Source organism: Paenibacillus rhizoryzae, from assembly GCF_059686995.1.
In genome coordinates, this window is the sequence record NZ_JCAALT010000014.1 from 1 (window position 1) to 57,671 (window position 57,671).

Here is a 57,671-nt window from a genome sequence, read left to right on the forward strand (position 1 = left end):
CAACTTTTTTAAGTAGGCGTTCTCCATTCGAAGTCGCTCTAATTCTGCTTGTAATGCTTCAATGGTACCCTCAACTGGTGTTGATTTGTTCGTTTCCTTTTTCATCGGCGTGCGCCCCTTTTTAGTAGGTTGTAGGGCGTCTTCACCTCGCTGCTCAAGAGCCTTCTTCCACTGCAAAACGGTCGAAGGTGCTGGAATGTTGAACTTAGCAGCTGTTTCTAAAGCGGACGCTCCTGACTCGTTCATAAAATTCAGTACGTCCATTTTAAACGTTTTTGAGTAGTTTGAATATCTCTTGGTTAAACCCTCCATACCATTCACTCGATAGAGGGCTACCCATCTTGTAACAACTTTGTGGTCCACACCGATGCGTGCGCCTATCTCTCTGTAAGACTCTGCGCCATTTAAATAAGCCTTCACGGCTTGATACTTCTCATCTTCAGTAAACTTACTCAAAAAAACACCCCACTTGGTAGATGAGTCTAACAAGTGGGGTGCAGTTCAAAGTAATTTCGTGGGCTTGAAGTACAGCCTATCCAAAAAGATTGGACAGCTCATCTGCGTATAAAATAACTACTCCGGCGGCTATCAATAAGTTTAATAGCGCCGGGAACAATTTTGCGAATGGATGTTTCACTCTAAAATGCGCAATCAGTGCTACGATCATCATAACGCCGACTAATATTCCTGCACATGCGGCGTACCCTGCTGACCAGTAACCGATAATGAGTCCCACGCAGGCTGCAATTTGCACGATGCCCGTAATGACGCGGAACCACTGGGGAAGTCTCACAGAATCAAACAGTTCGATTTGATGTTTGGCTCCTGCAAGCTTGCTTCCACCAAAGAATGCCATGGAGAAGAGCAGCCAGCTTTGAAGAATGATGGCTAGTATATGCATGTTGAATCCACTTCCTCTATTCTTATTTTTAATCGGACACCAATCAGTGTCCTAATTCATAATATAACACCTTTAGGTGTCCTGTAAAGCATTTAATTAGAATCAAGGCCGTTTAGAAAAAAGCGAAAAAAAAGCCCGCCATCATTGGCGAGCCTTTGTTTTCCGCTTATCCCTTGTCAGGGTCCTGCCAGACATTAAATTTATTCCCGTCCGGATCTTTAAACTTAAATTGAAGGCCGCATCCGCCCAGATCAACGATCGGTTCTACATGCGTTCCGCTCTTTCGAAGGGACCCATGAAGCGTAATAATATCATCTGTCTCGAAGGTGAGAGAGAACATTTCATAATCGTCGCCTTCCCAATCATCCGTAACAAAGTTTGCATTTTTCTTGCTCTTGGTCTCCAGCAGAAACAACCATTGACCATTGCCAAGGATAAGAATCCCGCCATCGTTCCTAGGTGTGCGATTATCGCTAATATGCTTTAATCCAAGGTACTTCATATACCACGCTAAGGCCTGCTTTAAATCGGAAACAGGTAAATAGTTATGGGATACTCGTTTCAGAAGCGGTTTAACCGCTTGCTCTTCCTTCTCCCGCAATGTCAACACTTCCTCATTCATGCTCATCATCCTCCATTTCATTATTCATTAAATAGACGAACGACGATTCGAAATTCCGTCATCCCAATTAAAAATTAGTTGGATTGATAAATACCAAAGCGGTTGTGGTCCAAGTCGTGGAAGAAAAAGTGTTGGCCCGTCATCACAGTTTCCAGGTCATCTACAAGGATACCGCTATTCTTAAGTCTTTCATACACTTCCTTAATATGATCGACTTCAAAAGACAATACGGGAAATGATAAGTCATCGTTAGAATCAGCGCTTGAAGGTTTCACTGGTAATAAGTATAGGATTTGTCCGGATGGCATTATCAGATCTCCGTTCTGATCCGTAGACAATCCAAAGTGTTCAACAAACCATGCTGATGTCCGCGTTTTGTCCGATACAGGTATGTAAAAATGGCCCGCCCTTTTAATAACACGGGCGGTTACTTTCGATTTCATGGTTTGAGCCGGATATTGTTTTCTTACTCCATCGAAGTAAACATCCATCAGTTCCTGCTTCAACAGCTTGCGCGTTCTTCGATGGCAGCTTTCAACTGCACTGACCGACATATTAAGAAACTGGCCAATACTCTCCATAGAGAATCCGCTTATATGAAATAAAACCATAATAATCCGATTACGCTCGTCCAGACCATGTAACGCTTTCCAAACTTCCGTTTGGATCTCCCTTTTCTCCACAATCTCTTCGAATGAAGGTGTCCGGTCTAATCCCGCAGTACCTTTTAATACATGCTGAGCTTTTTGCGCTTTTCTCTTCACATCCACGCTTTGCCGATAAGCAATGGCATACAGCCAGCTCCCCACCTTTGCGGCGTCTTTTAACGTATGCAGATTGAAGTAAGCCTTAACAAACGATTCTTGAACAATATCTTGGGCCAAATGGAAATCACCGATGACTCCATAAGCAACGGAACAAAGCGCATTGGTATATTTTTCAACCAATAAGGCAAAAGCCTGGACATCCCCATCTATAGTGGCCGAGACAAGTTCTTCATCGTTTACGATATAAATCCCTCCTAGCTCGCCAACATGAACGCAGTTCCATAGACAATAACAAAAAAACGGCATTTCTGCCGTTTTCGAATCATCATTACGCTCCGTTACAGCACCTGCGCAATCTCCCACAAATGCCCGTCCGGATCTGCAAAACATGCCGTCCGCCGTCCCCAAGGGCGCGTTATCGGTCCGTTCAATAGCTTAACGCCCCGCGCCTTCAGTTCATCGCATACCGCGTCAACGTCCGCTACTTGGATTGTAAACTGAAACCGGGCACCGTCTCCGCCATGCCCAACCTTCGCCGGCTCGATCAACTCATCGGCACTCGATTGCTCTAGCAAATTGATGCATGTATTGCCATAATCGAACACTACGCAATTATCGTCTTCATATAGGATCGCGAGATTGAACGTCTCCCGGTAGAATGCCTTCGACCGATGCAAATCTTTCACAAACAATGTGATTTCGGTAATTTTCTTCGACCAATCCGCAGTCACCATTCGCATTCGACCCCATTTGCAATTATTTTGCAATTCTATTTGGATCATACGAATTGCACGTTCCATTGTCAATGACAAGCTTAACCTTTTACAGCGCCTACGGTAATCCCTTTTACGAAAAACTTCTGGAAGAATGGATAAATGGCCATAATCGGTAAAATGCCCAGTACCGCAACGGCCATTTTGATTGCCGTTGAAGGAAGACCCGCGGACAAGTTACTGCCCATTCCGGTTGAAGCGCTGCTCATTAGAAATTGAACGTCCAACAACATTTTATTGAGGAGAACCTGAATGCTAAACAGATCCGCATCCGTGACATAGTAGAGGCCGTTTAACCAATCGTTCCAATAGGACAAGCCCACGAGCAATCCCAAGGTCGCCATGATCGGCAAGGACATCGGAAGAATAACTTTAAATAAGATTTTGGACTCGCTTCCCCCGTCAATTTTCGCAGCCTCTACGACCTCGTCGGGTATGTTGGTCGTGAAGTAGGTACGCATCATGATGATGTTGAATGCCGTTAGCAGCATCCCTGGAACGATCAATGCCCATATCGTATTTTTAATTTCGAAGTATTGCGTCCACATCATATACGACGGTACCAGCCCTCCGCTGAATAACATCGTAAAGAAAATAAAGAACGAGAACACGTTTCTTCCGGGCAGATCCTTCCTCGATAACGGATAGGCCATCAAGGTCGTTAGCAGGATATTCGTTACCGTCCCGATTACCGTTACGAACGCGGTAACTCTATATGCGTTTACGATTGAATTGGAGTCCTGTAACAGAAACTTGTACGCCGAGAAATCAAATGCCGATGGAATAAAAGAATACCCATTTTGGATAAGCGCTTTTTCATCCGTAATGGATGAGATGAGAAGAAGCGCGAAAGGAAGCAAGCAAAATAGCGCTAGCAGAATCATCATAAGATGCGCAAATAACTGAAAGCCTTTACTGTTGTCGACCAAGTCTGATTCACTCCGTTCCGCTAAAACAAGGCGCTATCTTTATCTATTTTTTTGACAACATAATTTGCAGCGATGACGAGGACGAATCCAACAATGGATTGATAAAATCCGGCTGCCGATGCCATCCCTACATTGTTGAGTTTGGTTAGTCCCCGATACACGTAAGTATCAATGGTGTTCGTCACATCGATCAAGGCGCCGCTATTCATCGGAACCTGATAGAATAACCCGAAATCGGAGTAAAAGATTTTACTGATACTCATCAGTGTCAAGATGATGATAATCGATTTAAGTCCGGGTAGCGTAATGTGCTTCATCTGTTTCCAACGGTTCGCCCCATCGATCACCGCGGCTTCGTAATAGGATTTATCGATGCCGACGAGCGTCGCATAATAAATAATGCAGCTATATCCGAAAGATTTCCAAATGCTTACGATAACGATGATATAAGGCCAGTATTTTGCCGCCGAATACCACGAGATCGGACTTAACCCGCGCGGCTCCAAAATACTATTATTGATAAACCCCGATTCCGAGCTCAGAAAAGCGAACACCAGATAGCTCACGACAACGATCGAAATAAGATGAGGGAGCAATATGACCGTTTGATACGTTTTTCGCGCCATATTTTGACTGATCTGATTGAGTAACATGGCGACGCCTACCGCAATAACGGTTCCCAGAACAATAAAGACTACATTGTACAGAATCGTATTTCGGGTTATCGTCCATGCCTCATTCGTCTTGAACAAAAATTCGAAGTTTTTGAATCCTACCCATGGGCTATCCCAAATCCCGATCCGATAGTTAATCTTTTTGAATGCGATCATAAGACCGCTCATCGGGATGTAATTATTGATAAAGATATATATACATCCCGGAATGAGCATCAAATAGAGCGGAATAAAATTTTTAAATCGATCTCTCTTTTTTTTTTTGAGCAGTATCATGGCACCCTCCACTTATCTCCTACCCGCGGAATAGATCAGGATCAATTATTTATTTGCCGCGAGCCATGCATCCAGCTGCTTTTGCTTTTCCGCGATAATTTTGTCGACGCCGGCAGCCTTCAGTTCTTCCAAATACTTAGGGAGTGTTTTCTCAGGATCCAAGGTACCCGATTCCAAGGCCAGCGCGAATTTCGCGTCAACGTTGCTTACCATCGTAATTTCATTCGCTACGCTTTCTGCATTGAAACGGAAGCCCTTTGCCGGAGATTGATGAGCGGAGCTATTATACTGTTGCAGATAGTCCCATTTGTCCTCAGGCTCGCCCTTCCAGATATAGGCGATCGAAGCGTTGGGCGTCGCCCAAGGCAGAGACATCCAGCCCGTATTCCCGCTATCTACGCCTTGCGGATAGTCGATAATGCCCTTCGCTTCATCCACCATCACGTAGTTACGATCTTTGACGCCGTAAACGAGAAGGTTCGAAATATCGGGATTTGTATGCACCAGATTCAAGAACTCAATCGCTTTTTCCGGATTTTCGCTGCTGCTCGCCAGAGACCATCCCATTCCGGAAACGTGGCCCGTAATCGAGAAAGGCTTCGTTAATTCAATGACGGTGAATGGTTTGCCTACTTGCTTCGCGATGTCGTTGACGTTGCCCGGATTCAAACCGCTAAAGCCGCCCATCACTTTGCCAGCTTTAAGCAAGCTGATTCTGCTTTCCGAGTTGTTGGCCGCATCTGGCATAACCAAGCCGCTTTGCGACCACTTGTACATATGGTTGACGAAGTCTTTATAGCTGTCCGTTTCGATCATATTGACGACCTTCGTGCTTTCTCCCAGGCCGTCGATAACACCAGAGCCCGTGCCTAGATTGTCTTCCGTGCCCGGACGATAGACGTTCGTGAAATCAAGTCCGATCGGATACATGTCAGGGTGCAATTTTTTCGCTTTCGTCATGATCGCTTCAAGCTGGTCGTACGTTTTCACTTCATCAGGTTTAAAGCCGACTTCATCGGCAATTTCTTTCAGCATGATATAGCCGTAATTCGTTGCCTTTTCTTTTGCGGTTGGGATCGCATAGATTTCATTGTTGATCGATACCGCGCGACGGTCGCCTTCGCTCAAGTTTTTAAGAATGTCTTGACCATGACCTTCGAGCAGCTTCGTCATTGGCAAAATTTGACCGCTGTTAGAGAGCGAGCTGATATCCAGGGCGAAGGTGACGAACAGATCCATCTTTTCCCCGGACGACAACGACAGATTCGCCTGTTGTTGGAACGACCCGAAACCGACCCTTGTAATGTTGACTTCCGCATTAATGAGCGGTTTTGTAATTTTGTCGATTTCTTGCTCTACTGCTTGGATGTCTTCCTCTTTGCCGTCGCCTACCATCATGAGGTCAACCGTGTACGGTTTCTCCGCGGCTGCGCTTTGGGACGGCTTGTTGCTCTCCTCCGATGCGTTGTTGCTGCCGTCGTTGCTGTTGCTACCGCAAGCAGTAAATAATGTAGTCGACAAAGCCAATACCGATAGTAAAGTTAACATCTTTTTCTGTTTCATTGCTGAAGACTCCCCTCGAAACTTTAGTAGCTTATAAAGCTCATAATCATCTTAATAAAAGGCACGTTTTCGCTCTACCGATCTTGTAACGTCTATTATCACTTTTAATCCTGTCCAACGCCTGCACGATTGCCATTGTTGTAAATGTATCTTTCCGCTGTTTGATTTGTAACTTGTTGGCCTCAAAACAAATACCCTCGCGCTCGCTAGCAAGCATGCGGAGGGTATTCTTTTGCTTTCCCGGTTACCCGCGATCCTCGGCAGGCGTGACATTATAAGTCTTCTTGTACACCTGGGAAAAGTGGGAGAAGTTCGCGTATCCGACCTTCATCGCGATAATGCTGATCGGCAGCTTGGTTGACTTAAGCATCGCCTGCGCCAGCTTCATCTTCTCCGTCACAATAAATTCCTTCAGAGAGGTTCCCGTTTCGGACTTAAATAATCTGGATAAGTAGTTCGGATTCAAATAAACTTCCCTGGCAATATCCGTGCGCCGAATGTCTTGATCGATATGATCGCGGATGTACTGGATAATAAGGTCGACTTGATTTTTCATTTCTTCTTCGGATCCGGGAAACAGCTTGAAAAATTTCGTCGTATACGCAATCAATTCTTTCATATCATCCACGTTCGTATACGAGCTTAACCATTTCTCCAGACGGTGCTCGTCTTGAAAAATGCGATCAAGCGGAATATCCCTCGTCTCAGCGGTCGTATACAGCATCTGCATAAACTGCTGATAGAACCGCTTTAGAAATTCGGCGTCGATTTTCCCGTCGGTCGCAAGCATGTTCAAAAATTCGCAGGCTTGGTCGCGAACGACTTCCGTATCGCCTTGCTCGAGCAATTTGCTCCACATTCTCACGTTCGGAATCGAATAAGAAACGGACTGTTGATCGGTTCGATCCTTCGCATGGAATACTCTGCTCGCGAAAGAAACATTGTTCTGCATCATCTCGAGCAGTTGCCCTGCCTGCTCGGGTACTTCCGAAACGACGATTTTCTCGCCGGTATAACAGGCAATGTCGCAGCCGTAATAGCCACGATAGACCTCGATCAATTTATTCAACTGCCGCAAAACGCCCTCTTGATCGATCAGTTGGCGCTTAGGGGAATGCACAAGGAACAACAATCGGTCATCATCGATTTGGGCGACCAGCACGTGCTGGCCGTATCGCGCGAACAGCTCCGTCACGATATTGCCGATCGAGAATTTCAACATGCCATTGCGCCAGGATTCCATCGATGCCTTCAAACGAAAGACGTTAAGCATGACCAGGTAGACCTGGTCTTTCAAATCCAGCGAAACCTGAATTTGGTTAAGATCATGGATGACACTCGCCGAATCTTTACTTCTGCGAAACACCCAATCCTTGAAGATATTATCCAGCAATATCTCTTTGTTTTGCTGAAACATTTTACCGTAAGCGTAGTATTTTTTCGTTTCGTTTTTCTGAGTGATTTTTTGAATGGCGTTTCGGATCGTACTCTCGATCGTTTCATATCTCGCGGGCTGGAGAATATAATCGAACCCGCCCAGCTGCATCGCCGTCTTCGCGTACGTAAAATCGGCATGCGCCGTTAAAAAAATACATTCGATATCGATCTTCTGATCCCGGGTCCACTGGTATAAATTCAAACCGGATTCAGCCGGCATTTCGATATCGCATAACATGATATCGATGGGGCGGCTGTTTAGAACTTCTCGCGCTTCGAAAGCATTATAAGCTTTCAGCACATCCTTCACCCCGATTTTCGCCCAGTCGATCCCGAAGAACAATCCGTCCACCACTTGCGTCTGATCGTCTACGATGAGTACGTTCACGAGGTTACGCTCCCTTTCCCTTCATCCGAATGATACGGAATAAAAATATCGATGCAAGCACCGCCCGAAGTACTGAATAAAAAAGTGCACTTATTTTGATAAATCACGTTGCATCTTCGAATCACGTTCAAAATACCGACATGATCCTTCGAAGCGGATGGATTCGAATCATTCAGCAGAACCAGCATCTTGTCCGAAAATCCGGCTCCGTTATCCATAATCGTGATATTAACGAATTTATCTTCATTGTTTTCAAGTAGACTGGCTTTTATCGAAATGATTAATTGGCCATGGATCGAAACGGCATGTTTAATGGCATTCTCGACGAAGGTTAGGATCGAAATCGGCGGAATCCGAAAATCCTTTAAACGCTCGTCTACGTTCGTTTTGCAAATCAATTTACGAGAAGCGCTCATCTGCTGCAATTGCATATAGTTCTGCACGCTTGCGATTTCATCTGCCAGCGGGACCAAAGAAGAGTTCTCTTGGAACATATATCTTAGATGCCGGGACAGCAAAAGAATCATTTCCTGAATTTGATCGTATTTCTTTTGTTCCGCGATCCCAAACAAATTTTTAAGCACATTCAAGTAGAAATGCGGTTTGATTTGGATTTGTAAAAATTGAAGTTCTGCCTGTTGTTTCTGCATTTCTTTCTCATAGCTTTCGATTTTCAAATCTTTGATTTCCGTCATCATTTCATTGAAGGTGCTGCTCATTTGCCTAAATTCATTGACTCCCGAGCTCGTGCTCATGGTGGCGTTCACATGTCCGTTCTTGATTTGTTTCATCGTGGCCATCATTCGCTTAAGCGGCTTAAAGTAAGAGCGCTCCAATAATAGGAACGAAATAAACATCAGCAATAAAATGAACACCGAGCCGACTAAGAATGCGATTTGAACCGTGTCCAAATAGAATAGGAAGCCGCGGTACGGCATGATATAGATATAGTTTAGTTTGGTAGAAGCCGAGTAGTTCTGAACTACAAAATACTTTTGGGAGCTGCCGGAAATATAGTGAGATTCGTTATGGTTCCGAATCGAAATGCCCATTTCCTTAATCGCATCTATGGAAGTCAGCGGGACGCCTTCCCGGGTGGCGAACGCAAAAAAACTGTCTCCTTGGTTTTGACTGAAATGCTGCGGCATGATCACGTTATTGAAATCAATCATGCAAACCGTGTAGGTTTCCCGAGATCCCAATATGCGAAACAAATAAAACTTGCCGTCTATTTCTTGCGGGAACCACCCTCGCGACCGAAAGTTTTCTTGCGTTTGAAGAACGGCTTTCAAATAACTTTCGGCACCCTGTCGTATGTCATGGGAGTAGTTCTGACGATACGTTTTATAGAAGAGATGATTCGTTTTGGAATAAACGAACATGCCCCCGATAATATCGTTCGTCTGAAAATAGCCCTGGTATTTTTTCATGATTTCTTGCGCATAAAATTGCAGATCAATCGGATCCTGCACGAACATCAATTTCATGAAGCTAGAGTCGTTCGATACTAAATTCGACATATACAAATCCGCATTGCTTAGATTTTTTTCGAAAGTGTTTTGATACAGCATGATTGAATTACGGTTCGTTTGTTCGATTTTGTTATTTAACACGTTGACAACATAAAAATTGTAAATGCTTAACAGCAACACCAGAGGAATTACGAAAATCATCATAATCAAAACAACTTGTTTCTTTGAAGTGAAATTCACTCTGTTTATCACTTTTGCGTCCTCATCTTCTGTCCGGGTTTTCTATCATTATAGTATTGGGCACTCGCAAACACAAAGAAAGACTATGCCGAAATCCCACTATTGAAACCGTCCGAAATTAGCCTGACTAGGTTAGCCGGATTTAATAGGCCTTTCTTCGTTATGCAACTAATTCCTTCTATTAACTATTAACTACGAAGACTCCGATTGTTCACAATTTTTGGCCCTTAAGTCGGAATTTCATCGAAACTTAGCCACAGATACAATCCCATTGCCTTATAGACTTTCAGCTTTATACAAATTTATCCTTAAATAATAGAAATGTAGCCCTACCCAGAATTTACTAATAATCCTATGCTTGAGTAGTACATAAATCATATTGGGAGGTTCCACGATCATGAAGAAACGTCTTCTAGTCTCATCCCTTAGCTTGGTCCTTGGGGCGACAACTGTCTTAAGTACGGCTGGTGCAGCAGCAAAAACCGACACCATCGTAATCAGACATACGCAATTAGGCGAGGCGAAACAACAACGTTTCAATATCCTAAAAGATGTCTTGAGTAGGGTTTCAAAAGAAGTGCCAGGCGTCAAATACAAACTAGACGGCGTAGATTCGGACGTAAACCGCAAAGAGAAATTACGCTCTGAAATGGTAGTCAACAAAGCTCCTGCGATCTTCGATCTGTTCGGTGGAGCCGATACTCAGTTGTATGTTGAAGCAAATAGACTTCTGGATCTTACGCCGATTCTGAAAGAGCTTGGCTTGTCGAATAAGTTCATTTCGTTGGACGAATTTAAAGTGAACGGAAAAGTGTACGGCCTGCCTATCGGCGGCTACCAAGAAGGTTACTTCTATAATAAAGAATACTTTAAAGCCCATGGTTTGAAAGTCCCGAAAACATTAGCCGAGCTAGAGAAATTAGCGGATACGATCAAAAAAGACGGGAAAACGCCTTTTGCTCAAGCTTCCAAAGCCGCATGGGTACCGTTAATGACAGCTAACACGTTGTGGTCCCGTTATGCAGGTCCGGATATTACGAATGGCTTCACAACCGGTAAAACAAAATGGAATAGCGCGCCAATGGTTGCCGCTTTCACAAAGTACCAAGATTGGGTGAAAAAAGGCTACTTTAAACAAGGCGAGCTCGGTTTGGATTATGCCGAACAGCGCAACCAACTCGTTCGCGGTGAAGCCATCATGATGTATGACGGATCATGGGCTTCCAGCGTATTCGCGGATCCTAAACAAGCCGGGGATTTAACGAACAAAGTCGGCTACTTCCCAGTGCCTTCGGTTGCTGGCGGCAAAGGCAGCCAAACGGCAGTAAACGGCGGTTTCTCCAACGGTTACGGGTTCTCGGCAAAAGTGAAAAATGACAAAAAACAATATGCGTTTGTGAAATCGTTCATTAAGAACATGTACAATGACGAAATGCAAATTCGCGGACTGGAAGCAGACGGCGTCTTGCCTTCCATGAAAGTAAACAGCACCAAATTGGCTAACGCCAAAGCTTCTAATCTTGTGAAGGAAATCATTGAAGTGGGCAACAAAGCAAGCGGCGCTTTCCCGGCATTCGATTCACTGGTACAACCGGATGTAAATACCGCGATTAGCGAAGGCATTCAAAAACTAATTGGCTTGAAAATTACGCCTAAGGCCATGCTGGACGCTGTTCAAAAAGCGCAGAATGCCGCAAACAACGACGATTTCTAATTGATAATTGAGAAATGTACCACCCGCCTCAGAGTGGGTGGTACTTTTTTATAAGAACGATTCACACAGCCAATGTCTGATTATCGCGGAGGAACCGATGAATAAAACATTAAGAAATCCTTGGACGTATGTCTTGTTTTTACTGCCTCTCCTTATCCTCTATCTCATGTTTTTCATCTATCCGATGATTTCCGCCTTCACCACAGGCTTTATGAAGTGGAACGGTCTTACCGAAGCCAAGTTTAACGGTTTGACAAACTTTAAGCATGCGTTTGCGGACGTTTTATTTTGGGACTCCGTTTTAAATAACGGTAAATTCATTCTGTTCTCGGTATTCGTGCAAGTTCCGGTCATTATCTTCTTCTCACTCTTAATCAGCAACGTAAAGAAACTAAAGGGTTTATATAAAACGGCTGTATTCGTCCCCTCCGTCATGTCGACTGCGGTAATCGGCATCTTGTGGAGTTTCATCTACGAACCGGACATCGGCTTGTTCAATCAAGTTTTGACTAAATTGGGATTACAACCTGTCATGTGGTTATCCGACACCAGCTGGGCCATGTTTTCTATCTTGATAACCAATGCTTGGCAGTGGACGGGATTCTATGTCGTGATGGTGCTTGCTGCCATATTGTCCATCCCTAGAGAAATAGATGAAGCTGCAATCGTCGATGGGGCTAGCGCTTTCACGCGCGCAACCCGCATTACGGTGCCGCTAATAATGCCTATCATTTCCGTTGTCATTATGCTTTCCATCTCCGGTGCAATGAAAGCGGCCGATATTATCATCGTTATGACAGATGGCGGCCCGGGCGGGGTAACGGATGTAATGGCAACCTATTTAATTAAATACGGGATCACGAATGCGAAATATGGGTATGGCAACTCCATTGGGGTGTTGATTTTCATTTTCTCTCTCATTCTTACAGCATTGTACCAATTTGTAATTGCCAGAAGAGTCGAAAGGGTCGAATACTAATGACGATGACACTAAGATCCGTAAAAAGAAGTATCCCCCATATTATTCTATTAGGTTATTTAGTCGTGACGCTTTACCCGTTTCTGTTCGTCCTCTTCTCGTCCATTAAGTCGGATAATCAGGCGATTGCAAGCAATCCATTCGGCTTCCCTTCTACGTTTCATTTTGAAAACTATTATGAAGCTTGGGTGAATGCGAAAATCAGTGTTTACTTTTTCAATAGTTTGTATATCGCAACGCTATGTTCGATCGCGACGATTATTTTCTCGTCCATGGGCGCATTTGCAATTACGCGGATGCGATATTCGAAAATGAGCAAAGGGGTGTACCAATTCGTACTCATCGGCCTACTCATTCCGAGCGGCGCCTTACTTCTGCCAATTTTCATCTTATTGAATAAGTTAGTGATATTTGGTCAACCCATCTTGGGAACCCATATGGCACTAATCCTTCCGTACACCGCCGGGGCAATCCCATTTACGGTAATCATTTTGTCGGCGTTTATGCGCTCTATTCCTAGTGAAATCGAAGAAGCCTCTGTCATGGATGGATTGAGTGCCAAGGGGATTTTCGCTAAAATCATTTTACCGATTACAATCCCGGCATTGGTAACCGTATTTATCATAAACTTCATCGGAAACTGGAATGAGTTTCTAATGGCGAATTTCTTCATCTCCACAGATGAATTGCGCACGCTGCCAGTCGGGATGGTCGGTTTCCGCGATATCTATAACACGAATTATGCTCAAATGTCAGCGGGAATCGTATACAGCATCGTGCCTGTCATGATTATTTATGCCGTTCTGCAAAAACAAATTATAGAAGGTTTAACCGCTGGCGGTGTTAAAGGCTGATTAGTCCGGCGTCTGCGGACCGTCTCCCCTAAAGGGCGGACGTCCGCAGACGCCTTTTCTTCTGTCTGATAGGGAAAAAATCGAGCTCAATAGTTTTTGTCAACAAAAAAAGAGCGAATGACTCGCTCCTTTCATACTCACTATATTTTATTTTTCATTTTGCAATGCTTATGTTCATGCAAATTCATTGCTCCACGGTGCTTCGAATGGTAGGAGCATCCATGCTTGCATATGTAGATCGACGGCTCTGGTACCGGTTCTGGATTAGGTGGCTCGTACGTCCAAAGGGGATGTGCGCGTTTGCGGTTGTAGTAGTGCCGCATTCTTTCTTCGTGCCTTTGTATATCTAACCATCCTCTGTCCACCACGAAATAAACAATGGGCTCCACTCCTATGCTTTTTTTGGCAACCTCCAGACACTTGGGGTTAAATGCACTGACGTGTATTAAATAATCTTTCATGCGCATGCCTTTGTTGAACCTGGCAGTGTTTGCGTAAAAACGGTAGGTAAGGGTCGTGATGAGTGTTTCCGGATGCCAGTCATCGAAAATCATGAATCCGCCTTTTTGCCGTCTGCTTAATATGTACTTCCGGGGTGGCGCGCCTTTTAGATTAAACGGCGGTGTTGCCTTGTGAGCTACTCCGTCTGTGTTTCCCGGGTATTCAACTTCAATCTTTAGAGAATCAATTTCAAATAATTTCCCTGCCCAATCCCATTTTTTAATAAATTCCACCTTGGCCGGTATCACGTTACGCTGATAAAACTCACCGACATCGGTAAACCCACAAAAGGTTTGCTTCGAACCTATCCTTATCTGTGTAGCAACCTTTATCAGATCTAAATCATTTTCCAAACACGTTCCTCCTTTGACGTTGTTATTTAAACCACAGAACCTATTCTATTAAACTTTTTAAAAATAGTATGTCGAGATATCGTGCGGAAATGGTTGTTCTTTTGTCGCTTGACATTTCACCAAATAAAAAACGCAACCTATAATAGGTTGCGTTGAAGTTTATTATTTGGTGGAGCCTAGGGGGATCGAACCCCTGACCTCATCGCTGCCAGCGATGCGCTCTCCCAGCTGAGCTAAGGCCCCTCGTCAATGTTGCTCTATAACGTTACTACAATAGGCAGTATAGCATGGAATTTATGAGATAATCAAGTGATTAACTAGTTTAAATAAAGGATTTCGTGCCATTTTAGAATGGCTACCATTCAGTCGTTATTTATGGCTTCTAATGTACACTTCCATCGCTTCTGCTTTAGAACCGTCCGTATCCTCTGCGTAGCCCCAGGCCTCGTCCGCAGCGCCATTGTGCTCGATGTTAAGGTCGTGGCTTACCCGGTGGGCATATAACAGGGCAGCAATATCTTTGTCCCGCATACCGATGCTTATCAAGCTTTGCACGTTGTTCAAATCGCTTTTCAGCTCGTCGCTAATCTGGTCATCCCTTAGCGTGCGCAGCTGCGAGAGCTTTACAACCAGGGCAACGTGTGCTGGTCGGTATCCGTGTTATTCCCTGTCGTAAAAACTCTCCCATAGTCAACACCGTACACCGCAGAACTTATAAAAACAGTAATGCTAACCAATACGGCAGATATCACGATAAGCTCTATGATTTGACTCATTTTAATTTTCTTCATTTATAGTCTTCCCCCAAATCATACTCAATTGTAATTATTATCCTATTTTTCCGCACTATTTGTAAATCACTATTACAAAAAAACGCCCACCTAGAAAGTGAAGCGCTTGTAACATTCATTTCAGTTGAATAATCGAATCATAGACGAAAACGATCGAATAAGTGAAATAAGAAGCTCCGGTCACCCGAAGCTTCCCTTTTCTACTTATTACTTTCCGTAATGATATACGCTACCAGCTCATCCAGCGGAACAGTCGCTAGACCAATCGCGGTATCTGTGCAGCCATAATAGATATAAAGTAAGCCATCCTTCACTACATTTGCAGTTGGGAATACGACATTCGGGATAAACAGACCGAATTTCTCGTAATACTCTTCCGGTTCCATAATAAAGCCCGGTGCGCGAGCGACCACTTTCTCCGGATGCTCCAGATCAAGCAGCATAGCGCCGACACGGTAAATATGGTCCGGACCTACGCCATGATAGAGCGTCAGCCAGCCTTTATCGGTTTTAATCGGCGGTGTGGAACCTCCGATTTTCTTAAACTCCCATTCCTGCTCCGCTTGCGCAATCAAGATCGGATCTTCCCAGTGGATCATATCCTCGGAATAGGAAATCCACATGGCGGGTTTCTCTGTGCCATACTCTTCGCCGATGTACTCTTCCGGGCGACGAAGAAGCGCGTATTTACCGCCGATCTTCTCAGGGAACAAAATATTGTCGCGATCATTGATTTCAAGCGGCGTTGTATCGCATAGGAACTCCCAGTTAATGAGGTCCTTCGAGGTTGCAATGGACGAACGAGTCAGCCAATCCTCCGGCTTGCCCCAGCCGTTCGGGTAATCAGGCTTCGAGTTGTTTGGAAGCCCTACACCTGTAGGATAATAGCTCATCGAGCATGGACGAAGCGCATAATTCATATAGTACGTGTCGTCAAACTTCACGACGCGCGGATCTTGAATGCTGCCATACGGGAAGCCGAACTGCTCCGGGTGAATAACCGGCGTATCCTGCACGTGTCGGAAGTTGATGCCATCATCGCTTTCGAGTAAACCTAAGAAACATTGAAACGGGTCCAGACTGCCCGCCGTCCGCTCAATCATATAGAATTTATCGCCTTCGATAATAACAGCCGGGTTAAATACCGTCGCTTTGCGCCAGTCGTATAGACCGGGCGTGACGATCGGGTTTGCTGCGCAGCGCGTAATCTTCATCCTGGATCAACCTCTTTCATGATGAGCTGAATGCGGATAGCTTCTTCTACCAACCGCAAATGTCACCCCACTATATCACGCCGAACCTACCGTGTGAACCGATTTCGGGCAAGTTCAAACCAAAACAAACCCTATTCAAACATTTTTCCCCCTATCCGTTACAGCCTGATCCGTTCTCCCTCCATAATCGGGTGATCGCTGTCCAGAATGATCGGCTGCTGCTCGAATATCCCGCCTTGAATGGCCGTCGTCGTATCATTCTTATCCAGTACTTCAACGGGAACGCGCACCACGTGATAAGCATTACCGAGTGGACCCTGTTTCTCCTCGAAGGAGTAGATGTAGGTGCCGCTACCGTCTTCGTGAATAGCCGCGTTCGGAACGATAATCTCGCTGTTCGGGTTATTTTTGGTCAAAATCACTTGGACTCGTTCCCCGCCTCGAAGCGATTTGTCCTGCAATGCGAAGACAAGCGTATTCGTCGACATCCCCCCAATTCCGTCTCCTCCATCACTATCCCCAGCATGGTCGGGCGGTTGAACCGTCCCTTTGATCTCGGCAATAACCCCTGTCAGCACCGCGCTCTCCTTACCGAGCTTTAGGACATCCAGCTTCTCTCCAACTTGCAGCAGCGCGCCAAGATCAGATGGAACAGACAATTCAAACCGGTACCCTTTCTCCGCATTCGAGATGCGAATATCCGGTGATCCATCGCCTTTCAAGCCTACCTCGGCATGAACGTCTGTAACGATTCCATCAAAAGGCGCCGTAATCCGGCTGTTCGCTTCAGCTTCCGTTTGAAGAAACGACAACGCTTGCTTCTGATCGGCGATATCAAGCTTAGCCGTCTCCAGCGTAAGCTTGGCTGCGATCTTCGCGGAAGCATCGTCGGAACTGCTGGCTTGGATGAAATTCAGTTGAAGGCTTTCCATCGACATCTCCAGTTTCTTCAACGTAGATTGACCGGCGGCGATTTGTTGTTTGGCTTCGGTATCGTCGTATTCTATAAGCGTTTCCCCTTTGTGTACGGCCTGATTCTTCTTCACGTGCAAGCGAGTGACCGTCCAGCCAGCTGGATTCGCGAGCTCTCTTTCGTCATAAGGTGCCAACGTGGCTGTCCCTTCAAAGGCATGCGACATCTGTCCTTTAACGGCCTCCATCGTATAAACCTTCGTTAACGACAGCGCCTGCAGCGTATTGCCAGCAAGCGTTAAACCCGCCAACAAAACTAGAAACAAGCCTGCTATTAGGCGAATCTTGCGTTTTCGAGCACGTGTTTTCTCTTCTTCCATAACCCTCACTCCTGAACTAACCTTTAATGCCCGACAATTGGATACCTTCGATAAAATAAGACTCTGCATAGAGAAACAGCAAAATCATCGGCGTCATATACAGCGCGGAGGCAGCGAACCCGATCCCTCTTGCCTCATGGTCGATTTGGGCGAGATACAGAGACAACGGCTGTTTCGCGGCATCCTGAAGGAAAATCAGCGGCTGCTCGATCATATTCCAATAATCGACGAACAGCAGAACAGTCAGAGCTGCTAACCCGGGCTGAACGAGCGGCAACATGATACGAGTGAATATAATCCAGTGGCCGCCTCCGTCCATTTTGGCTGCTTCCACGTAAGCGCCTGGGATATGCGTCATGAATTGACGCAGCATGAAGACGCCGAAGGCACCGAAGATGCCCGGCAGAATGATGGCGGCATCGCTATTCATCAGCCCAAGCTTATTCACGACCAAATAGTTCGGCACCAAGGTGACTTGGAAAGGCATCAGCATCGTCATGACATAGAGCATGAATAGTTTCTCGCGCCCGGGGAAACGAAGCTTGGCGAACGCATAAGCTGCGAGCGTTGCTGCCACCGTCTGGCCGGCGATAATTGGCCCAACAAGCGCCACGGAATTCCAGAACATGTGGAGAAACTTTGGCGCCAGAATGAGCACCTGCGCATACTGGCCGAATGACAGCCAATCCGGAATCAGCTTCAAATTGACGAAATTCCGCTGTCCGCCAAGCGCCGAATCCGTCATTTTGCCAATGGGATCGTAATTCAACCCGATTTCCTGCTCTGTCATCAGCGAATTCGTAAAGGTCAGTACAATCGGAACGAGCATAACGATTGCAGCAGCTGCGAGCAGGATAGTCAGCAATGCTCGCGGGACTCTCGTAAACGACTTCATTCCTACCTCCCGCTTCATTCCATGAACGCTCGGAAACGGCGTTCTACTTGCAGCAGCCCCGTAACCAGCACGACAATGCAGCCTACCATCAGAGCCGCGGCAGCCGTCAGCTTCTGGATATCCAGCTCGAAGAACATGTTGTTCATATAGTGCTGCAGCATGTAGATGCGGTCAAAGGGATAATTCCCTGCGAGCAAGTAGGTTTCACGGAATATTTTGAACGAATTGATAATCGAGATCAGCACAACGAAGACCATAGTCGGCGTCAAGTAAACGAGCGTTATATGGAACAATTGCCTGAGCCGCCCCGCACCTTCAATCCGCGCCGTCTCGTAATAATCCTTGGGGATCGATTGAAGACCCGCCAGAAACAAAATCATATCGTAGCCGATGTTTTTCCACATATACATCATCACGAGCACGCTCATTGACCATTTGGACTGCATCCAATCGATTCGCTCGTAATGAAAGGCATGCAGCCAGGCGTTCATCGTTCCGTTCCAATCCAAGAAAATTTGACAGATCAATACAATGGAAGCAACCGGAACGACCAGCGGCAGGACAAAAGCAGTTTGCAGCCAGCTGCGCAGCCACGATTGCCGATTAAGAAGCAGCGCCAGCGTTAAGGAAAGCACAAGCAAGAGCGGGACGCCGATGCCGGTAAAGAGCAGCGTATTGGACGCCGCCTTGCGGAAGGAACCGCTGGCAAGCAGCTCCTTGTAGTTCCCCAAGCCAACGAATTCGCCGCCCAGCGCTTGATCCGTGAATGATTCGTATACCCCGATCAAGAAGGGAATGAAATAGAATATCGCAAAACCGGCCAAGCTTGGTGCCAAGAATAGCACGGCTCTCCAGCCATCTCCATTTCGGATTCTCTTCACGAGCTGCCTATTCATTCAAATAGGTAGTCACTTTGTTCTGAATGAGCTTGGCCACATCCTCAGCGGATTTCTGTCCGCTGAAATAAGCTGTCGCGATTTCAACAATGACCTTGCCTACCTCGCCTCCTACCTTCGTAGAATCGCGTTCAACCGGATGAACCGCTCCGTTCACGTAAGCCTCAAGCTTAGCCAGCTTTGCTTGATCTACCTTGAAGGTTAATCCATGAAGCGGACCTTCCTTATAGGCTTGCACGGTGCCATCCTTTTTCAATTGCTCCAACTGCTTCGCGAACACCTGCTTATTAATCGGAAATCCCGCTGACGCAGGCGGCGTCGGCACTGCCTCGGACATCATGAATTTCACGAAATCCCAAGCTTCCTTCTTCACAGATGAATTGGCGTTAATCGCAACATTGCGATAGGTTTGAAAATACCCGCCGGCTTTCGTATCCTGCGCATGGGGCTTGGCATACAAGCTCGTATTCTCGCCCACTTCGCGCAGGGAGACGAGATAATCCCACGGCGAGTTGATTTGAATGTCATGGAAGTAGGAATCGCCGCGGCCTTGCGAATTAATTAGTCCGTCATCGAACATCCCCTTGACCTGTTTCATTAATCCCGTGAAGGTCGATGAATCGAATGAGGCGCTCTTGCCGGCAGTATCGACGAACAAGGCATAATTGTCATTGACCATGTTGGCAAGCATATATTCCGGACCACCATAAATCAGTGCCGTTGAATGGCCGCCTTTGGAAGTCATTTGCTTCGCGGTTTGAATAAAGTCGTTCCAAGACCAGGTTTTATCATCGAACTTAATGCCTGTTTGGGCGATGGCGCTGTCGTCGCCGGCAAAACCTTTGAGGAAGAAGGAGAGCGGCATGCTATAGAGCCCTTCGCCAATGCGTACATTATCGAGCACATTGCTGAAGTAATCCGACTTCTTGAATGTCTTATCCGCCTCCATGATCGGAACCAGATCAGCGAGCAAATGATGGCTGGCGTAATTATCGGTTGGCAGCAAATCCATTTGGATCAAATCGGCACCTTTACCCGCCAGCAGCTCGGTGTTCGTCGTGGTCACATATTTCTCCATAGCAGCTTCCAGATGGGAGTCATCCACTTCGACGTCCCGCAGTTTAATGGTGATATTCGGATGCAGCGCTTCGTATTTCCGCTTCGCATCCTTGAACCGATCGTCAGGGAAGAAGGTCGAGAATACGATTGTTTTCTTGGCATTGGCATCGGTACCGGTGTTTACCTCGACATTGCTGCCGCCTTCATCTACGACATCCGACGTATTCCCAGCGCTCCCCGTTTCCTGAACGGCACCGCCCGGCTTATCGTCTGTTTGTGAATGAGTGCCGCTGCAAGCAGTCAAATTGAAGAGAAGCAGCAAACTGGCGAGCCCGTAGATTCCTTTTTTCATTGCATGTTCTCCTTCCCGCCGAATCCATGTAGGTGATCGTTCGACGACTTCTCTACTTTAAGCCTTCGATGTCACCAACACTTCTACAACTTGTAAACAAGTTGTCACGAAGAAGGAGGCATACCGCACGTCAAAAAGCATCTTGTCTAAGGCATCTGCACCACAGCATGGATGCGTACCTTCAACAAGATGCTTCATTGCACTTAGAACTTATTGAAATTGAATGATTAAGGGACCCGTATCTTGGCTTTCAACTGCTGGCGCCGCCTGCGAGGACGATGTTTCATAAGGCTTGCGTCCTTGTAGGAGCAGCCTGCTGCCATCCGGACTCCACGCCATATCTGTCGGCACTAGGCCGCGATAAACCGTTTGTTCCTGCAGGACGTTATTTCCTTTCAGCTTCGCTGCTTTGATGGCAACCTGATCTGTCGTGAAGGCGATCCATTTGCGATCGCTCGACAGCGCAAAGCTGCCAACCCGATCATGCAGCACATTGATTTCGGCATTTCGCAGATCATACACAAACAGCGTATCATCCGTACCGACGAAAGCCGCTTGATCATTACCCAGCCACGCCGGCCGCGTATCATGGCTGATCCGATGCGCATAACTTTGTTCAAAATGATCGCCCTGCCATGATCCGATTAAGAGCCCCGAATAACCGTTCTCTTCCTTCATGATGCAGACATTCCGGCCGTCGTCGGACATTTTGACCGCTTGAATACTGTAGGAACGATTCCAGTCCGGAATCGAATAACGCTTCTGCGTACCTAGCTTCGTATCATAGACGCCGATATAATCGCCGCTGTCATCCATCCCTACATAAGAGACATAATTGTCAGTACCTGACCACATCAGCCGCCCTGTCCCAAGCCGCGAGAAGTGAACGGTCTGAATTAGCCGTTTCCGATGATCAGCTAACGAGATGATCCATAGGGACAAGCCGTCCCTCGTCGATGAATACCCGGAAACATAGCCCCCACCCGGCGATAGGCCATCCGCCTGAATGGAAGCATCGCCCGTCAGAACAGGCAGCTTCTCCGATTCTGAATAAGGCGGGGCAAAACGTTCATGTGCGAGTCCAATCATAGAGACATGAGCAATGGTTTGATTGCCGCTCCAGCCGTAGATGCTTTTCTCATTGGATAAAGGGAGTCGGTAGATAGTCTTTACAGCAAACGGCTGGCTGTCAGGCAAGCCGTTATCCTCCTCGGCCGAGTCCGGAATAATAATCGTCTCCGATTTGAGTTCGCCTATACAACCCGTCAGCAGGGCAGCTTGCAGGATGAAAACAAGCAATATAGCTGTCATTCGTCCGTTCATTCCTGCGCTCCCTCCTCTGTCAGATACGGCAACTCTACATAAACCGTTGTTTCCCCGTTCTTGCTGACCATGTCGATGCTGCCGCCAATCTCGCGGACAATAGACTGGGCAATGCTGAGACCGAGCCCAACACTGCCTGCTTCCTTCTGCTTCCCTTCTGCTAGGAAGAAAGGCTCGAAGATGCGCGTCAGCTGTTCTTCAGCAATCGTTTCACCCTGATTCACAATAGCAAGCCGTATCCTTCCTGACTGATCCAATCCAGCGTGAATGCTAATCTCCGAATGCGCGAAGCTGTATTTGATCGCATTGTCCAGCAAGTTAATGATCAACTGGCGCAGCTTGTCCGGTTGTACCCGTACATAGAGTCCTTCCTCGGCCTCTAGGGCAATCTTTTTCTTGTAACGCTGTGCTTTAATAGCCATCGCTTCACTGACGTCTCGCAGCGTTAAGCCCACATCCACGCGTACCCGTTCCTGCCACCCATCCCGCTCCTGTGAAACTTCCAGCAGCGAAAGCACCATACCGTGAAGGCGCTGACTCTCCTCGACAATATGATCCATGCCTTTACGGAAGAACGCCTTATCGCTTTCCCCGTTCTCCCGAATCAATTCCGCATAGCCGAGTATGGTAGTAAGCGGAGTCTTCAGCTCATGCGTCACTTTATCGAAGAAATCCTTGCGCTGCGAATTGAGCGTTTCCAACCGATCGCGATCACGCCCGATTCGTTCAATCTGGCTGCTGATTCGTCCGATCATCGCGTTGAAATTGCCGGCAAGCAAGCCGATTTCATCTCTACGCTTAATCCCCAGCCGAATCGCTAAATTCCCGTTCTTCACCTCTTCAGAGGCTTTGGCCATTTTGACCAGCGGTATGGTGATATGCCTGGACAGCAGATAAGAGAATAAGAATGCTGCGGCGAAGATGGCAAGTGCGAAGTAGAAGATCGCATCCAATATGCGTCCGCTCTGCTCATACAGCAGGTTAAAAGATTTGGCATATCGCAGAATACCGACCTTTACGCCGTCAATCATGACTGGATAGGCGTAAACAACGGATGCCGTCCCCTTGTCATACGAAATCGTATAGGCTGTCACGCCGCGCAAAGCTTGTTTGAGATCATCCGTCGATACGCCTGTGAAAGCTGCCGGGTTCGTGGAGTGCAGCAGCACACCGCCGACCGTATAGGCGCTCACTTCGCTAGAGGTGGCGTAATGCAAATCACTTGCGATTTCCTCGGCGATTTGCCCGAAGTAGAGATCATTGTTCGTAAAATGATTGATCATGAAAGCCTGTCGCACATAGCCGTTACTATTCTTCTTTAGTCCAATCAGATCTTCGGTAATAATATTGCGATTACTGGTCTGGATAATTTGGGAGACCGTCTGATTAATGAGCACGAACGCAAAGCAGAAAATAAGAAAGAAGCCGACGATGAACTTGGCACGGATAGAACGGAACATCTACGTCGTCCCTCTCTCGAATTTATAGCCGATACCGAAAACAGTCGTAATGTACTCATTCGCGTCCAGCTTCTTCCGCAGCCGCTGGATATGGTTGTCCACCGTTCTTGTTTCTCCCGCATATTCATAGCCCCATACCAATTCCAGCAGCTCCTCGCGCGAAAAAATCCGTCCTCGATTGCTGCACAGCTTAAGAAGCAAGTCGAATTCCTTCGGCGTCAAATCGATGAGGTCTTCGCCTTTGCGGACAATTCGTTCGCTCTTCACGATCACGACGTCATTGAACCGAAGTGGTGGCTGCTCCTCTGTTTCTTCTAATCGATTCGCATTCGCCAGGCGGCGAAGAATTGTACGTATGCGTGCGATGACTTCTCGCAAATCGAATGGTTTCGTAATATAGTCATCGGCTCCGAATTCCAGGCCGATAATTTTGTCTGTAATATCGGATTTGGCCGTGATCATAACGATGGGAATGTTGGAATCCGCAGTGACTCGTTTGCAGATATCAAGTCCGCTCTGATCAGGCAGCATCCAATCCAGCAGGAGCAGATCGGGTTTGAATTGTCCCAGCGCTGCGATGCCTTCCGCTCCGTTTGAAGCAATCCGCGTCAGGAAGCCTTCTCTCGTTAATCCATATGCAAGCAAATCGGCGATTGCCGTCTCGTCTTCGATAATGAGAACTTTTGTTTTATCCATACGCTCAAGCCTCCTCTCTCCATGTTCACCTTACTATAGATGTAACGCTTTATCAGCCTCCCTGTCAAACGGACACCTTCGTTCCTTCTTCCTATCAACCATTTTGACAAAACAAAATAGGCACCCTCACGGGTGCACAGCACTATCCCTCACTGAACGCGATAGTGTTCACTAATTTCCTGAATCGTCATCCCGTCCCGCTCCTTGCATAAGACAATTTCCTCAAGCCGCTGCAGCGACTGCTCCCTGGGGTATCGTCTTACAAGGCCGACATCCAACTGCTCGAACGGCAGCAAGCCGATCTCTGCATAATACTTCAGCGTGCTGTATCGCATGCCGGATAATTGAACAAGCTCGCTTATCGTGACTAGCTCGGATGACATAATCTTCTCTAAGCTTCTGCGTCTGGACATGGCTCTCTCCTCACGTCACAACAGCACCCGCACCTATGATGAGGATGCTTCCATCTCTTCGAGGGCTCTGCGGATCAATTTGATGTTCTTCCATTCCTCATGCTGCGTTTCATGCAGCTCTGAGAGCTTTCTCTTCAGCTCGCTTTGCTCATAACCTGAGAAATAAACCTTTAGCTGCTGCGAGGTCTCCATCATCATGGCCAGCATGGCGGTATCTTTGGTCACCGGTCCGTCCTCCAACAGTTCTGCCCGAAGTCGCTGAATAACGGGATCCTTGTGCTCGGGAGTGGTGACATAACGATGATAGGGGAATATGTAGAGGAATTTCCGCTTCTCCATCGCAAGCGCGCCTTCGTCAAACAATGAATTCGTCAAGGACCCGAACATCGTTTGACGCAGCCTATACCTCATGTAGAAGTAATGGATCCAGCCCTTTAATTTCTTAGGCCTGCGAGCATTCGACAAGCTATCCTCCAGCGGAATGAAATTCGGGTTGGAGTTGTCAACAGCATGATCGGCTATGCGGAGGTACCCTTTAGCGTCCACAAGAACACGCTCATTCAGCATTAGCTCAATAATGGCTGCACCGACCACGTAAACCTCCAAATTAGTTCGATTGAAAGTATGCTTCCGATGTGCCCGGATATCTGAGGCTACGATAGCAAATTGCTCTGTAAGGCCATATTCTCGGTTCACGGAAATCCCCTCCGTCCATTTACTTACTACTTACTACTTACTACTTAGAACATACCATATCATTCCAAGGTCGTACATTCCTATCTGCCGATTGGACATAAAAAACCTGCAAACCACTACGATCGTGGTTGCAGGCTTCCGATGCTCGTCCAAGCTATCTTAATTCAAAGGATGCTTGTTCAGCAGGCTATTCAATTCCTTCATAAACATGTCAATATCCTTGAACTGGCGATATACCGACGCAAATCGGACATAAGCCACTTCATCGACAGGGTACAACTGGGACATGACGAGCTCGCCAATTTCGCGGCTCTCCACCTCAGCTTGTGCCGTCGTACGAAGTTCTTTCTCCGCTTCGGATACGATAATTTCCAGCTGATCCACGGATACGGGACGTTTCTCGCATGCACGGATAAGGCCACGCAATATTTTGTCGCGGCTAAACTCTTCCCGACTACCGTCTTTCTTGATGACGATCAATGGCGTTTCTTCCACCATCTCAAAGGTCGTGAACCGCCGCGTGCATTTCTCACATTCACGGCGACGGCGTATCGATTTATTTTCGTTAGCGGGTCTGGAATCGAGCACTTTCGTCCCAGCATAATCGCAATACGGACATTTCATCGTCTAAAGCTCCTCCGTCTACATCCATAGTGAATACGAAATAGCACGCTATTTATCGTTTCCCAATCGTTACCTGTAATGAAAAATGATCTAACGCACATAATACAGTTACCAACCGCAAGGAGGTGAACGACAATGGCCAACAACGGTAGCAGTCAACTGGTTGTACCACAGGCAGGCGCTGCATTAGACCAAATGAAATATGAGGTCGCACAGGAATTGGGTATCTCCCTTCCATCCGATGGATACTACGGTAACATCACAACGAAGGATGCCGGTTCTATCGGGGGTAGCATTACCCGTAAACTCGTGCAAATCGCCGAACAATCTCTTGCAGGTCGATAATCGAAGATTCTAATCTCCAAGCTTTGGCTGGTTGCCTGTGGGCAGCCGGCCAAAGTTATTTTTAGCTTTCCAACAAATTCGGATAAAGGGTCTTGTACTTATTATAATAATAAATGACCCGCTGTATATAGTGTCTTGTTTCTCCGAAAGGCACCTGATCCACGGTCTCCAGCCTGCCATCCCAAGTACCGTCGGCAAGCCATCGGCTTACATTGCCAGGCCCTGCATTGTATGCAGCGATCACAGTATACATATTGCCATCGAACTGCTGATTTAATGCATTCAGGTACCAAGCCCCGATTTCAATGCTCACATCTGCTCGATTCGAAATCGCTTCGGTCGAAATCTTCCCAAAGCCGCCTTTCTGAATAATCCAGTTTGCAGTGTCCGGCATCAGCTGCATCACGCCAATAGCGCCTTTACGCGATACAACACCGGTCTTATAATTGGTTTCTACTCTTATGATGGCGGCCACGAGATGTGGTTCAAGCTTATAATTATCCGCACTGATTACGATATCCTCTCGGAAGTGAACCGGATACATCCAGTGGCTCATCCACTCCGACCGAACGAACAACAGTACGACAAAAGCTAATGTAATAATGAGAATGACTCTTCTTCGAAGTTTTTTCATCGTCATAGCTGCAATCCCTGCCCACGCCAAAACTGTTCCACCTGCAGTGCGGTTTCGGCAATTGTTCCCCTGTTGTCGATGACGAAATCCGCCAGACGCCGTTTCTCTTCGATATCCATTTGCAGCGCTGTACGTTCCTCTGCCTGCTCCCGTGTCAGCGAATTCCGCTGCATCAAACGCTCGATCTGAATTTCCTTCGGTACATAAACGACCATAACAGCATCATACAAAGCTGCTTGTCCGGTTTCATACAATAAAGGAATATCCGCTACGATCAATTGATTCGGGTCTTCCGCCGCGTAGGCGTTAATTCGCTCCCACATTCGCTCTCGAATCGCAGGGTGCAGAATGCCTTCCAGCTTCGTCAATCGCTCGCGATCGCCGAATACCAGCTTCCCCACCTCAGCCCGATTCATCGAGCCGTCTTCATGCAAGACAGCTTGTCCGAATTCAGCAACGATCGCTGCCAGCGCCGGCTCGCCTGGGAGTACGACCTCCCGGGCGACCTGGTCGGCATCGATCAGCTTGGCGCCATGCGACACAAGCATGGCGCTGACGGTGCTCTTACCACAAGCGATGCCGCCGGTTAATCCCAGTATCAATACGTTCACCTCAAATTCTGTCCTACACCTACATTAAACGCATAACGCCCATTACAATCAGCATAATGCCAGGCAGCACCGACAAAGCACGCATACCGCGCCAGGCTGCGAACCGGAACCCTAGCCGCATACCTGCAAGCAGAAACATCCCGCTTGCCCCGGAAATGACTACTGCAGTCAACAGCGGATTGAAACCAACCATCGCCGCGCCCAGTCCCGCTCCGAAGCTGTCGAGCGACAATGCGAATCCAAGCAGCACGGCCTCTGATGCAGAAATGATACCGGATCGGTCCACGTCGGCCATTTGCGGCGTACGTAAGATCTGAATGACAATACCCAGCCGTTTCAGTTCGAGAATGACAATCGTGGATGCCGCCATCCGAATATTGCCCGCCGCCATTACAGCGCCGGTCCCATCATTACCGCCGCTCTCGGCGGAGGTGGAGGCGGATCCGGAGGCAGATGACGCGGAGGCTTCATCTGATTCCCCCGGGTCCCCTTCGGATCTGCGCTTCCAATACTGGATGAGCGCCCAAACGCCAATCAACATCAGCAGGACCGCACCGATCCATTTCGCTACATCCGGCGACATATAACCGGTAAGCAGCGAGCCAATTTGTATGGACAGCCAAACGACCAACCCGGAGCAAAAAGCGATAATTACGATCGACGCAACAGGAATTCGGATGCGCCGAAGACCGTACGTTACGCCAACGCCGAAACCATCCAAGCTAACGGCAAAAGCAAGCAGCAGCAATGATGCAGCATGAATGAGCAACTTGATGTCCCTCCCATGATGACGATAGCGCAGGATCTGTGCACTCGCCTAGAAAACATGAATGGTACATCATATGCACGCTGCCCACAGTCGTTCCTTATTTAGACATTGGCTTGGCTGCCTTACTGTCGCTCCGCTTCTTCGTTAGCGGCTGGCATTTGAGGCAAATATGTGTGCCCCGGCCGCCAACAACGGTCTTCTCTATGCTTGCACCGCATTTGCGGCAAGGCTCGTTCTTGCGGCCATATATGAGCAGCTCATGCTGGAACATCCCCATTTCGCCTTGGCCGTTTACATAGGACTTAATCGACGATCCGCCCGCGTCTACTGCGCGCGAAAGCGTTGCGCGAATCGCTTCGTGAAGCTTCGTCCACTCCGCAGGCTTAATGGAATCCGCTGTCCGTTCGGGGTGAATGCCGGCCGTGAATAGCGCCTCGTCCACGTAGATATTGCCAAGTCCAACGATATATTCCTGATTCAGCAAGAGCGGCTTGATCTTCGTCGTCCGATGAGCGACTTCCTTTTTGAAGGCTTGCAATGTAAATGCTTCGTTTAGCGGCTCGATCCCGAGTTTGTTCAGCGGGGGAAGGACTAAGTCCTCGCCGGGAGCAAACAGATGCATCGTCCCGAATTGGCGTACATCTTTATAGCGCAGCTCTGTACCATCTTCGAAATGAAAACGAACATGGGTGTGTAGCTCCACCGGGTCATCGGCTTCGTAGACGCCATAACGGCCTTCCATGCGAAGATGCGAGACCAACACAAGGCCATCCAGCAGAATACGCAGAAATTTACCTCGGCGCTCCACGGACTCAATGGTATGTCCCGCAAGTGCAGCAGCAAAAATCTCCGGCTCATGCGGTCGTTGTATAATACGCGGAAGCGACACGGTTACCCGCTCGATCCGTTTTCCCCTAATTAACTCATTCAGCGTGCGCCGAACGGTTTCAACCTCCGGTAATTCCGGCATTGCATAATTCCCTCCCAAGCCATGGTTCAGACCTCATTATACCTCAGCAAAGCCAAATCTCCTAGCCGTCTTCCCGACTTGTAAGCCTTCTATTCATGAAACCACATTTCCACGCAAAAAGAAGCCTTCCACGCTGATATTTACAGCGAATAGAAGGCTTCAAAATATTCGTTCAAGCGCATCAACCGGATCTTCTTAGCTACAATCCTCGCACCGAAAACTGCTTATAGTGAGTATGACTTCCATGCAGCGTCGAGAAGCCGACTTGACCGGTCAAGTAAGGTTGGTCCGCATCCTCAAATTGGAGCACTTGCCGGCCATCGATGGAGATGCTGAAGCGGTTCTCTTGGGCCGTGACCTTTATCGTATAATCTTGGCTATGAGACCATTCATATTCTCCTGTTGCCAGCACTGAATAGCCATTCGCATTCTTATAGAGCTTCACTTCGTTGCCTGGAGCCAGCCCGACAGCATAGGATCGAATTCCGCCTTGTACGCGGAACTGCATATTATGATAGCCGCCGGCTTGAGGCGTAATCACGGCTTCATATTCGTAATCCTGCCACTTTAAATCACCGGTGTAACATTCCGCCGGCTCGCCGCTATAGCTTCCGGACAGCTCCCCGTTCTCCAGCGCCCACAAGCCGCGCAAGTAGGTGAATTGGCTCACTTCCTGATGCAAGCCATGCCACCGCTCCGTCCGCTCCTGCTTGAAATCAATCGAGTAGTTCGGCTCACCGGAGAAATCCATGTGATCGACATAAGCAATCAAATTCTCGTGCCAGCCTTCCAGGGGCAGGAGCTCCATGCCCGCTTCCTCCAAGCAGACATTCGCCATCGCTGGCAACTCATACGTAAGCCGCGTCCATTCCCCTTTCGTCAGGAGGACAGACTCTCCGTAGTGACGAACGTTAGCATGACCGTCTTTCACATAAAGCCGTGCTTGGATCGGAGCGCCGATATATTCGGGTACCATCAGACCCGCTGTAATCGTTTGCCCCGGATAGATAAGCGGCGAGAAGCTGGGATCATATCGACTGTCGTTAAAATCATGCGGGCGATAATACGTCTGATGATAGGCTCGATAGCCATAGCCGCCCGTTGCCCTGTCGAACACGACTTTCAGCGACCGAGAGCCGCTCGCCGCTACCTCGTCCGAATTCTGGACGAAGCTGGTGACATGCATGCCGCTGTCATCCGAATCCGTGCGGAATGCATGCGTCGATCCCGGCAGCTCGAAATGAAACTGAGGTGCTTCGCGATTCAGTATCGCTGACCATCGGGCCGGTACTTCACTACCTGCGATTTTGTATCCAAAGCTCGCGATATAGGTAGCGCACCAAGGGATATTCAACATATTCAATGTGCCGATCACACTGGAGCAGCATAGGAAATCGTTGATCGGCTGACGCCAAGAAACATCTATCCCCTCCAGGCCATTCATGACACCCATAATCGTGCCGACATTAGCAACGTTGCAGTCTGTGTCCCAACCGCACATATTGCAAATGTTAATAGCACGGGAGAAGTCGCCTTCGCCGTAAAGCAAAGAAAGTATAATAACGGAAGCATTCGGAATGATATGACATTCGCCCGGGTAGAGGTGGTAGCCATAGCGCGACTCTACGAAACGGAACGCATCCCGCCATTGTTCCGGTTGTCCTGCGTGATATTCCATCACAGCTCGGGTCATTTGGGCATATTCACAATCAGCGGGGATGACGGAAAGTCCCGCTTCCAATATCTTGCGAATATCCTTATGAACGAAAGCAGCCGCGATACAAGCCGCAATAAACATGCCGCCGTATTTGCCGTTTCCGTCATGGGAAACGCTTGCAATTTTCTCCGCATATTCGGCTGCGAGCGCCGGATTGCCAGGTGCGATCAAGCCCCATGTATCGATGAAAATCTGCCCGCCAATTTGCTCCGCAACCGCCGCACCGTTCTGTGCGATAGATCCGGAACGAGGCGCCATAATCCCATTCTTTAAATTCTGATAAGCCGTATGCTCCGTCGATTTGCCGTAGCCGCCCCACCAATAGAAACCATGACCGTCCGGCGCATAGTTGAGCCAGGTCAGTCCCATTTGTTCCGCGGTAATGTCGCTTGTATGCGTATAATCCTCAAGGGCGCGAAGGAAGAACATCGGCCCATTCGTATCGTCATCTGCGGCAAAGTTTCTGAATGAATGCAAATATCCGGTTATTTCGCCAAACGTACGGGCAATTCGTTCATAGGTCCATTGCTCGATATTACCGCCATGCCGCACACCGATGACTTTGCCGAGCCAGCCGGCATAAACGCGTTCCACATAATCCCCAGGAATAATAGTCATATTGGCCTCCTCGTCTACTCTTGCCTTCCTCTCTAGCTTACCTTATGGAAGGAATGGCGAGAATAGCCAATTATAGAAGACGATGTAGAAATTTCGATTAACCATTCACAATGCTTTCAATTGGCAAGTAAAGTGATAATTCTCCATGATTGGCTTTAGGATGGTATTGTTCATGAACCGCTCCGGCAAGTTTATACGAATGAGCTGGCAGATACTCGGACATCATCCGATGGAACGTTTCTTTATACGTGTCTTGCGTACAGGTAACTACAGCATATGTAAATGCAGGTAGGACCCATTTCGTCCATCCACTGGGGGCAATTGCACCATCGACAACTTCGCAGCCTGCTAAATATTTGCCTTCATCTTGCCACCGTTCAAAGTTCCCGCCAACATCACTCATGGCTCCCCAAATTCCAACGATATTGCCATCACTGTCCAGCTTCGCGAGGCTGCTAATTTCATGAAAGTGACTATTGGCTTCTTGCCATAAAGGCGGTATCCATACGGCGCCTTCATTTGCAAGACCTTGTCCCAATTTACCAATAACCGAAAATGGTTGTTTCTCCTTGATTTCGACCACGTTTTCCCCTCCAGTATTCGTAGAAAGATCTCACTGTAACACGAACACATGTTCTAGTTATATTTTACCATCTACCTTTATACAAAACAAGATAGATAAAAGAAAAAGCTCTAGAACGTCCCCAGCCACACTGAGTGCGGCAGAACGTGCTAAAGCTTCCTCATCTTCACCTCGGTTAGCGTGAAACTTTACTTCGCTTCATACCAGTTATCGCCAAAGCTGACGTCTGCTTTGAGCGGTACATCCAGCTTCAGCGCGCCTTCCATAACCTCCGGTACGAGTGTCTTCATCAGTTCCAGCTCCTCGGCCGGCACTTCGAAGACGAGCTCATCGTGTACCTGCAGCAGCATGCGGCTGCGGAGTCCGCGATCACGCAGCTCCTTGTCCATGTTCACCATCGCCAGCTTGATGATATCCGCCGCTGTACCTTGAATCGGCGTGTTCATCGCGGTCCGTTCGGCGAACGAACGAAGGTTGAAATTCGACGCCTTGATTTCCGGCAAGTAGCGGCGGCGTTCAAGGAGCGTCGTCACGAAGCCGTCCGTGCGGGCTTGGGCAACGATATTGTCCATGTACGCCCGGACCCCTTGGAACACTTCAAAATATTGCTCAATAAACTTCGCCGCATCCTTGCGTGCGATGTTAAGGTTGTTCGACAGACCGAAGTCGCTGATTCCGTACACGATCCCGAAGTTAACCGCTTTTGCTTGCCGGCGCATATTCGCATCCACTTGATCCGCAGTTACGCCGAAGACGTCCATCGCTGTTTTCGTATGGATATCGGTATCCTCGATAAAGGCGGTTTTCATCTTCTCGTCGCCGGAAATATGCGCCAGAACGCGTAATTCGATCTGCGAATAGTCGGCTGCGAGAATCGTCCAACCCGGCTCCGACGGCACGAACGCTTTGCGAATACGGCGTCCTTCCTCCAACCGGATCGGAATGTTCTGCAAGTTCGGAAATTGGCTTGATAGACGTCCGGTTGCAGCGATAGTCTGGCGGTAGAAGGTATGCACTTTGCCCGTGTCGCGGCGAATCTCCTTCAACAATCCTTCAACATAAGTCGACTGCAGCTTCGCCAGCTGGCGGTACAGCAGAATGAGCTTCACGATTTCGTGGTAAGGCTCGAGCTTCTCCAGCACTTCCGCATCGGTCGAATAACCAGTCTTCGTTTTCTTCCACGCCGGAAGACCCAGCTTCTCGAAGAGTACCTCTCCAAGCTGCTTCGGCGAGTTAATGTTGAACTCCATACCGGCATGCATATAGATATCGCTCATGTATTGCGAGATGTTCTTCTCCAGCTCTGCGCCAAGATCCTCGAGCACGGAAGCGTTCACCTTAATGCCCTGCTTCTCCATGCCGGCAAGGACAACAGCCAGCGGCTGCTCCAGCTCATAGCAAAGCTTGCTCATGTGACCGGTCTCCAGCTCGTCGGTCAGCATCGGAACGAGTCTGCGGACAGCATCTGCTTTAGCGGCCAGATGGCCTGCGAGCACGCCGGAGGCCGGCACTTGGAACTTCGCGCCTTTGCCGTAAACAGATTCATCCGTTTGAATCGCCGCAAGACCGTGACGCTGAATGAGCGCCGCTAATGTTTGGCTTGATTCGGTCGGATCGAGAAGGTACGCTGCAAGCAGTGCATCGAAGGTTGTCCCGCGCAGCTCAATGCCAAGCCAAGATAGGACAAGCTCTGCTTTGTGCAAATCGTAGCCCTTCTTCGGTGCTTTCTCATCCTCAAGCCACTTGCGCACAGGCGCCGCTGTTTTCGCATCCATCAGCTCATCGTAAGTCACAACAACGACGCGTTCGCCGCTTGTCACGGCTAGTCCGACGAATCTCGCTTGATGCGGATTGTCGCCAATTGCTTCAATGTAGAAGCTCTCGGAGGTCGCAAGCAGTTCAGTAAGCGCATCTGCGGTCAGCTCACTCGCAGTCACAACCTCATAGGTCGCTACTGCCATCGCATTAGCGGCGGATCCGCCTGCTTCAGGAAGCTGCAGCCGCTCGATCAGCGACTTGAACTCCAGCTTGCGGAACATGTCGCCGAGCGCTGTCTCGTCATAGCCGCTATACACCAGCTCGTCCGCTTTATTCTCAAGGGGCACCTCGCGATAGATCGTAGCCAGCTTCTTGCTCATGATGGCACTTTCCTGATGCTCTTCAACCTTTTCCTTCATCTTGCCCTTGATTTCGCTCGTATTGGCAAGGACGCCTTCAACGCTGCCGAACTCGTGCAGCAGCTTCAGCGCTGTTTTCTCTCCGACGCCCGGAATGCCCGGAATGTTATCGGATGTATCGCCCATCAGACCTTTAAGGTCGATAATTTGCAGCGGCGTTAAGCCATAACGCTCTTGGATACCGGCTGGATCGTAACGCTCCACATCCGTCACCCCTTTACGCGTGAGCGCAATGGTGACATGATCGGAAGCCAGCTGCAGCATATCCTTGTCACCGGACACGACGACGGTCTCAATCCCGCCCTCATCCGCCAATCGGCTGAGTGTCCCGATAATATCATCCGCTTCATAACCAGGAAGCTCATATTGCGCAATCCCGAAAGAGCGCAGCAGCTCCTTGAGCACAGGGAATTGCTCTGACAGCTCCGACGGTGTTTTCTCCCGACCGCCTTTGTATTCCGCATAGCCTTCATGACGGAACGTGGTCTTGCCCGCATCGAAGGCGACAAGTATATGCGTCGGCTTCTCTTCCTCCAGCAGCTTCAGCAGCATGGTCGTAAAGCCGTACACCGCATTCGTATGCAGCCCCGACGAATTCGTAAGCGGCGGCATCGCGAAGAATGCTCTATAAATGATACTGTTACCATCAATCAATACCCATTTATCCATCCGACAAGCACACCTCACCTTATTATTCCTAGTGCTTATCATAGCATAAAGCGAACACACTTTCCCAGGCAGAATGATGATAGGAAGCGACGCTTTAAATCATCATTCAACGGCGGAACAGACCGGCCTTTCTGCACCGCTAATATAAAAGGCGGCACAGGGTTTCTCCCTGTGCCGCGTTTCGAATCCCCACTCCACTATTGGCATTCGCATTCAACTTGCTGCACTCCGCTTTCAATGATCCACTCTCTCCAACAAGAACACAAGCGCATCGCAAATTCTAACGAACCGTACAGGCCTTATTTCGCCGAATCTCTAAGCTTTTAGAATTTAACGAACCGTACGGGCCTTATGTGGGGTAAATCGGCTCCAAAACACCTAAAAACCTTCAAATAAGGCCTCAATGGTTCGTTAGAATTTCTTGAGGGCTATCCGGGGGCGAATAAGCCCCCTACGGTTCGTTAGAGCATTTCGCACTTCGCAAACCGCGCGGCACACGCCGCGTATCGCACATTCGTGAACCGCACTCTGCTTCGACGCTGTTCGCTCTTTCACTACTCGCTCTCCGCTTAGCCGCACTTCGCACTTTCGCGATCCGCCCTCCGCTTCGACGCACATCGCACCTTCGCGGCCAGCCCTCCGCTTCGACGCACTTCGCACCTTCGCGACCAGCCCTCCGCTTCGCCGCACTCCGCACCTTCGCGACTCACCCTCCGCTTCCCCACATATCCTACAACTTTTACGCGATAATCCCCCATTCACTTCAAGCTGTTAAGCAATTGTAGGCTGCGGTCTCCCAAGTAAGTACCCTTGCGCGTAGTGTACGCCGATGGACTTGATATATTGAAGCTCGCTCTCTTCCTCGATGCCTTCCGCCACCAGCGAGATGCCCATTTTGGCAGCCAGCTCCGTGAACGTTTGGACCAGATGGGCCTTCATTCCATCCTGGTGGATGCCATGAATAAGGGAGCGATCGATTTTGATATAATCCGGCTCCAGCTCAACGATGGACTGCAGCGATGAATAACCTGCCCCTGCATCGTCGATAGCGATCTGATAGCCTTGCGTACGGTAATGCTGCAGAATTTTCTTCGCTGCACCAAAATCCTCAATGGAGCTGCGCTCCGTAATTTCGAACACGACATGATGCGGAGACAGCCCATATTGCTCGAGCAGCAGCATCGTGCGTCCGGTTGTGAAGGAGGGGTCATTCATAATTTTCGCGGTAATGTTGATGAACAGCTTCTGCCCTGCCGACAGCCCCGCGCTTCCTTCGATTGCACGCTCCCGGGCCAGCCGGTCAAGGGAGTAAGTAAGCCCCTCTTCAGAGGCAAAATCAAACAGCTGCAGCGGTCCGTCAAACCAGCGTTTATCCGGCAAGCGAGAAAGCGCCTCATATCCGTATGCAGCCTCCGTCCCGCATTGCAGCGAGATAATTGGCTGATAGACCGGATGAATGAGCCGCTCCATGAGGATGTGCTCCAGCGCTCTGCGCTTCAAGCTGCGCTCCGTTGCGCCGGTGGGCTGTCCGTGGATGATCGCGCGTTTGATGCCATCATACAGCCGCTCTTCCTCCGATACGATGCCGCCATTCAAGAAGGAGACGCCTGCATGCAGCTTTAGCTCGGGAATCGCGCCACCGAACTCGGCGTCCATAAACCGCTCCTCCCAGTCGAGCTTCAGTCTGCTGCCCAACGTCAGCAGGTCCTCTTCCGGTGAACGGAAGCACGAGGGCGGAAGGGAAAGACACACAAACAGGTCATCACGCAGCCATAGCTTCGAAAGTCCGGTCGTACTGACTGCATCTTGTTCCATCATGACCCGTTCGGCGAAACGGCGCCACTTGGCATCGAGTTTCACCTTTACGTCTTCTTGCTCGATCGCTTTGCCTTGCCAAGCAAAATATATAATGCCCATCTGATTGGATTCTCTAGTTACTGTCACGTCATTCCCTCTCCCAGCTGCTCTCCGAATACATCGCTGGCAACATAGGCACTGCCGCGAATTCCTTTCGCCTGCTTCTTTACCCGCGCTGCCGCTTGTGAAATAATGGCTGTTGTTAATGGATGGTTCCCATTCCACCTTAGCAGCGACAACGATAATGTGACGCCCTCTTGCTGCACCGCCACCCCGCTTCGGTCCACAACACCCGGTACATGCGTCATGCCATAATAACCTTTGACGCCGCTGTCGAACCTGGCAAGCAGCAGGCGACACAGCTTCTCCGATTCGGAGCGATCGGTCAGCATAATGAAATCATCCCCGCCGATATGGCCGATAAAATCATCCCGTTTTCCGCCAACCTGCGCAACCTCTTGCAGAACGGAAGCGAGAAAACGGATCAGCGCATCCCCTTGGCTGAACCCGAAGCAATCATTAAACCATTTGAAATAGTCCAAATCCGCATAAATGATGGTGAACGGTCTGCCTCCATCAATCCGCCGCTGCATCTCCCGCTGAATAGATGCATTACCCGGTAATCCCGTAAGCGGGTTTGCTGTCCGTGCTTCCTCCGTTCGCAGCTGCGTCATACACTCTAGAATCGAGCGGACTGAGGCTGCGCCAACAAATTTGTCCCCTCGCGTAATGAGCACGAGATGATAGAGCCGGGAAATATCCCTTGCCATTGCCAGCTGTACCACTTGCTCGACCGGCAGCTCTGCATCGACGACAAGGGCTTCCTTATCCATAATTCGGGCAATCGCCCTATTCCAATAGAGCGGAAGACCAAACTGCCCCGCCAGCAGCTGATTCATATTTTCTTTCATCACAAGACCAAGCGGCTTGCCCTCTTGAACTACAACCGCACCTTGGATATGCGGGTTAGACTCGAACATGCGAGACAGGTCGGATACAAGCGAGCCCGGCTCAAACATAGGCACTGTCTTGGTTAACGATCCGATCGTCACATACGATGGGACGCCGCTTAAGTATGCTTCCTGCTGATGCACCTGCTGTTCCTCCCGCTCCCCTGATTGGAAACGGACTACCATCTCATAGGCTTCCTTAATTACTTTAAACATACTAACTTCAATGGAGCGGCCTTTTGCCGTTGAAGGGCAGGAAACAGCATGTCCAACCGCAAAATCCGGTTTTCCATCCTGCTCCTTCATGTTGACAATCCGATTTGCCTCGAAGGTCTTACAAAGTTTCACTTTCAATTTATCGATACCCAGTCGGAGTCTTGACTCCAGTTCTTTGTCCGCCGCCGCAGCCAAACCGCATGCCAAGAAATAGAACCGGTCATCCCCCATCGCGCTGTGCCAAACAAGCCCTTCCTGCTCAGTCACCCATTCATTCAATGCCTCATCAACCGCGGCAGGAGTGCCCTGAAGCAGTTGTAAGGCAATTACACCAATGCCGCCTTGATGCCAGCTTTCCTTTAAACGATGCAGCATTGTTTTGTCTAATAATCCATAGCTGATTTCGTTCATATGAATCCCTCTTAGGCGTGAGTCTTTTTGACTATCCCTTATGTTCCATTGTAGGAATAAAGTGTGATGGAAGTATTGTCCTATTGTTAACTCCACGTAAAAAAACAGGTGCTGCGCATCATGCGCAGCACCTGTTTACCCATGTATTACATATTTAGGTCCGGTCGTTTGCCTGTCACGAGAAAGACGACGCTTTCGCCGATATTCGTGGCATGGTCGGCGATCCGTTCAATATAGCGGCCCACGAAGCTAATCAAGCTGCCTTGCGAAATGGTCTTCGGATTCTCGATCATCACAGCGAACAAATCACGGATTACTTCCGCGAACAGCGCATCCACTTGATCGTCGTCCTGCGCCATCTTGCACGCGAGATTCACATTTTCCTGTACATAAGATTGGATCGATTCGCGGATCATCTGGCCGGTAATCTCAGCCATGCGCGGAAGATCAACCAGCGGTTTCATAAGGGTCTGCCCTTCAAGGCGCACAACTACCTTGGCGATATCGACCGTGAGGTCGCCCATTCGCTCCAGATCAGCCGCCATCTTGAAGGCGATCAGAACGCGGCGCAAATCCTTCGCGACCGGCTGCTGCGTAGCAATCATGCGAGCACCGAGCTCATCAATACTCTCTTCCAATTGATTAAGCTTCATGTCCTCCGCAATAATGATGCGTGCCGTATCGGCGTCCACTTCCTCGAGTGCCTTCATCGCGGCGGCCAGTCCCGTTTCGACGCGGTTGCCCATCTCAATCAGCTTCTTCTTAAGAAGCTCCAATCCCTCGTCGAGCTCTTTGCGCTTGATCATCTGCGTCGCCTCCCAATGATGGATTACCCGAAACGTCCCGAGATATAATCATCAGTAGCTTTCTCGGATGGATTCGTGAAGATCTTGTCGGTTTGATCATACTCCACGACTTTGCCCATATAGAAGAACGCTGTCTTATCCGATACCCTTGCTGCTTGATGCATGTTGTGAGTGACGATGACGATGCTGAAATCCTGCTTGAGCTCCGAAATCAGCTCTTCCACTTTCGCAGTCGATACCGGATCGAGTGCGGATGCAGGTTCGTCCATCAAAATAACTTTCGGTTTGACCGCAATCGAACGAGCGATGCAAAGACGCTGCTGTTGACCGCCTGAAAGCGCAAGCGCGGAATTGTGAAGGCGATCCTTCGTTTCATCCCACAGTGCCGCTTTGCGCAAGCAGTCTTCTACGATTTCGTCCAGCTGCTTCTTGTTTCGAATCCCATGATAACGTGGTCCGAATGCGATATTTTCATAGATTGACTTGTGGAACGGGTTCGGACGCTGCCAAACCATTCCGATCTTCTGGCGCAGCAACACAACATCGACGCCGGATTCATTAATATTCTCGCCATCCATCCAGATCTCTCCGGAAGTGCGTACACCATCTATTGTATCATTCATTCGGTTCAAGCTGCGCAAAAAAGTGGATTTACCGCAACCCGAAGGACCGATCAATGCCGTAACTTCACGCGGGGCAAATGCAAGCGATACGCCCTTGATTGCTTCCTTCTCTCCATAGAATACACGAAGATTTTTGGCTTCCAATCCTTCTGTTTGCATGTTCGTCACCCTTCCTTATTTGGTTGCTGTAAATCTACGATGCAAGTATCTGCCGAACCATCTGGCCGAGAAGTTGAACAATAGAACCATGATAAGCAGAACTGCAGAAGCACCGGCAGCAATCTCAGCTGCATCAGGAGCTAAGCCTTCACTGTTGATTTTCCAAATATGCACGGCCAGCGTCTCTGCCGGACGGAACGGATTCAGCGGCGAGAACGGGCTGAGCGGGTTCCAATTCGTGAAATCAAGACGAGGCGAGCTCATGCCGGCTGTGAATAGCAGCGCAGCCGCTTCACCGAATACACGGCCCGAAGCAAGAATCGTACCGGTTACAATCGTTGGCATTGCGATCGGCAGCATAACGGACGTAATCGTTTTCCAGCGCGACAATCCAAGCGCCAGGCTGGCTTCCTTCTGCTCACGCGGTACGCCGCTGAGCGATTGCTCGGTAATCCGAACCATAAGCGGCAGGTTAAACACCGTCAGCGCAAGCGCACCGGAGAACAGCGAGAACCCAAAGCCGAACAAGTTAACGATAACTAGCAGTCCGAACAAACCAACTACGATGGAAGGGAAAGACGAGAGCACTTCGACTACCAAACGAATGGAGTCTGTAAGGCGACCCGGTTTCGCGTATTCACTCATATAAATCCCGGCGCCAAGTCCGAGCGGAATGGTAATGATAAGTGTCAAAACCAGCAAGAACAAGGAATTAAAGAGCTGCGGTCCGATACCGCCGCCGGCTTTGATCGTTTGCGGCGCGGAGGTCAAGAAATGAAAGCTGATATGTCCTACTCCACGGAAGAGGATAAAACCGAGCAATCCCGCCAAAATAAGAACGATAAGTGATGCGACACCGATAATGACACCCGTGGCAATGCGATCTGCGGTTTTGGCGTTCATCGTTGGTTTCTCCTTTCCAAGAAGCGAACTATGAATACAAATACAAAGGTCATGCTAAGCAGTATGAGCGCAAGTGACCACAATACATTGTTGTGCGTGGAGCCCATAACGGTGTTACCCATATCGAGTGTGATGACACTCGTCAGCGTCGAGGCTGATTCAAACAACGAATGCGGGATATGCGGCGAGTTACCGATGACCATTTGTACGGCCAACGCTTCACCGAATGCACGGGACATACCAAGAACGACACCCGTTAACAGTGACGGCAGCGTGGTTGGAAGCACAATGCGGTAAATCGTCTGCCAGCGAGTAGCACCCAGCGCGTAGGAAGCTTCCTTCAAACCGCGGGGCAATGCAGCCAGCGCATCCGTAGCAATCGTTGTTACAGTTGGCAAAATCATTAGCGAAAGCACGATGGCTCCCGCCGCAATCCCAATGCCCTGTCCCGGGAATAAAGCCCGGAGCGCCGGTACAACAACGCTAAGACCAACAAAACCAAAAACTACGGATGGAATACCTGCGAGCAGCTCAATAACCGGCTGCAACACTTTTTTACCAATACCGGGCATAATCTGGGTCATAAACACGGCTGCGCAAATACCAAGCGGAGCTGCGAGCAAAGCAGCAAGAAGTGAAGTACTGAAAGATCCGAAGATGAATGGCAGAGCGCCATAAAGCGGAATATCACCTTCCGGATCCCATTTCAAGCCGCTAAGCAGCCCGCCGAGGCTCACGCCATCCATAATAAACGTAGTCAAACCACGGGAAGAAACGAAATAGACAATAGCAGCGATCGTAATGACGAGGACTAGAATACAAAGCGCCGTATAAACTTTACCTACCCATTCCTCCATGACATGCGGTTTCACGATAGCTCTTGTTGTCTTCCCCGTTTGAATCCGTTTCTTATTTGCACGAGCGGGCTGCTCCATGAATGTTCTCTCCTTCAACTAGCATTCTCATGACAGGCAATTAGAGGCGGAGTGGATCCACCTCTAATGTCTGTGCTATTTGTTTAGGGTTACTTATTTCACAATATTACCGTCCACATCGCGTTTCACTTGCATTTTGCTCATTGGGATGTAGCCAAGTTCTACAACATCGCCGCTTTGAACTTCATCGCTAGTCATGTAGTCAAGGAATGCTTTAGTTGCTGCATCCGGCTCGCCTTTCGTGTACATGTGCTCGTAAGCCCATACCGGATAAGTGCCTGTAACGATGTTTGCTTCAGTTGCTTCTACGCCTTCATACTTCACTGTTTTTACAGTGTCGTCGATGTAGGAAAGTGCAAGGTAACCGATAGCGCCCGGTGTTTCGGCAACCAGCTTCTTAACAGTACCTGAGGAATCTTCTTGGATGGAGCCTTGAACATCTTCGGATTTAGTGCCAAGCGCGTATTTCTCAAAAGTTTTACGTGTACCTGAGCTGCCCGGACGGTTAACGATTGTGATTTTCTCATCTGCGCCGCCAACTTCTTTCCAGTTCGTCACTTTACCAGTGAAGATGTCAACAAGTTGTTGTTTAGTCAGGTTATCTACTGCGATGTCTTTATTGATAACTGTTGCCATTGCTACAACTGCAACTTGGTGGTCAACCAGTTCTTTTGCTTTGTCTGCATCCGCATCCGTGAACTTCTCTTCTGCGAAAATGTCGGAGTTACCGATTGTTGCTTGTCCGCCGGATACTTGAGTCAAGCCTGTGCCGCTGCCGCCGCCTTGAACTTGAACGGTGATGCCGGAGTATTTCGCGTCTTCCATGAACTTCTTGGAAACTTGCTCAACGAGTGGTTGAAGTGCCGATGATCCAGTTGCAAGTATCGATCCGCTAAGTGCTTCACCTGCGCCTGCGTTATTCGTACCGCTATTTTGTGAGTTGGTGTTCGTGCTCTCCTCATTCTTCGAGCCGCAAGCCGCCAAACCGATCGTCAACATAAGTGCTACAACAATTAGTAATGCCTTTTTCATTTCAGTTCGTTTCTCCTTCCGCTCCTGCGCGGTTATTTGTTTTACAAGACTTAGTATAGATGCCGCGTATTAATCTTATATTTTCGAAGTGTTAACGCAATGCAAAAACTATATAGAGGAATTGTATATAATAAGTACTTACTATAGAATTAATAAATAATAATTCGATAATGGGGCGCTTATATTATGAATATATTAAGATTGCAGATTTTGGTATTGATTGAACGCCTCCGTAAAGTGACAGCTGTTGCCGATGAGCTCGGAATTAAGCAGCCTACGGTCAGCTTTCATATGAAGAAACTCGAGGAAGAATGGGGGATGCCGCTCTTCGAGATGAAAACTGGGAAGGTTATGCTGACGGAATCCGGCAAACTGCTTTATCAGTATGCCGAAGGCATTGACCGTCTTTATCGGGAGGCGCAGGAACGTTTCGCCTCCTACCGCCAAGATGGCAAACATCAATTCGTCATCGGCTGCACAGATGTCGCATCCTCCATCCTGTTCAGCGGCAATTGGTATCGACTCGCAGAAGTAGCCTCTACTTTACAAATCAACCTGGTTACCGGCGATGGCGGCCGCTTGTTCGAGCAGCTTCACGCAGGCAAGCTTGATCTTATCGTGTACGGAGATTCAACGCTTTATAATCGGCCGGAGCTGAACAATTGCCAATATGAACTGGTGCTTGAGGACCAGCTAGCCCTTTATACAACCAAAGCGCATCCTCTCCTTGATGCACGCGTCAACACCGCATCTTCCTATTTGCTTCATGGTCAAGCTTATGTAAAGCTTGCAGATCCCTCCTTAGAGGAAGCGGTGAGCAGCTGGAGCACCAACGAACAGCTCAGCCTTACAAACCCGCTCACAACGGATCGTATCGACTTGGCATTGAACGCGGTTCGAGCCGGTTCATTGCTGGCATTTCTGCCTACCTCCGCAGCTCCTCAATTGCCCGAAGGCATTCTTCGACTCCCGCTTCCCGGCCAGCAGCAAAGCTGGAAGCTGTTTGCCGCTTGGCGTTCCGATTATTGGAATCCGGTACAGCAGCAGCGGATGATCGCCTTGCTTAAAGAGCTGCCTAAGCTGCAAAAAGCAGCCGATTCGAAGTAAGGATACGCTTCGAATCGGCTGCTTTAGGACATGCTATATACAATTATAAGGGCTGGATGATTAGGAGTTCAGATCCGGTCTTGAGCCTGTTACCAGATACACAACCGATTCTCCGATGTTCGTTGCATGATCCGCGAAACGTTCGATGTAACGTCCGACGAAGCTAAGCAGGTTCGCTTGGGAGATCGTTTTCGGATTTTCCATCATAAGCGAGAACAGCTCGCGAATGATTTGGGAATAAAGCGCATCGACCAGGTCATCATCTTTGGCCATTTTGTAAGCCATATTGATATTCTCTTGTACGAACGATTGAATCGCTTCATAGGTCATCATTTGTACGATCTGCGTCATTCTCGGCAAATCAATCAAGGGTTTGATCAATACTTGCCCTTCCAGTCTCAGCACGACTTTTGCTACGTCTACGGCCAAATCGCCCATCCGCTCCAGGTCGGAGGCAATTCGGAAAGCGACCAGGATACGTCTTAAATCCTTAGCAACCGGCTGTTGGGTGGCAATCAGCATCGCACCTAGTTCCGAAATTTTTTCTTCGATTTTGTTGATCGATTTGTCATCTTGAATGATTTGCTTTGCTGCAGGCACATCGATCGTTTCCAATGCGTCCATCGCCTTTGCGATAACCGCCTCTACGCGTTGACCCATATCTACGATCAGCTCGTTCAATTCCTCGAGTCCATGATCAAATTCTTTGCGCTTCGTCATCATCACTTAAATGCTCTCCCTCTGTGGTTTAGGAATTAGCCGAAACGGCCGCTGATGTAATCTTCCGTGCGTTGATCGCGTGGATTCGAGAACAGCTTCTCTGTCTCGGAGAACTCCACCACTTCGCCATTTAAGAAGAATACGGTTTGGTTGGAAACGCGAGCCGCTTGATGCATGTTGTGCGTAACCATGACGATTGTATATTTATCTTTCAGCTCTTGCGCCAGTTCTTCGATCTTCAGTGTCGAGATTGGATCAAGTGCGGAAGTCGCTTCGTCCATAAGCAGAATGTCAGGGTTAACGGCAATTGCACGCGCAATACACAAACGCTGCTGTTGTCCGCCGGAGAGGCTAAGCGCCGAACGCTTCAGGTAATCTTTTACTTCATCCCACAATACTGCAGAACGTAGGCTTGATTCCACGATTTCGTCGAGCTTCTGTTTGCTGCGGATGCCGTGCAAACGCGGGCCGTAGGCTACGTTGTCATAGATGGATTTCGGGAATGGATTCGGCTGTTGGAATACCATGCCGACCTTCTTGCGCAGCGTCTCCACATCCACTTCCTTCGAATAGATGTCCGCACCGCCGATTGTAATCTTGCCTTCGATTCTTGTGCCTGGAATCATATCATTCATCCGGTTAAGCGTACGAAGCAGCGTCGATTTACCGCAGCCCGATGGTCCGATGAAAGCCGTAATGGCTTTCTCCGGAATATCCATCGTTACGTCCTTCAAAGCGTGGAATTGTCCATAATGTAAATTTAATTTATGAATATCGATCAAGGTTTGGGAAGCTGTTGATTGCATGGCGTATTCCTCCGTATTGGGTGGACTTGCTAACCGTCCGTTTCAGGCCTTCCTTGAACTAGGATAGCGTGAATTTGTTTATCGAATATGTTCGTTTTGTAAACGCAGTATTAAAATTTACTCTTTCACCTGTAAATCTTGGATTAATTGCTTCATCTGCTCCGTTACGCGCTGCGATTGCAAGTAAGCTTGATTCGACAGTTTGCCGATCTCACCGGAGCTGTTGCTGCTTCCTGCCGCTGCATGGAACAGCTGCTGGAATACATCCGCTGCTTCTTTTATGTACACTTGGCTTGTATCTGCTTCCGTCTTGCCTAGTCCGACCAAATAAACCGTTTCTTTGACCGCCTCCATGATGGAGCCAATCATCCGATTGATATCCTCTGCGGACTCCTTGGTTTGCGTAGCCAGCTTCCGAACTTCATCGGCAACGACCGCAAATCCTCTGCCATGCTCTCCGGCGCGCGCCGCTTCAATCGCTGCGTTAACCGCCAGCAAGTTACACTGATCAGCAAGGCCGCGAATCAGCTTTGATACCTTATCAATTGATCCTGCACGATCTTGAAGTTCGCTGATTTGGCTTTCCTGAACGTCCGTACGCTTCGTCAGATTATGAAAGGCCATCGACACTTTATCGAGCTCATTCTTGCCTTTCAGCGTCAATTCCAGCATTTCTTTGGACATCGATTCGCCCAACAACGAAGCTTCCTGCACATGGAGGATGGAACGGTCGATTTCTTCGATCATCACTTCTGCGCCGTGAATCATGTTCACTTGTGCCTTTACACTCCGCTGCTGTAGCAACCGGGACATTTTCAGCAAATCCGCCATGGTCAGCATGCCGATAAAACGCTCATTCTCCGTAACGAGTACGCAGTCGTACAAGGTTTTCTCTTCGCGGCCAAGGGCGCGATCAAGCAGCTCCTGCATCGAAATCCCTTGATTCACGATGAGCGGCCGACGATCCATCAGCTTCGCAATCGAACGGCCGTAATACAGCTCTCTGCCGAATCGATGCGTCTGGATGACGGTAAGTTTGTTTCGCATTACAAGTCCGATCGGCCGTTCCAAGTCATCGCAAACGACGACACATTCATGATCCGGCGTTAACGCGAATTGCGAAATGACATCCTGGCAAGTATGAGAGACGTTCACGATTGCTGCTTCCCTAATGAAAACTGTCAATAATGCATGATCTGAAGTCGTTACCTGTCCTTCTGCAGTCGGCATATTCGTAAGCAGTTCTTCAGTTGTCAGCCGTTCCAATACAGCAATTGTCATGCATATCTCTCCTTTCAATCCGGCAAGCTTACGAAATTAACGTGATCTGCGCGCATTCAGCCACAGCGGAACACGGAAGACAATATTAATAAGCAAGACGACGAAGACTAGTACGGCAGCCGCTTTCTCTGCGATAAGCTGCGCATCCGGGACGATAGCTTCCGATTGTACATACCACAGGTGAACCGCAAGCGTTGCACCGGGCGAGAACAAGCTGAAATCCCACATTTCACCGGAGGACGAAACACCGGCAGTCAGAATGATAACGGCACTCTCACCGAAGGCACGGCCCGCGGTCAGACAGATACCGGTAATAATACCGTTCAATGCAACCGGAATCAGCACGCTGCGGATCGTCTGCAGATGTGTGCTTCCGAGTGCGAATGAAGCATGCTTCATTTCCTTCGGTACCGCGCGAATCGCTTCTTCCGTTACTCGGGTAAGAACCGGCAGGTTCAGGAAGGCCAAGCTGACAGCACCGCCTATGATCGTAAGGCCAATATCAAAGGCTTCAACGAACAACGCGATTCCAAACAAACCGAAAATAATCGAAGGTACCGAAGCGAGTCCCTCTACGCAAATTCGGATAAAGGCGATAAACTTCGTCGCAGGGGCGAACTCAGCCAAGTAAATACCTGCTGCCATTCCGAGCGGGATCGAAATGACAAGCGAAATGGTAAGCACATAGAACGAATTGAAGAGTAACGGACCGATACCGCCGCCTTCATCCATCTCGCTCGGAAGGCCATACAAGAAACCCCAGTCAAGTTTCGGCAGCCCCTTTTGCAAAATCAGGAACAGCAGCCCGCAAATAAATAGTATCGTGCACATCCCGATAATCCATACAACGGAAGTAAACAGCCTGTTGCTCAGGTGATTGAACCCTCTGCGTGCCGCAAACGGATGTGGGACCGACGTCCCTTTGCCTGTACTCATGACTATGATTTCACTCCTCTGCCTTGGAATAGCCTTACGATTACGATCATGAGGAGCGAGATAATGAGCAGGATAAAGCCCATCATATATAGCGCGTAGTTCCAAGTGGAATCAAACGGGACATTCGCGATTTGCATAACGATATTGCTTGTCAATACAGCCGTCGGCTTGAACAGCGCGTCCGCCAGCTGCGGCGTATTGCCGATAACCATAACGACGGCCATCGTTTCGCCGATTGCGCGAGCCATACCCAGAATGACGGCATACATGATGCCGCTCTTCGCAGCAGGCAGCACGACTCTTACAATAGTTTGAAACCTGGTGGAACCAAGGGCATAGGATGCATCCCGGAATTTCTTCGGAACCGCTACGATGGAATCGTCCGTGATCCGACTGATGGTAGGCAAAGTCATTATCGTAAGCACGATAGCCGCAGCCAAAATGCCATCGCCCATATTCGTTCCTGTTACAGTACGAAGCATTGGGATTAGAACGGTCATACCTAGAAAACCGTAAACAACGGATGGAATGCCAACGAGCAAATCAAGCACAGGGCGCAGTATCGTCTTCAGCCATGCCGGCGTCATTTCGGATAAAAAGATAGCAATTATGACGGACAGCGGTACGGAAATCACCATTGTCAGCAGCGTTAAGGCGAATGTACCGAAAATAAAGATAAATGCGCCGTATTGATCGTTTTCAGGTACCCATTCCGTGGAGAAGAAGAAGTCTTTCAAGGAAACCGTCTCGAACGTAAGTACGCCTGTACGGCCCATTAGGAACAAAATAGAGAAAAGGATGACACATACGAAGACAGCACTTGCGATACAGATGATGCGGAATGTACGGTTGTAGAACGAAAGCCGTGCTTTGCGGCTGAATTTACGACCGGATTTATTCTCAAGGCTACGTCCCAATTCGCCGGATACAGGGATGTCAATCATGCTCATGACGCTGCTCTCCTTTCAAGTGTTCAAAGTTAGAGCCGGCCTCGCAGTTGTTCATGCGATAAGCCGGCTCCGCTTCATCTTATTTCATGGCCGAGATCGGGATAAATTTGAGCTTTTTAAGCGATCCGGTTTGGAACTTCTTGCTTTGAACGTAGTCGATGAATGCCTTAGTTGTGCCAGTTGGTGCACCTTTTGTCATGTAGTAGCCAAAGCCCCACACTTTGTAAGTACCGTTGATTACGTTAGCTTCTGTTGGAGCAACGTTGTTGATTTTCAGTGCAGTCATTTTGCTTGTTACATAGACAAGGTCGATATAACCGATTGCATTTGGCGTCGTTTCGATGGCTGTTTTCATGTCGCCGCTCGACTTCACTTCTTTATAGTTGGAACCTTTTGTCATGTAGTCAGTGCCATTCAGCGCCTTGATTTGGAAGTTAACGCGCGTGCCGGAACCGAATGCGCGGTTTACAACGATAATGTCTTTATCTGCGCCGCCAACTTCTTTCCAGTTGGTGATTTTACCGGAGAAAATACCTTGCAGCTGCGCAGTGGACAAGCTGCTGATGCCAACATTGCTGTTTGTGATCGCTGCGAAAGGGATAACCGCAACTTTATTGGCAACTTGACCTGTGAAAGCTTTGAAACCAGGTACGTCTTTCGTAGCATCCCAGTCTACTGCGCCGATGTCTGCAATGCCTTTACGTACGGATTGAGGACCTGTGATGGAACCTGCAGCCGATGCGGAAATTCTAACTTTCGGGTTGAGTTTCTTGAACTCGTTAGCTGCTTGCAAAGTCAGTGGCAGAAGAGCCGACGAACCGTTAATGACGATTCGGCCGCTCAATTTGCTGGATGCGCTCGCAACGGATACGGAACCGAATGCGACTGTAAGAGCGATAAGGGCAAAGCTTAAACTTTTAAACCATTTTGTTTTCATCTGTGGAAGTTCTCCTCTCAATTTAGAACACTAAGATTGTATTAGTTCGTTACTTTCTTCAGGCCGCTATCCGATTTCACATAAACCGCGTCGTCGATCACGAATGCAATCGGTGTTCCAACTGCGGCTACAACTTCACTTACGTTACCTTCTACTTTGCCAAGCGTCGTTACCGCGCCTGTTGCGATGTTTACTTCATACGCGCTTGTTACGTCAGCGGAATCAGCAAGTGCATAGATTTTGTCGCCGGCTACAGTCGCTTGCAATACATCTTTATCGCCGATCAGCTTTGTTACTGTTTTGTCCAAGGCAACGGCTACGAGCGAAGATGGCTTGTTGTCTTCAACGCTAACGTAGTATGCTTTGCTGCCGTCTGCTGCAGCGCCAACGAACACTTTGTCATCTGTCGTTGTAGTCAGTTTCACAGGTTTGTTATCTTTAATCGAGAAATCAAAGCTGTAGAGTTGCGGCTCAGTACCCGTATTGTCGATGGCTACATCATCAGCATCAACCGGCTTAGAAGCATCGGCAGTTACAGCCCCCGGTTTGATAACCGTGTAGAAGAACTTCTTGCCGTCAGCGGAAACAGCCAGTCCGGATTTGTAATCGACTTTGTCATCCAATACTTTTGTAATCGCGCCATCAGCAACGTTCATCTTCGCGATAACGGAGCCTTTGTCACCTTGCAGGAAGTAGATTGCGGAGCTGTCGGCAGCCCATACAAGCTCTGGTTTAATGGAGTTGTCCGAAGAAACTACTTTAGCAGCCGGAACCTTGCCAGTAAGATCAATGATATTTACGATGCCATCGCCATCTGTGTAAACTGCTGACTTACCATTAGGAGCTACAGTCAGATCAGAAGCTGCCGTAGAAACCAACAATTGCGTATATGCACCTGTGTGAGCGTTAACGATATAGTCGATACGGCCTTCTTCAGTCAATTGGGATGCCAGCAAACGATCTGCGTCGATCCAGCGGATATCGTCAGCGTGGACCTTAGCTACTGCATCGATTGCGATCATGCCGGAAGCATTTGTCGAAGAATCAACGCCAAACGCGCTTACGAAATCTTCAAGCGAAACATAATAGCTGCCGTTTACGCTTTGTACGGCTTGCTCTAAACTTACTGCCTCTCCGTCAACCAATGCCGCATTCGAACCTGCATGAAGCTCGATCGCGTGGTTGTTGAAGTATGCCGTTACGCCCGATTTAACATTGACCATGAATTGCACACCTGCCGCAGTACCCAAATCTCTCAGTGCGTACAGCACCGTATTGTTTGCTTGGATGGAACGGACATGGAATGCAGTATCATTGATTGTGAGATCTACCGTCGTTGCGTTTGTTACGGATGCGGCGGAGACTACACTCACTGCCGAAGTACTCAGCGCTGCGGCAAGAGCGGAAATCATTAGCGTTTTTTTCATAGACATTTAGCTCGTATCACCCTTCTGGAATGGTTTATTGTCGATTTCGTTATGTACAATTCTGATTATAAGTACGCATTGTAAAGCGGCAGTTAATGGTGAGGCTGGTATTGTAAAGCAGCGGTTAATGTATTGTGAAGGATTTGTTAAGATGTGCCATTAGGCCTAATTGATCGGTTTAGACAATCGAAAGATTGGGTAAAGCGCATTCCACTTTCGACCGCACAAAAAAGCCGCTCATCCTGCCTGTCGGCAATGGAAAAGCGGCTCTAACCAAATTTTAGGAAAAGTTTAGGTTGGCTAGGTTGGCGTCGATTTTGTAAAATTGATAATCTTGCTGGTCAGATATCCTCCATTGCTGATCCCGATAAGTCCAATAAGCTCTTCCGGCAGCTCCGGGAAACGATCAATCGCTGAAAGCTCTTGCGTCATAATTGTCGAGAAGATCGTCGCGAAGTAGATCATCAAGGCCATCATGGTAAACAGGAACATCTGCACCTTGGCTATGTCGATGTACGCATGGTTCTGCATTTCTTCCCCTTCAAATATATCGGTGAACTGCGCGTCTTTATAAGATGGATTCGCGTAGAGCGTCCCCTGCATGCTCGATTCGATTTCCTCCGTGCTTTTGTTATAAGCCTCTGCGGCGCTTTGCACCAGCTGATTCTTTAGGGAATCGTCAATCGCGCGGTTCTTCTTCGCCCCATTAATCAGGGGACTAAAGATTGCCGATACACTGCTGATACCCATGAGTGCGAGAACCGTCGAATCAAACTGAAGCTGCAGCGGATGTTCGGGATGAAGGGCAAGATTCCCAACCAGGACGGTAAAATAGGTCGATGTGAAAAGCACCGTCCAAAGCGTGATCTGCAGCCTGGACAGACTCATGAGGTTTCGTTCATTAATGAGAATGCCGAGCGGATGGTTTAGCTTGCCTTTGCCGACGGCGAAGATCATATATACTTCCGAAAGAATGACTGCAGATAGATTATAGCCTTTAGGCAGAAACCATGCGCTGAGGAAGGCAAGCACAAGCGCAATCGTCAAATGAATGGCTACTTTAAAAGAAGTCCATTGAGGCGGCGAGCTCGGGAGCGGATTGATTCCACCTGTTGCGGACCTCGCGGGCTGCCCTGCTTTGATTGGGCTTGGCATAACTTCCCCTCCTTTGGTCCTAATTTACCAGAAGGAGGGCGATTATACTGTCAGTCGGTGAAGTCGAATTTAGACGATTCTGGAATACGGGCCGATTAGTCGGTTTGATCGATCAGCCATTTGTTGTTTTCTTGTTTCAAGACGTACATGATCGTCGTGATCATCGGTTTCTTCTCTAATTTACTATCCACATCTACATAGGCTACATATTCACCGTTTTGATTTTTGCCCAGGTTGCGCAGCTTAGCTTCGGATATCCGAAATCCGGGCGTAAACTCACCGACTCTGGTTTGATAGCTGGAAGTCAGAATTCTCTTATTCGCGGCATTATCCTCTTCATTCCTATAGTTGATATTCATATTAATGAGCTTCACGCATTGCAGAAACTCACCTTCATAGTCGCGTTCATCGATGTAGATGACTTGTTTGTTTTCCGGTGATGCATTCACATGTGAAGCTGCTCCATAGGCTGAGGCCATGATTGCAAAGGTCAGCATCAGGACAGTCAAACTTCTTTTCACATTCACGATCAGGTTCACGCAATAATCCTCCCTTTCTTATTCAATATGAACAAGAAGAGGATTTCTTAATCCGAGTAGGTGATTATTGCTAAGCACTCTGGGAGTATTTATGTAAAAAAAGCTGCCTCAAACGTCGCGAGTTGCGCGTTTTGAGACAGCTTTGGTTGATTAATGCGAGGATGTGCCGTATTCGCTGCTCTCGGCCATCGCATCCAGCTTCTGGCGACCCATGAAGAATGCGAATGCCAGTGCAAGCACCGATGGAATGATCGCCCACATGAAGGTGTACGTAATCGAGGATGAAAGTGCGGCTACGATCTTATCCAGCACTTCAGCCGGGATCAGCTTTCTCGTTTCCGGCGTCAGAATGGCACGCGGATCGCTGAGATCCAGACCTGCCGGCAGTTCAGCAGCGCCGCCGCCAGAACCCGCAAAGGCATCCTTCAATTTATTCGTCATCACATGGCTTTGAACGATCCCGAATACGGTAATCCCAATTGTCATCCCAAGCGAGCGAAGGAAGTTAAGCGTTGCACTCGCAGCTCCGCGCTCCCTTGGCGAGAAGGAATAGATGGCGGCGTTGCTGAGCACCGAGAACGAAGCTCCGATTCCAAGTCCGACCAATATCATAAACACCGTCACGATAAACCGCGTCGAATCGACGCCAAGCGTTGTCAGAAGCACGTTACCGGCAACCAGAATCCCAAGGGTAGGAATCATGATGGAACGGAAGGTCATCTTCGTCATCAAGAAACCGCCGCCCGTTGCCGTCACAACCGTTCCGAGCATCATCGGCAGAAGAACCATGCCGGCATTCGTTGCTTTACCGCCGAGCACGCCTTGAATGAAGATCGGAATGTAAACGGAAGCGGTAATGAATGCGGCACCGCTGAACATCGCAATTGCATTACTGCTCCAATACAACCGTTTACGGAACATATTAAACGAAATAATCGGCTCCGACACTTTACGCTCAATCATAATAAAGGCTATCAGCAATACGGCGAAGCCTGCAAACAAACCAAGAATCATGGATGAATCCCAAGCATATTTCTTACCGCCGAGCTCAAGCGCGAACATGAGGCACACGATACCCGCAACAAGCGTGAAGGCGCCGCCCCAGTCGATTCGCTGCTTGGCATGCTCAACCGATTCTTTATAGAAGATCGCAATCATCAAGAAAGCAATTAGTCCAAGCGGCAGGTTAATGTAGAAAATCCATTCCCAAGCGATATAGTCCGTAATATACGCACCAAGCAGCGGTCCGAAGATACTCGACATACCGAATACGGCACCGAATAAACCGCCGAGCTTACCGCGGCTCTCGAGCGGCACGGCATCGAACATAATGGTGAAAGCAATCGGCACGAGCGCGCCGCCGCCGATCCCTTGAATCGCGCGGTAAATGCTAAGCTCGATAATCGAGTGCGCGGTACCGCAAAGAATGGAACCGAGCATAAAGGTTAAGATCCCGAATATAAAGAATCTTTTGCGTCCATACATATCGGACAGTTTACCGAAGATCGGCATGCCCGCCATCTCAGCCACCATATAAGCGGATGTGACCCATACAAATTTGTCCATGCCGCCAAGGTCATGAACGATCGTCCCCATCGCCGTAGCTACGATGGTGTTGTCCATGGACGCCATAAGAATGCCCAGCAGCAAACCCGCGACAACAATACCTACATTACTTCGTTTTGCCAGCATTTTGAGTAGTTCCCCTCCATTGTGTACATCTTTGTTCTGTCCATACGGTTCATCCGTCATGCATCGGAGTCTTCGTCATCCATAGGTGTCGAATTGATCCACACCTGCTCCCCATCCTCCAGCCTCGTCAAACTGCCATCCTTGATCTCACGGATAAACGATTGCAGCCAAGCGAGCTCCGACTCCAACTGGTTGACGATAAACTCCTGCTCAATTAGGAAAATCCGCGCAAGTCCTTGTGAAACCGCAGCATCATTCCCTGCACGGCGCTGCACGATGTCTTGCTGCACGGAGTTAATTCGCCGCTCCAGAAGAGCAGCCGTTTCCTGCGGCGAAATATGGCCGATAAACGATAATGCCACCGGTAATTGCGGATATTCTTTCACGGGGGCATATATCAGCTCTCGGATCCACTCGTGAAACTCCGCAACGCCGGCATCCGTCGGCGCATAGATCGTCCGCTCGGGATGCTTCCCTTCCCGCTGTGTTTCCAGCGGCACGATCCACGCCAGCTTGAGCAGCGAATCCACTACCGAATAAAGCGAGCCATTGTTAAGCTTGATGACATCCGGAATGCCGCGCTGCTTCATCGTGGCGGCGATTTCATACGGATGCATCGGTCTTTCATTCAGCAGCGATAAGACGGCTAGCGCCAGCATGTTGCTTACTTTTCGTTTGGCCATCCTTTAAGGACTCCCTTAAGAAATGATTCGAACTCACATAGTCCATTTCGACTATACGAAATAGAACAGTCACTGTCAACCGCCTCCGGCATGAGAAAATAAAAAAACCTTGGGCTGATGAGCTATAGGATTAAGCTCCCCCAAGGTTTAAATGTTCTATAACGACAGTTTATAGAAGGCAGCCGCATTGCCGCCGTATAAAGCTTCGCGCTCTTCTTCGCTAAGCGTAGTTGGCAGTGTTTCATCCAGCACGTCGCATACATCCTTGTAGCTCCCGGCAAGCAGACAAACCGGCCAGTCACTGCCGAACATTATTCGCTTCGTACCGAAGGACGCCACGATATGTCTTACATAGCTCGTAAACTGCTCCGGCTTCCAGTCATCATGCGCGGCTTCGGTAATCATGCCCGACAGCTTGCAATAGATGCCTGGATATTGCGCTGCGATCTCGCTCATTTGTGTTGCCCAAGGCTCGAGGATCCCCTCTCGAATATGCGGTTTGCCGATATGATCGATGACGGCATGCAAACCCGGTGCTTGCTTAAGCAACGCTAATGTTGCAGGCAATTGATGCGAAACAATGAGCAAATCAACGGGAAGCTTGATCTCAGCCAAGTAGCGAAGCGCCTCCAGCGATTGCGGATTCAGCGCCTCGAAAGGATCGCTCATATCTTGAATCATCACGCGGATGCCGACAAATTTCGGATGCTGCCGGAAGCCATCCAACGCGCTGCGCCAATTCGGATCTTGGAAGTCCAGCCAGCCAACTACGCCGGCAATGGATTCCGCATGATCACTGAGCGAGAGCATGTAGGCCGTTTCTTCGTGGGTCGCTGCCGCTTGGACTACGATCGTACGCGATACTCCGGCAGCCTCGAGCGCCGGTTCCAAATCCGCTGGACTATAATCGCGGTATAATATCGGACCTGCTGCCGGTGTCAGCCAGCCATAGTCACCGCGGTCTAATTTCCAATAGTGCTGGTGGGCATCAATTCTTATCATCCTGATTTGACTCCTTTAGGAACGATTTTGTAGTTGTGAGTTGAAACGCTTCCATGTTATATTTTGGTTTTCAGAGAAATGAAATTGATTGGAGGAACACGACCGTGAAGTTCATGACGTTTAACCTGAGAGTCCATGTTGAATCAGACGGCGACAACGCTTGGCCACACCGGATTCAAGAAGCAGCCGAAGCCATTAAGCAAGCAGATGCCGATGTCGTCGGTACGCAGGAAGGTACTGCTGCCATGCTGCAGGACCTGCAGGCGCTGCTGCCTGACTATCGCTGGCTTGGCATCAGCCGCACCGGCCAGCTGGAAGGCGAATATTGCGCGATATTCTATCGGCATGCCGTGCTTGAGCCCGTCGAAAGCGGACATTTCGGCCTGTCCGAATTTCCCGAGCAGCTAGGCTACACAAGCTGGAACTCCGCCTGTCCCCGCATGTGCAGCTGGACCAAGCTTCGTCAATCAAACGGCGAAGAATGGGTCGTGTTCAACACCCATTTGGATCATATAAGCGCTGAGGCTCGCACGAACGGGGTTAGGCTGATCGTGGAGCGAATGAAACAGTCTTCTGCCATTGCAGGCGATATCCCTGCTATTCTTACAGGTGATTTCAATTGCGGGCCCGACAGCGATGTCATCGGCGCCTTGAACGAGCTCGGACTCCTAAACGCTTACGCTTCGCTCGCCGGAGAACCTGGTCTCACCTTCCACGACTATCATGGGGGAGAAGACGGCGTACCGATTGATTATATTTTCGTTTCACCTAATGCCCTTGTACGTAACGTTCATGTTGACCGGAATCTCTATAACGGACGCTATCCTTCGGATCATTATCCGGTCGTCGCGACTGTCGAACGGCGTTAAATTCTTAAAAAAAGGAGTGCCGAGGCACTCCTTTTCTCTTATTCTGCGTCTGCTACGAAACGGTTCGTCAGCGCGCCCAGTTTCTCGATTTCAATTGTTACTTCGTCGCCCGGCTTCAAGTACACTTGCTGCTCGACCGGAAGACCAAGCACAACCCCTTCAGGCGTCCCCGTCAAAATCACATCGCCCGGCACAAGCGTCATATGCTGCGACACATAGCTGACAATCTCATCGCAAGCGAAAATCATATCCGATGTATTGGAATTCTGGCGAACTTCGCCGTTCACCGTGGATTTGATCCACAGATCATTCGGATTGCCTACTTCGTCGGCAGTTACCAGGTAAGGACCGAGCGGGCTGAAATCGTCGCAGGACTTGCCCAGCAGCCATTGCTGTGTACGAAGCTGCAGGTCGCGCGCGGACAGATC

57 protein-coding genes, 1 tRNA gene and 1 pseudogene (1 of these 59 running past the window's edge) are annotated in these 57,671 nt (G+C 48.8%); 6 read left to right on the forward strand and 53 right to left on the reverse strand.

The annotated features are described in order from the left end of the window. The 10 genes from AC6ESO_RS27855 to AC6ESO_RS27900 form a co-directional block, all read right to left on the reverse strand. Positions 1-456 (reverse strand): helix-turn-helix domain-containing protein (locus AC6ESO_RS27855; RefSeq protein ID WP_497094245.1); only part of this gene is annotated, 456 nt, incomplete at its 3' end. Positions 457-532: 76 nt separating this feature from the next. Continuing rightward, positions 533-901: a DoxX family protein gene (locus tag AC6ESO_RS27860; protein ID WP_497094246.1), complete on the reverse strand. Its 369-nt coding sequence runs from the start codon at positions 899-901 to the stop codon at positions 533-535. 166 nt (positions 902-1,067) lie between these two features. Continuing rightward, complete coding sequence (locus AC6ESO_RS27865) at positions 1,068-1,523, reverse strand: VOC family protein (RefSeq protein ID WP_497094247.1); 456 nt, start codon at positions 1,521-1,523, stop codon at positions 1,068-1,070. A gap of 74 nt (positions 1,524-1,597) precedes the next feature. Then, positions 1,598-2,653, reverse strand: a complete 1,056-nt coding sequence (locus tag AC6ESO_RS27870; protein ID WP_497094248.1) for a sigma-70 family RNA polymerase sigma factor — start codon at positions 2,651-2,653, stop codon at positions 1,598-1,600. Continuing rightward, positions 2,629-3,024, reverse strand: coding sequence for a VOC family protein (locus AC6ESO_RS27875; protein WP_497094249.1), 396 nt, complete (start codon positions 3,022-3,024; stop codon positions 2,629-2,631). Before AC6ESO_RS27875 ends, AC6ESO_RS27870 begins: the two co-directional genes overlap by 25 nt. Before the next feature lie 80 nt (positions 3,025-3,104). Then, positions 3,105-3,992 (reverse strand): carbohydrate ABC transporter permease, encoded by an 888-nt coding sequence (locus tag AC6ESO_RS27880; protein WP_497094250.1) that lies wholly within the window; start codon positions 3,990-3,992, stop codon positions 3,105-3,107. A 20-nt stretch (positions 3,993-4,012) separates the two neighbouring features. Beyond that, the gene (locus tag AC6ESO_RS27885; RefSeq protein WP_497094251.1) at positions 4,013-4,942 is read right to left on the reverse strand and encodes an ABC transporter permease; all 930 of its coding nucleotides are present in this window, start codon (positions 4,940-4,942) and stop codon (positions 4,013-4,015) included. 45 nt (positions 4,943-4,987) lie between these two features. After that, complete coding sequence (locus AC6ESO_RS27890) at positions 4,988-6,505, reverse strand: ABC transporter substrate-binding protein (protein ID WP_497094252.1); 1,518 nt, start codon at positions 6,503-6,505, stop codon at positions 4,988-4,990. Between the two features lie 244 nt (positions 6,506-6,749). After that, positions 6,750-8,330 carry a response regulator transcription factor gene (locus AC6ESO_RS27895; protein WP_497094253.1) on the reverse strand — a complete coding sequence of 527 codons (1,581 nt, stop codon included), beginning with the start codon at positions 8,328-8,330 and terminating at the stop codon, positions 6,750-6,752. Continuing rightward, complete coding sequence (locus AC6ESO_RS27900) at positions 8,327-9,850, reverse strand: sensor histidine kinase (protein WP_497094254.1); 1,524 nt, start codon at positions 9,848-9,850, stop codon at positions 8,327-8,329. The genes AC6ESO_RS27895 and AC6ESO_RS27900 overlap by 4 nt, the downstream gene beginning before the upstream one ends. 589 nt (positions 9,851-10,439) lie before the next feature. Between AC6ESO_RS27900 and AC6ESO_RS27905 the strand changes: the two genes are divergently transcribed. The 3 genes from AC6ESO_RS27905 to AC6ESO_RS27915 all read left to right on the forward strand — a co-directional run bounded on the left by AC6ESO_RS27905 (position 10,440) and on the right by AC6ESO_RS27915 (position 13,589). Continuing rightward, positions 10,440-11,756: an extracellular solute-binding protein gene (locus AC6ESO_RS27905; protein WP_494816790.1), complete on the forward strand. Its 1,317-nt coding sequence runs from the start codon at positions 10,440-10,442 to the stop codon at positions 11,754-11,756. A gap of 97 nt (positions 11,757-11,853) precedes the next feature. After that, on the forward strand, positions 11,854-12,735 hold the full coding sequence (locus tag AC6ESO_RS27910) for an ABC transporter permease subunit (RefSeq protein ID WP_494816789.1): 882 nt from the start codon (positions 11,854-11,856) through the stop codon (positions 12,733-12,735). Then, positions 12,735-13,589 carry a carbohydrate ABC transporter permease gene (locus tag AC6ESO_RS27915; protein ID WP_497094255.1) on the forward strand — a complete coding sequence of 285 codons (855 nt, stop codon included), beginning with the start codon at positions 12,735-12,737 and terminating at the stop codon, positions 13,587-13,589. The genes AC6ESO_RS27910 and AC6ESO_RS27915 overlap by 1 nt, the downstream gene beginning before the upstream one ends. Before the next feature lie 140 nt (positions 13,590-13,729). Here the strand turns inward: AC6ESO_RS27915 and AC6ESO_RS27920 are convergent, their stop codons facing one another. The 14 genes from AC6ESO_RS27920 to nrdR form a co-directional block, all read right to left on the reverse strand. Then, positions 13,730-14,443 (reverse strand): hypothetical protein, encoded by a 714-nt coding sequence (locus AC6ESO_RS27920; protein ID WP_497094256.1) that lies wholly within the window; start codon positions 14,441-14,443, stop codon positions 13,730-13,732. Positions 14,444-14,610: 167 nt separating this feature from the next. Continuing rightward, positions 14,611-14,686 (reverse strand) — tRNA-Ala (locus AC6ESO_RS27925). Between the two features lie 126 nt (positions 14,687-14,812). Further along, on the reverse strand, positions 14,813-15,007 hold the full coding sequence (locus tag AC6ESO_RS27930) for a hypothetical protein (RefSeq protein ID WP_497094257.1): 195 nt from the start codon (positions 15,005-15,007) through the stop codon (positions 14,813-14,815). A gap of 427 nt (positions 15,008-15,434) precedes the next feature. After that, positions 15,435-16,448: a glycoside hydrolase family 130 protein gene (locus tag AC6ESO_RS27935; RefSeq protein WP_497094258.1), complete on the reverse strand. Its 1,014-nt coding sequence runs from the start codon at positions 16,446-16,448 to the stop codon at positions 15,435-15,437. 158 nt (positions 16,449-16,606) lie between these two features. After that, positions 16,607-17,740, reverse strand: a complete 1,134-nt coding sequence (locus AC6ESO_RS27940) for an efflux RND transporter periplasmic adaptor subunit (protein ID WP_497094259.1) — start codon at positions 17,738-17,740, stop codon at positions 16,607-16,609. Between the two features lie 16 nt (positions 17,741-17,756). Beyond that, positions 17,757-18,635, reverse strand: coding sequence for a carbohydrate ABC transporter permease (locus AC6ESO_RS27945; protein ID WP_497094260.1), 879 nt, complete (start codon positions 18,633-18,635; stop codon positions 17,757-17,759). 14 nt (positions 18,636-18,649) lie between these two features. Next, positions 18,650-19,531: a carbohydrate ABC transporter permease gene (locus tag AC6ESO_RS27950; RefSeq protein WP_497094261.1), complete on the reverse strand. Its 882-nt coding sequence runs from the start codon at positions 19,529-19,531 to the stop codon at positions 18,650-18,652. Continuing rightward, complete coding sequence (locus AC6ESO_RS27955; protein ID WP_497094262.1) at positions 19,524-20,942, reverse strand: ABC transporter substrate-binding protein; 1,419 nt, start codon at positions 20,940-20,942, stop codon at positions 19,524-19,526. Before AC6ESO_RS27955 ends, AC6ESO_RS27950 begins: the two co-directional genes overlap by 8 nt. Positions 20,943-21,152: 210 nt before the next feature. Next, on the reverse strand, positions 21,153-22,265 hold the full coding sequence (locus AC6ESO_RS27960; RefSeq protein WP_497094263.1) for a hypothetical protein: 1,113 nt from the start codon (positions 22,263-22,265) through the stop codon (positions 21,153-21,155). Beyond that, positions 22,262-23,725 carry a HAMP domain-containing sensor histidine kinase gene (locus tag AC6ESO_RS27965; protein WP_497094264.1) on the reverse strand — a complete coding sequence of 488 codons (1,464 nt, stop codon included), beginning with the start codon at positions 23,723-23,725 and terminating at the stop codon, positions 22,262-22,264. The genes AC6ESO_RS27960 and AC6ESO_RS27965 overlap by 4 nt, the downstream gene beginning before the upstream one ends. Continuing rightward, entirely contained in the window at positions 23,726-24,421 is a 696-nt protein-coding gene (locus tag AC6ESO_RS27970; protein ID WP_497094265.1) for a winged helix-turn-helix domain-containing protein, read from the reverse strand. 149 nt (positions 24,422-24,570) lie between these two features. After that, the gene (locus AC6ESO_RS27975; protein WP_497094266.1) at positions 24,571-24,834 is read right to left on the reverse strand and encodes a MerR family transcriptional regulator; all 264 of its coding nucleotides are present in this window, start codon (positions 24,832-24,834) and stop codon (positions 24,571-24,573) included. A 33-nt stretch (positions 24,835-24,867) separates the two neighbouring features. Next, positions 24,868-25,530 (reverse strand): GOLPH3/VPS74 family protein, encoded by a 663-nt coding sequence (locus tag AC6ESO_RS27980; protein WP_497094267.1) that lies wholly within the window; start codon positions 25,528-25,530, stop codon positions 24,868-24,870. Positions 25,531-25,689: 159 nt separating this feature from the next. Next, the gene (gene nrdR / locus AC6ESO_RS27985) at positions 25,690-26,154 is read right to left on the reverse strand and encodes a transcriptional regulator NrdR (protein WP_091214235.1); all 465 of its coding nucleotides are present in this window, start codon (positions 26,152-26,154) and stop codon (positions 25,690-25,692) included. Positions 26,155-26,289: 135 nt separating this feature from the next. Here nrdR and AC6ESO_RS27990 point away from each other — a divergent pair, with 135 nt between their 5' ends. Further along, complete coding sequence (locus tag AC6ESO_RS27990; protein ID WP_090981608.1) at positions 26,290-26,499, forward strand: alpha/beta-type small acid-soluble spore protein; 210 nt, start codon at positions 26,290-26,292, stop codon at positions 26,497-26,499. A gap of 61 nt (positions 26,500-26,560) precedes the next feature. On the opposite strand, the gene AC6ESO_RS27995 is transcribed toward AC6ESO_RS27990, so the two are convergent. The 15 genes from AC6ESO_RS27995 to AC6ESO_RS28065 all read right to left on the reverse strand — a co-directional run bounded on the left by AC6ESO_RS27995 (position 26,561) and on the right by AC6ESO_RS28065 (position 43,139). Beyond that, entirely contained in the window at positions 26,561-27,139 is a 579-nt protein-coding gene (locus AC6ESO_RS27995; RefSeq protein WP_494816781.1) for a transglycosylase SLT domain-containing protein, read from the reverse strand. Beyond that, positions 27,136-27,735, reverse strand: coding sequence for a dephospho-CoA kinase (coaE, locus tag AC6ESO_RS28000; RefSeq protein WP_497094311.1), 600 nt, complete (start codon positions 27,733-27,735; stop codon positions 27,136-27,138). Before coaE ends, AC6ESO_RS27995 begins: the two co-directional genes overlap by 4 nt. Before the next feature lie 28 nt (positions 27,736-27,763). Then, on the reverse strand, positions 27,764-28,513 hold the full coding sequence (locus AC6ESO_RS28005) for an MntP/YtaF family protein (protein WP_497094268.1): 750 nt from the start codon (positions 28,511-28,513) through the stop codon (positions 27,764-27,766). A 97-nt stretch (positions 28,514-28,610) separates the two neighbouring features. Then, on the reverse strand, positions 28,611-29,483 hold the full coding sequence (mutM, locus tag AC6ESO_RS28010; protein WP_497094269.1) for a DNA-formamidopyrimidine glycosylase: 873 nt from the start codon (positions 29,481-29,483) through the stop codon (positions 28,611-28,613). Between the two features lie 199 nt (positions 29,484-29,682). Continuing rightward, positions 29,683-31,818 (reverse strand): ADP-ribosylglycohydrolase family protein, encoded by a 2,136-nt coding sequence (locus AC6ESO_RS28015; RefSeq protein ID WP_497094270.1) that lies wholly within the window; start codon positions 31,816-31,818, stop codon positions 29,683-29,685. 97 nt (positions 31,819-31,915) lie between these two features. Next, positions 31,916-32,401, reverse strand: a complete 486-nt coding sequence (locus AC6ESO_RS28020) for a GyrI-like domain-containing protein (RefSeq protein WP_497094271.1) — start codon at positions 32,399-32,401, stop codon at positions 31,916-31,918. 188 nt (positions 32,402-32,589) lie between these two features. Further along, a complete protein-coding gene (polA, locus tag AC6ESO_RS28025) occupies positions 32,590-35,247 on the reverse strand; it encodes a DNA polymerase I (RefSeq protein WP_497094272.1) in 2,658 nt (885 codons plus the stop codon). A 569-nt stretch (positions 35,248-35,816) separates the two neighbouring features. Then, entirely contained in the window at positions 35,817-35,957 is a 141-nt protein-coding gene (locus AC6ESO_RS28030) for a hypothetical protein (protein WP_497094273.1), read from the reverse strand. A 61-nt stretch (positions 35,958-36,018) separates the two neighbouring features. Then, positions 36,019-37,191 (reverse strand): EAL domain-containing protein, encoded by a 1,173-nt coding sequence (locus tag AC6ESO_RS28035; RefSeq protein WP_494816775.1) that lies wholly within the window; start codon positions 37,189-37,191, stop codon positions 36,019-36,021. Beyond that, a complete protein-coding gene (locus AC6ESO_RS28040) occupies positions 37,188-38,681 on the reverse strand; it encodes a GGDEF domain-containing protein (RefSeq protein ID WP_497094274.1) in 1,494 nt (497 codons plus the stop codon). The genes AC6ESO_RS28035 and AC6ESO_RS28040 overlap by 4 nt, the downstream gene beginning before the upstream one ends. Before the next feature lie 146 nt (positions 38,682-38,827). Continuing rightward, positions 38,828-39,487, reverse strand: coding sequence for a phosphate signaling complex protein PhoU (gene phoU, locus AC6ESO_RS28045; protein WP_497094275.1), 660 nt, complete (start codon positions 39,485-39,487; stop codon positions 38,828-38,830). 23 nt (positions 39,488-39,510) lie between these two features. Beyond that, on the reverse strand, positions 39,511-40,269 hold the full coding sequence (gene pstB / locus AC6ESO_RS28050) for a phosphate ABC transporter ATP-binding protein PstB (protein ID WP_497094276.1): 759 nt from the start codon (positions 40,267-40,269) through the stop codon (positions 39,511-39,513). A 15-nt stretch (positions 40,270-40,284) separates the two neighbouring features. Next, on the reverse strand, positions 40,285-41,172 hold the full coding sequence (gene pstA / locus AC6ESO_RS28055) for a phosphate ABC transporter permease PstA (protein WP_494816771.1): 888 nt from the start codon (positions 41,170-41,172) through the stop codon (positions 40,285-40,287). Further along, positions 41,169-42,107, reverse strand: coding sequence for a phosphate ABC transporter permease subunit PstC (pstC, locus tag AC6ESO_RS28060; RefSeq protein WP_497094277.1), 939 nt, complete (start codon positions 42,105-42,107; stop codon positions 41,169-41,171). Before pstC (AC6ESO_RS28060) ends, pstA (AC6ESO_RS28055) begins: the two co-directional genes overlap by 4 nt. 93 nt (positions 42,108-42,200) lie before the next feature. Further along, positions 42,201-43,139: a phosphate ABC transporter substrate-binding protein gene (locus AC6ESO_RS28065; RefSeq protein WP_497094278.1), complete on the reverse strand. Its 939-nt coding sequence runs from the start codon at positions 43,137-43,139 to the stop codon at positions 42,201-42,203. A 186-nt stretch (positions 43,140-43,325) separates the two neighbouring features. Between AC6ESO_RS28065 and AC6ESO_RS28070 the strand changes: the two genes are divergently transcribed. Beyond that, positions 43,326-44,246, forward strand: coding sequence for a LysR family transcriptional regulator (locus AC6ESO_RS28070; protein WP_497094279.1), 921 nt, complete (start codon positions 43,326-43,328; stop codon positions 44,244-44,246). A 60-nt stretch (positions 44,247-44,306) separates the two neighbouring features. Here the strand turns inward: AC6ESO_RS28070 and phoU (AC6ESO_RS28075) are convergent, their stop codons facing one another. The 13 genes and pseudogenes from phoU (AC6ESO_RS28075) to AC6ESO_RS28135 all read right to left on the reverse strand — a co-directional run bounded on the left by phoU (AC6ESO_RS28075) (position 44,307) and on the right by AC6ESO_RS28135 (position 56,374). Beyond that, complete coding sequence (phoU, locus tag AC6ESO_RS28075) at positions 44,307-44,966, reverse strand: phosphate signaling complex protein PhoU (protein WP_497094312.1); 660 nt, start codon at positions 44,964-44,966, stop codon at positions 44,307-44,309. A gap of 35 nt (positions 44,967-45,001) precedes the next feature. After that, complete coding sequence (gene pstB / locus AC6ESO_RS28080; RefSeq protein ID WP_091214203.1) at positions 45,002-45,772, reverse strand: phosphate ABC transporter ATP-binding protein PstB; 771 nt, start codon at positions 45,770-45,772, stop codon at positions 45,002-45,004. Positions 45,773-45,889: 117 nt separating this feature from the next. After that, positions 45,890-46,612 carry a methyl-accepting chemotaxis protein gene (locus tag AC6ESO_RS28085; RefSeq protein WP_497094313.1) on the reverse strand — a complete coding sequence of 241 codons (723 nt, stop codon included), beginning with the start codon at positions 46,610-46,612 and terminating at the stop codon, positions 45,890-45,892. Beyond that, positions 46,598-47,053 (reverse strand): annotated as a pseudogene (locus AC6ESO_RS28090) (CBS domain-containing protein); the annotation flags it as partial. The pseudogene AC6ESO_RS28090 and the gene AC6ESO_RS28085, both read right to left, overlap by 15 nt. Positions 47,054-47,089: 36 nt before the next feature. After that, a complete protein-coding gene (gene pstA, locus AC6ESO_RS28095; protein WP_497094280.1) occupies positions 47,090-47,989 on the reverse strand; it encodes a phosphate ABC transporter permease PstA in 900 nt (299 codons plus the stop codon). Positions 47,990-47,991: 2 nt separating this feature from the next. After that, entirely contained in the window at positions 47,992-48,939 is a 948-nt protein-coding gene (gene pstC, locus AC6ESO_RS28100; RefSeq protein ID WP_497094281.1) for a phosphate ABC transporter permease subunit PstC, read from the reverse strand. Between the two features lie 79 nt (positions 48,940-49,018). Further along, positions 49,019-49,876 carry a phosphate ABC transporter substrate-binding protein gene (locus AC6ESO_RS28105; RefSeq protein ID WP_497094282.1) on the reverse strand — a complete coding sequence of 286 codons (858 nt, stop codon included), beginning with the start codon at positions 49,874-49,876 and terminating at the stop codon, positions 49,019-49,021. 41 nt (positions 49,877-49,917) lie between these two features. Then, positions 49,918-51,309, reverse strand: a complete 1,392-nt coding sequence (locus AC6ESO_RS28110; RefSeq protein ID WP_497094283.1) for a stalk domain-containing protein — start codon at positions 51,307-51,309, stop codon at positions 49,918-49,920. A gap of 294 nt (positions 51,310-51,603) precedes the next feature. Further along, the gene (locus AC6ESO_RS28115) at positions 51,604-52,458 is read right to left on the reverse strand and encodes a hypothetical protein (RefSeq protein WP_497094284.1); all 855 of its coding nucleotides are present in this window, start codon (positions 52,456-52,458) and stop codon (positions 51,604-51,606) included. A gap of 95 nt (positions 52,459-52,553) precedes the next feature. After that, positions 52,554-52,997 carry a YqhG/Tai3 family protein gene (locus AC6ESO_RS28120; protein ID WP_497094285.1) on the reverse strand — a complete coding sequence of 148 codons (444 nt, stop codon included), beginning with the start codon at positions 52,995-52,997 and terminating at the stop codon, positions 52,554-52,556. Positions 52,998-53,147: 150 nt separating this feature from the next. Beyond that, positions 53,148-54,689, reverse strand: coding sequence for an MDR family MFS transporter (locus tag AC6ESO_RS28125; RefSeq protein ID WP_497094286.1), 1,542 nt, complete (start codon positions 54,687-54,689; stop codon positions 53,148-53,150). A gap of 56 nt (positions 54,690-54,745) precedes the next feature. Next, on the reverse strand, positions 54,746-55,372 hold the full coding sequence (locus AC6ESO_RS28130) for a PadR family transcriptional regulator (RefSeq protein ID WP_497094287.1): 627 nt from the start codon (positions 55,370-55,372) through the stop codon (positions 54,746-54,748). Positions 55,373-55,528: 156 nt separating this feature from the next. After that, the gene (locus AC6ESO_RS28135) at positions 55,529-56,374 is read right to left on the reverse strand and encodes an amidohydrolase family protein (protein WP_497094288.1); all 846 of its coding nucleotides are present in this window, start codon (positions 56,372-56,374) and stop codon (positions 55,529-55,531) included. A gap of 113 nt (positions 56,375-56,487) precedes the next feature. On the opposite strand from AC6ESO_RS28135, the gene AC6ESO_RS28140 reads away from it, so the two are divergent. Next, the gene (locus AC6ESO_RS28140) at positions 56,488-57,243 is read left to right on the forward strand and encodes an endonuclease/exonuclease/phosphatase family protein (RefSeq protein WP_497094314.1); all 756 of its coding nucleotides are present in this window, start codon (positions 56,488-56,490) and stop codon (positions 57,241-57,243) included. A 38-nt stretch (positions 57,244-57,281) separates the two neighbouring features. Here the strand turns inward: AC6ESO_RS28140 and AC6ESO_RS28145 are convergent, their stop codons facing one another. Beyond that, positions 57,282-57,671, reverse strand: partial view of a fumarylacetoacetate hydrolase family protein gene (locus tag AC6ESO_RS28145; protein ID WP_497094289.1) — the end only. The gene runs 519 nt beyond the window's last position; only the last 390 of its 909 coding nucleotides appear in the window; the start codon falls outside the window, past its right edge — the gene reads right to left on this strand; its stop codon occupies positions 57,282-57,284.

Bases quoted from the DNA above. Each gene is read 5' to 3' on its own strand.
- AC6ESO_RS27960 (WP_497094263.1), bottom strand. From the start codon at position 22,265: ATGAACGGACGAATGACAGCTATATTGCTTGTTTTCATCCTGCAAGCT.
- AC6ESO_RS28115 (WP_497094284.1), bottom strand. From the start codon at position 52,458: ATGCCAAGCCCAATCAAAGCAGGGCAGCCCGCGAGGTCCGCAACAGGT.
- AC6ESO_RS27890 (WP_497094252.1), bottom strand. From the start codon at position 6,505: ATGAAACAGAAAAAGATGTTAACTTTACTATCGGTATTGGCTTTGTCG.
- AC6ESO_RS27970 (WP_497094265.1), bottom strand. From the start codon at position 24,421: ATGGATAAAACAAAAGTTCTCATTATCGAAGACGAGACGGCAATCGCC.
- AC6ESO_RS27950 (WP_497094261.1), bottom strand. From the start codon at position 19,531: ATGAATAGGCAGCTCGTGAAGAGAATCCGAAATGGAGATGGCTGGAGA.
- AC6ESO_RS28135 (WP_497094288.1), bottom strand. From the start codon at position 56,374: ATGATAAGAATTGATGCCCACCAGCACTATTGGAAATTAGACCGCGGT.
- pstB (WP_497094276.1), bottom strand. From the start codon at position 40,269: ATGCAAACAGAAGGATTGGAAGCCAAAAATCTTCGTGTATTCTATGGA.
- polA (WP_497094272.1), bottom strand. From the start codon at position 35,247: ATGGATAAATGGGTATTGATTGATGGTAACAGTATCATTTATAGAGCA.
- AC6ESO_RS27935 (WP_497094258.1), bottom strand. From the start codon at position 16,448: ATGAAGATTACGCGCTGCGCAGCAAACCCGATCGTCACGCCCGGTCTA.
- AC6ESO_RS28125 (WP_497094286.1), bottom strand. From the start codon at position 54,689: ATGCTGGCAAAACGAAGTAATGTAGGTATTGTTGTCGCGGGTTTGCTG.
- AC6ESO_RS27865 (WP_497094247.1), bottom strand. From the start codon at position 1,523: ATGAATGAGGAAGTGTTGACATTGCGGGAGAAGGAAGAGCAAGCGGTT.
- pstC (WP_497094277.1), bottom strand. From the start codon at position 42,107: ATGGAGCAGCCCGCTCGTGCAAATAAGAAACGGATTCAAACGGGGAAG.
- pstA (WP_494816771.1), bottom strand. From the start codon at position 41,172: ATGAACGCCAAAACCGCAGATCGCATTGCCACGGGTGTCATTATCGGT.
- AC6ESO_RS27955 (WP_497094262.1), bottom strand. From the start codon at position 20,942: ATGAAAAAAGGAATCTACGGGCTCGCCAGTTTGCTGCTTCTCTTCAAT.
- phoU (WP_497094312.1), bottom strand. From the start codon at position 44,966: ATGACGAAGCGCAAAGAATTTGATCATGGACTCGAGGAATTGAACGAG.
- pstA (WP_497094280.1), bottom strand. From the start codon at position 47,989: ATGAGTACAGGCAAAGGGACGTCGGTCCCACATCCGTTTGCGGCACGC.
- AC6ESO_RS27910 (WP_494816789.1), top strand. From the start codon at position 11,854: ATGAATAAAACATTAAGAAATCCTTGGACGTATGTCTTGTTTTTACTG.
- nrdR (WP_091214235.1), bottom strand. From the start codon at position 26,154: ATGAAATGTCCGTATTGCGATTATGCTGGGACGAAAGTGCTCGATTCC.
- AC6ESO_RS28065 (WP_497094278.1), bottom strand. From the start codon at position 43,139: ATGAAAAAGGCATTACTAATTGTTGTAGCACTTATGTTGACGATCGGT.
- AC6ESO_RS27900 (WP_497094254.1), bottom strand. From the start codon at position 9,850: ATGTCGAATTTAGTATCGAACGACTCTAGCTTCATGAAATTGATGTTC.
- pstB (WP_091214203.1), bottom strand. From the start codon at position 45,772: ATGCAATCAACAGCTTCCCAAACCTTGATCGATATTCATAAATTAAAT.
- AC6ESO_RS27940 (WP_497094259.1), bottom strand. From the start codon at position 17,740: ATGGAAGAAGAGAAAACACGTGCTCGAAAACGCAAGATTCGCCTAATA.
- AC6ESO_RS28085 (WP_497094313.1), bottom strand. From the start codon at position 46,612: ATGCTGACCATGGCGGATTTGCTGAAAATGTCCCGGTTGCTACAGCAG.
- AC6ESO_RS27975 (WP_497094266.1), bottom strand. From the start codon at position 24,834: ATGTCCAGACGCAGAAGCTTAGAGAAGATTATGTCATCCGAGCTAGTC.
- AC6ESO_RS28070 (WP_497094279.1), top strand. From the start codon at position 43,326: ATGAATATATTAAGATTGCAGATTTTGGTATTGATTGAACGCCTCCGT.
- AC6ESO_RS27875 (WP_497094249.1), bottom strand. From the start codon at position 3,024: ATGGTGACTGCGGATTGGTCGAAGAAAATTACCGAAATCACATTGTTT.
- AC6ESO_RS27885 (WP_497094251.1), bottom strand. From the start codon at position 4,942: ATGATACTGCTCAAAAAAAAAAAGAGAGATCGATTTAAAAATTTTATT.
- mutM (WP_497094269.1), bottom strand. From the start codon at position 29,483: ATGCCGGAATTACCGGAGGTTGAAACCGTTCGGCGCACGCTGAATGAG.
- AC6ESO_RS27905 (WP_494816790.1), top strand. From the start codon at position 10,440: ATGAAGAAACGTCTTCTAGTCTCATCCCTTAGCTTGGTCCTTGGGGCG.
- AC6ESO_RS27860 (WP_497094246.1), bottom strand. From the start codon at position 901: ATGCATATACTAGCCATCATTCTTCAAAGCTGGCTGCTCTTCTCCATG.
- AC6ESO_RS28110 (WP_497094283.1), bottom strand. From the start codon at position 51,309: ATGTCTATGAAAAAAACGCTAATGATTTCCGCTCTTGCCGCAGCGCTG.
- AC6ESO_RS27965 (WP_497094264.1), bottom strand. From the start codon at position 23,725: ATGTTCCGTTCTATCCGTGCCAAGTTCATCGTCGGCTTCTTTCTTATT.
- AC6ESO_RS27990 (WP_090981608.1), top strand. From the start codon at position 26,290: ATGGCCAACAACGGTAGCAGTCAACTGGTTGTACCACAGGCAGGCGCT.
- phoU (WP_497094275.1), bottom strand. From the start codon at position 39,487: ATGATCAAGCGCAAAGAGCTCGACGAGGGATTGGAGCTTCTTAAGAAG.
- AC6ESO_RS28140 (WP_497094314.1), top strand. From the start codon at position 56,488: ATGACGTTTAACCTGAGAGTCCATGTTGAATCAGACGGCGACAACGCT.
- AC6ESO_RS28105 (WP_497094282.1), bottom strand. From the start codon at position 49,876: ATGAAAACAAAATGGTTTAAAAGTTTAAGCTTTGCCCTTATCGCTCTT.
- AC6ESO_RS28015 (WP_497094270.1), bottom strand. From the start codon at position 31,818: ATGACTATTATTCCTGGGGATTATGTGGAACGCGTTTATGCCGGCTGG.
- AC6ESO_RS27915 (WP_497094255.1), top strand. From the start codon at position 12,735: ATGACGATGACACTAAGATCCGTAAAAAGAAGTATCCCCCATATTATT.
- AC6ESO_RS27995 (WP_494816781.1), bottom strand. From the start codon at position 27,139: ATGACGATGAAAAAACTTCGAAGAAGAGTCATTCTCATTATTACATTA.
- AC6ESO_RS28040 (WP_497094274.1), bottom strand. From the start codon at position 38,681: ATGAACGAAATCAGCTATGGATTATTAGACAAAACAATGCTGCATCGT.
- pstC (WP_497094281.1), bottom strand. From the start codon at position 48,939: ATGAGCATGATTGACATCCCTGTATCCGGCGAATTGGGACGTAGCCTT.
- AC6ESO_RS28130 (WP_497094287.1), bottom strand. From the start codon at position 55,372: ATGGCCAAACGAAAAGTAAGCAACATGCTGGCGCTAGCCGTCTTATCG.
- AC6ESO_RS27945 (WP_497094260.1), bottom strand. From the start codon at position 18,635: ATGAAGTCGTTTACGAGAGTCCCGCGAGCATTGCTGACTATCCTGCTC.